At 58.8% G+C, this 56,386-nt stretch carries 52 protein-coding genes (1 of these 52 only partly in view); 22 read left to right on the forward strand and 30 right to left on the reverse strand.

The window, feature by feature from the left end; translation table 11 throughout:
• Positions 1-95: 95 nt before the first annotated feature.
• From ACQZ45_RS10495 to ACQZ45_RS10505, 3 genes are all read right to left on the reverse strand, one after another.
• The gene (locus ACQZ45_RS10495) at positions 96-809 is read right to left on the reverse strand and encodes a substrate-binding periplasmic protein (RefSeq protein ID WP_025594147.1); all 714 of its coding nucleotides are present in this window, start codon (positions 807-809) and stop codon (positions 96-98) included.
• Between the two features lie 16 nt (positions 810-825).
• Positions 826-3,210, reverse strand: a complete 2,385-nt coding sequence (locus ACQZ45_RS10500) for a bifunctional diguanylate cyclase/phosphodiesterase (RefSeq protein ID WP_003513486.1) — start codon at positions 3,208-3,210, stop codon at positions 826-828.
• A 306-nt stretch (positions 3,211-3,516) separates the two neighbouring features.
• Positions 3,517-4,128: a 50S ribosomal protein L25/general stress protein Ctc gene (locus tag ACQZ45_RS10505; protein WP_013636594.1), complete on the reverse strand. Its 612-nt coding sequence runs from the start codon at positions 4,126-4,128 to the stop codon at positions 3,517-3,519.
• 300 nt (positions 4,129-4,428) lie between these two features.
• Here ACQZ45_RS10505 and ACQZ45_RS10510 point away from each other — a divergent pair, with 300 nt between their 5' ends.
• From ACQZ45_RS10510 to adh, 3 genes are all read left to right on the forward strand, one after another.
• Positions 4,429-6,513, forward strand: a complete 2,085-nt coding sequence (locus ACQZ45_RS10510; RefSeq protein ID WP_111790755.1) for a putative bifunctional diguanylate cyclase/phosphodiesterase — start codon at positions 4,429-4,431, stop codon at positions 6,511-6,513.
• A 107-nt stretch (positions 6,514-6,620) separates the two neighbouring features.
• Positions 6,621-7,580: a helix-turn-helix domain-containing protein gene (locus tag ACQZ45_RS10515; RefSeq protein WP_013636592.1), complete on the forward strand. Its 960-nt coding sequence runs from the start codon at positions 6,621-6,623 to the stop codon at positions 7,578-7,580.
• 173 nt (positions 7,581-7,753) lie between these two features.
• Positions 7,754-9,271, forward strand: coding sequence for an aldehyde dehydrogenase (adh, locus tag ACQZ45_RS10520; protein WP_003513477.1), 1,518 nt, complete (start codon positions 7,754-7,756; stop codon positions 9,269-9,271).
• 143 nt (positions 9,272-9,414) lie between these two features.
• Here adh and ACQZ45_RS10525 read toward each other — a convergent pair whose 3' ends face one another.
• On the reverse strand, positions 9,415-11,682 hold the full coding sequence (locus ACQZ45_RS10525; RefSeq protein WP_112682142.1) for a methyl-accepting chemotaxis protein: 2,268 nt from the start codon (positions 11,680-11,682) through the stop codon (positions 9,415-9,417).
• Between the two features lie 191 nt (positions 11,683-11,873).
• Here ACQZ45_RS10525 and ACQZ45_RS10530 point away from each other — a divergent pair, with 191 nt between their 5' ends.
• The 4 genes from ACQZ45_RS10530 to ACQZ45_RS10545 are packed head-to-tail and all read left to right on the forward strand — an operon-like array spanning position 11,874 to position 15,342.
• Positions 11,874-12,713 (forward strand): glycosyltransferase family 2 protein, encoded by an 840-nt coding sequence (locus ACQZ45_RS10530; RefSeq protein ID WP_035251843.1) that lies wholly within the window; start codon positions 11,874-11,876, stop codon positions 12,711-12,713.
• 20 nt (positions 12,714-12,733) lie between these two features.
• Positions 12,734-13,021 carry a lipid-A-disaccharide synthase N-terminal domain-containing protein gene (locus ACQZ45_RS10535; protein WP_019565216.1) on the forward strand — a complete coding sequence of 96 codons (288 nt, stop codon included), beginning with the start codon at positions 12,734-12,736 and terminating at the stop codon, positions 13,019-13,021.
• Positions 12,996-14,504 (forward strand): ArnT family glycosyltransferase, encoded by a 1,509-nt coding sequence (locus ACQZ45_RS10540; RefSeq protein WP_003513470.1) that lies wholly within the window; start codon positions 12,996-12,998, stop codon positions 14,502-14,504. Before ACQZ45_RS10535 ends, ACQZ45_RS10540 begins: the two co-directional genes overlap by 26 nt.
• Positions 14,494-15,342: a phosphatase PAP2 family protein gene (locus ACQZ45_RS10545; protein ID WP_003513468.1), complete on the forward strand. Its 849-nt coding sequence runs from the start codon at positions 14,494-14,496 to the stop codon at positions 15,340-15,342. Before ACQZ45_RS10540 ends, ACQZ45_RS10545 begins: the two co-directional genes overlap by 11 nt.
• A 231-nt stretch (positions 15,343-15,573) precedes the next feature.
• On the opposite strand, the gene ACQZ45_RS10550 is transcribed toward ACQZ45_RS10545, so the two are convergent.
• The 6 genes from ACQZ45_RS10550 to lgt form a co-directional block, all read right to left on the reverse strand.
• On the reverse strand, positions 15,574-16,506 hold the full coding sequence (locus ACQZ45_RS10550) for a ribose-phosphate pyrophosphokinase (RefSeq protein ID WP_003513466.1): 933 nt from the start codon (positions 16,504-16,506) through the stop codon (positions 15,574-15,576).
• Positions 16,507-16,726: 220 nt separating this feature from the next.
• Positions 16,727-17,503 (reverse strand): hypothetical protein, encoded by a 777-nt coding sequence (locus tag ACQZ45_RS10555; protein WP_003513464.1) that lies wholly within the window; start codon positions 17,501-17,503, stop codon positions 16,727-16,729.
• Between the two features lie 90 nt (positions 17,504-17,593).
• Positions 17,594-18,745, reverse strand: coding sequence for a M24 family metallopeptidase (locus tag ACQZ45_RS10560; RefSeq protein ID WP_111800992.1), 1,152 nt, complete (start codon positions 18,743-18,745; stop codon positions 17,594-17,596).
• Entirely contained in the window at positions 18,746-19,540 is a 795-nt protein-coding gene (gene pgeF / locus ACQZ45_RS10565; RefSeq protein WP_003513461.1) for a peptidoglycan editing factor PgeF, read from the reverse strand.
• 160 nt (positions 19,541-19,700) lie between these two features.
• Positions 19,701-20,801 carry a class I SAM-dependent methyltransferase gene (locus ACQZ45_RS10570; RefSeq protein WP_097100646.1) on the reverse strand — a complete coding sequence of 367 codons (1,101 nt, stop codon included), beginning with the start codon at positions 20,799-20,801 and terminating at the stop codon, positions 19,701-19,703.
• Positions 20,802-20,816: 15 nt separating this feature from the next.
• Positions 20,817-21,629, reverse strand: a complete 813-nt coding sequence (gene lgt / locus ACQZ45_RS10575) for a prolipoprotein diacylglyceryl transferase (RefSeq protein WP_029658791.1) — start codon at positions 21,627-21,629, stop codon at positions 20,817-20,819.
• A gap of 308 nt (positions 21,630-21,937) precedes the next feature.
• Here lgt and ACQZ45_RS10580 point away from each other — a divergent pair, with 308 nt between their 5' ends.
• The 4 genes from ACQZ45_RS10580 to ACQZ45_RS10595 all read left to right on the forward strand — a co-directional run bounded on the left by ACQZ45_RS10580 (position 21,938) and on the right by ACQZ45_RS10595 (position 24,324).
• The gene (locus ACQZ45_RS10580) at positions 21,938-22,201 is read left to right on the forward strand and encodes an accessory factor UbiK family protein (protein WP_003513446.1); all 264 of its coding nucleotides are present in this window, start codon (positions 21,938-21,940) and stop codon (positions 22,199-22,201) included.
• A 432-nt stretch (positions 22,202-22,633) separates the two neighbouring features.
• A complete protein-coding gene (locus ACQZ45_RS10585; RefSeq protein ID WP_006311131.1) occupies positions 22,634-23,134 on the forward strand; it encodes a type III secretion system chaperone family protein in 501 nt (166 codons plus the stop codon).
• A gap of 2 nt (positions 23,135-23,136) precedes the next feature.
• Positions 23,137-23,955, forward strand: coding sequence for a pyrroline-5-carboxylate reductase (gene proC / locus ACQZ45_RS10590; protein WP_112959330.1), 819 nt, complete (start codon positions 23,137-23,139; stop codon positions 23,953-23,955).
• A 27-nt stretch (positions 23,956-23,982) separates the two neighbouring features.
• Entirely contained in the window at positions 23,983-24,324 is a 342-nt protein-coding gene (locus ACQZ45_RS10595) for a tRNA-binding protein (protein WP_013636580.1), read from the forward strand.
• A 121-nt stretch (positions 24,325-24,445) separates the two neighbouring features.
• Here ACQZ45_RS10595 and ACQZ45_RS10600 read toward each other — a convergent pair whose 3' ends face one another.
• From ACQZ45_RS10600 to ACQZ45_RS10615, 4 genes are all read right to left on the reverse strand, one after another.
• The gene (locus tag ACQZ45_RS10600; RefSeq protein WP_003513442.1) at positions 24,446-25,825 is read right to left on the reverse strand and encodes an ATP-binding protein; all 1,380 of its coding nucleotides are present in this window, start codon (positions 25,823-25,825) and stop codon (positions 24,446-24,448) included.
• Between the two features lie 30 nt (positions 25,826-25,855).
• On the reverse strand, positions 25,856-26,569 hold the full coding sequence (locus tag ACQZ45_RS10605; RefSeq protein ID WP_003513441.1) for a response regulator: 714 nt from the start codon (positions 26,567-26,569) through the stop codon (positions 25,856-25,858).
• 2 nt (positions 26,570-26,571) lie between these two features.
• Positions 26,572-27,099, reverse strand: coding sequence for a MarR family winged helix-turn-helix transcriptional regulator (locus ACQZ45_RS10610; RefSeq protein WP_003513440.1), 528 nt, complete (start codon positions 27,097-27,099; stop codon positions 26,572-26,574).
• A 202-nt stretch (positions 27,100-27,301) separates the two neighbouring features.
• Entirely contained in the window at positions 27,302-27,901 is a 600-nt protein-coding gene (locus ACQZ45_RS10615) for a DUF1236 domain-containing protein (RefSeq protein WP_003513439.1), read from the reverse strand.
• A 234-nt stretch (positions 27,902-28,135) separates the two neighbouring features.
• Here ACQZ45_RS10615 and ACQZ45_RS10620 point away from each other — a divergent pair, with 234 nt between their 5' ends.
• Entirely contained in the window at positions 28,136-28,780 is a 645-nt protein-coding gene (locus ACQZ45_RS10620; RefSeq protein ID WP_041694481.1) for an MBL fold metallo-hydrolase, read from the forward strand.
• A gap of 92 nt (positions 28,781-28,872) precedes the next feature.
• Here ACQZ45_RS10620 and ACQZ45_RS10625 read toward each other — a convergent pair whose 3' ends face one another.
• The 4 genes from ACQZ45_RS10625 to ACQZ45_RS10640 all read right to left on the reverse strand — a co-directional run bounded on the left by ACQZ45_RS10625 (position 28,873) and on the right by ACQZ45_RS10640 (position 31,962).
• Positions 28,873-29,088, reverse strand: coding sequence for a cold-shock protein (locus ACQZ45_RS10625; protein WP_003494703.1), 216 nt, complete (start codon positions 29,086-29,088; stop codon positions 28,873-28,875).
• A 443-nt stretch (positions 29,089-29,531) separates the two neighbouring features.
• Positions 29,532-30,434 (reverse strand): DMT family transporter, encoded by a 903-nt coding sequence (locus ACQZ45_RS10630; RefSeq protein WP_113291200.1) that lies wholly within the window; start codon positions 30,432-30,434, stop codon positions 29,532-29,534.
• A gap of 141 nt (positions 30,435-30,575) precedes the next feature.
• The gene (locus tag ACQZ45_RS10635) at positions 30,576-30,887 is read right to left on the reverse strand and encodes a hypothetical protein (RefSeq protein ID WP_081307400.1); all 312 of its coding nucleotides are present in this window, start codon (positions 30,885-30,887) and stop codon (positions 30,576-30,578) included.
• A gap of 145 nt (positions 30,888-31,032) precedes the next feature.
• Entirely contained in the window at positions 31,033-31,962 is a 930-nt protein-coding gene (locus ACQZ45_RS10640; RefSeq protein ID WP_112959332.1) for an EAL domain-containing protein, read from the reverse strand.
• A gap of 209 nt (positions 31,963-32,171) precedes the next feature.
• Here ACQZ45_RS10640 and ACQZ45_RS10645 point away from each other — a divergent pair, with 209 nt between their 5' ends.
• Positions 32,172-33,374 (forward strand): pyridoxal phosphate-dependent aminotransferase, encoded by a 1,203-nt coding sequence (locus ACQZ45_RS10645; RefSeq protein WP_003513431.1) that lies wholly within the window; start codon positions 32,172-32,174, stop codon positions 33,372-33,374.
• Between the two features lie 59 nt (positions 33,375-33,433).
• Here ACQZ45_RS10645 and ACQZ45_RS10650 read toward each other — a convergent pair whose 3' ends face one another.
• Positions 33,434-34,540, reverse strand: a complete 1,107-nt coding sequence (locus ACQZ45_RS10650; protein WP_448742244.1) for a calcium:proton antiporter — start codon at positions 34,538-34,540, stop codon at positions 33,434-33,436.
• 197 nt (positions 34,541-34,737) lie between these two features.
• Between ACQZ45_RS10650 and ACQZ45_RS10655 the strand changes: the two genes are divergently transcribed.
• Positions 34,738-35,004: a DUF2188 domain-containing protein gene (locus tag ACQZ45_RS10655; protein ID WP_003513427.1), complete on the forward strand. Its 267-nt coding sequence runs from the start codon at positions 34,738-34,740 to the stop codon at positions 35,002-35,004.
• A gap of 109 nt (positions 35,005-35,113) precedes the next feature.
• Here ACQZ45_RS10655 and ACQZ45_RS10660 read toward each other — a convergent pair whose 3' ends face one another.
• Positions 35,114-36,085, reverse strand: a complete 972-nt coding sequence (locus ACQZ45_RS10660) for a LysR family transcriptional regulator (RefSeq protein WP_019565231.1) — start codon at positions 36,083-36,085, stop codon at positions 35,114-35,116.
• A 63-nt stretch (positions 36,086-36,148) separates the two neighbouring features.
• On the opposite strand from ACQZ45_RS10660, the gene ACQZ45_RS10665 reads away from it, so the two are divergent.
• Positions 36,149-37,186: an NAD-dependent epimerase/dehydratase family protein gene (locus ACQZ45_RS10665; RefSeq protein ID WP_113291199.1), complete on the forward strand. Its 1,038-nt coding sequence runs from the start codon at positions 36,149-36,151 to the stop codon at positions 37,184-37,186.
• A complete protein-coding gene (locus ACQZ45_RS10670) occupies positions 37,186-37,575 on the forward strand; it encodes a DUF6220 domain-containing protein (RefSeq protein ID WP_113291198.1) in 390 nt (129 codons plus the stop codon). Before ACQZ45_RS10665 ends, ACQZ45_RS10670 begins: the two co-directional genes overlap by 1 nt.
• Positions 37,576-37,631: 56 nt before the next feature.
• Here ACQZ45_RS10670 and ACQZ45_RS10675 read toward each other — a convergent pair whose 3' ends face one another.
• From ACQZ45_RS10675 to trxB, 4 genes are all read right to left on the reverse strand, one after another.
• Positions 37,632-38,744, reverse strand: a complete 1,113-nt coding sequence (locus ACQZ45_RS10675) for an alkene reductase (RefSeq protein WP_003513410.1) — start codon at positions 38,742-38,744, stop codon at positions 37,632-37,634.
• 127 nt (positions 38,745-38,871) lie between these two features.
• Positions 38,872-39,162, reverse strand: a complete 291-nt coding sequence (locus ACQZ45_RS10680; protein WP_003513408.1) for an ArsR/SmtB family transcription factor — start codon at positions 39,160-39,162, stop codon at positions 38,872-38,874.
• A gap of 598 nt (positions 39,163-39,760) precedes the next feature.
• Positions 39,761-40,657 carry a LysR family transcriptional regulator VtlR gene (locus tag ACQZ45_RS10685; protein WP_003513405.1) on the reverse strand — a complete coding sequence of 299 codons (897 nt, stop codon included), beginning with the start codon at positions 40,655-40,657 and terminating at the stop codon, positions 39,761-39,763.
• 24 nt (positions 40,658-40,681) lie between these two features.
• On the reverse strand, positions 40,682-41,656 hold the full coding sequence (gene trxB, locus ACQZ45_RS10690) for a thioredoxin-disulfide reductase (protein WP_003513403.1): 975 nt from the start codon (positions 41,654-41,656) through the stop codon (positions 40,682-40,684).
• A 254-nt stretch (positions 41,657-41,910) separates the two neighbouring features.
• Here trxB and ACQZ45_RS10695 point away from each other — a divergent pair, with 254 nt between their 5' ends.
• Positions 41,911-42,378, forward strand: coding sequence for an Lrp/AsnC family transcriptional regulator (locus tag ACQZ45_RS10695; RefSeq protein WP_003513401.1), 468 nt, complete (start codon positions 41,911-41,913; stop codon positions 42,376-42,378).
• Between the two features lie 31 nt (positions 42,379-42,409).
• Here ACQZ45_RS10695 and ACQZ45_RS10700 read toward each other — a convergent pair whose 3' ends face one another.
• Both ACQZ45_RS10700 and greA read right to left on the reverse strand, forming a co-directional pair.
• The gene (locus ACQZ45_RS10700; RefSeq protein WP_013636566.1) at positions 42,410-43,465 is read right to left on the reverse strand and encodes a glycosyltransferase family 4 protein; all 1,056 of its coding nucleotides are present in this window, start codon (positions 43,463-43,465) and stop codon (positions 42,410-42,412) included.
• Positions 43,466-43,556: 91 nt separating this feature from the next.
• On the reverse strand, positions 43,557-44,033 hold the full coding sequence (gene greA / locus ACQZ45_RS10705) for a transcription elongation factor GreA (RefSeq protein ID WP_003513396.1): 477 nt from the start codon (positions 44,031-44,033) through the stop codon (positions 43,557-43,559).
• A 221-nt stretch (positions 44,034-44,254) separates the two neighbouring features.
• Here greA and ACQZ45_RS10710 point away from each other — a divergent pair, with 221 nt between their 5' ends.
• From ACQZ45_RS10710 to ACQZ45_RS10720, 3 genes are all read left to right on the forward strand, one after another.
• The gene (locus ACQZ45_RS10710; protein ID WP_013636565.1) at positions 44,255-45,487 is read left to right on the forward strand and encodes a putative DNA modification/repair radical SAM protein; all 1,233 of its coding nucleotides are present in this window, start codon (positions 44,255-44,257) and stop codon (positions 45,485-45,487) included.
• On the forward strand, positions 45,487-46,932 hold the full coding sequence (locus ACQZ45_RS10715) for a UdgX family uracil-DNA binding protein (RefSeq protein ID WP_013636564.1): 1,446 nt from the start codon (positions 45,487-45,489) through the stop codon (positions 46,930-46,932). The genes ACQZ45_RS10710 and ACQZ45_RS10715 overlap by 1 nt, the downstream gene beginning before the upstream one ends.
• Before the next feature lie 152 nt (positions 46,933-47,084).
• Positions 47,085-48,224: a GGDEF domain-containing protein gene (locus ACQZ45_RS10720; RefSeq protein WP_041694551.1), complete on the forward strand. Its 1,140-nt coding sequence runs from the start codon at positions 47,085-47,087 to the stop codon at positions 48,222-48,224.
• A gap of 83 nt (positions 48,225-48,307) precedes the next feature.
• Here the strand turns inward: ACQZ45_RS10720 and carB are convergent, their stop codons facing one another.
• Both carB and ACQZ45_RS10730 read right to left on the reverse strand, forming a co-directional pair.
• Complete coding sequence (gene carB / locus ACQZ45_RS10725) at positions 48,308-51,796, reverse strand: carbamoyl-phosphate synthase large subunit (protein ID WP_113291224.1); 3,489 nt, start codon at positions 51,794-51,796, stop codon at positions 48,308-48,310.
• Between the two features lie 156 nt (positions 51,797-51,952).
• Complete coding sequence (locus ACQZ45_RS10730; protein ID WP_065687156.1) at positions 51,953-52,819, reverse strand: LytTR family DNA-binding domain-containing protein; 867 nt, start codon at positions 52,817-52,819, stop codon at positions 51,953-51,955.
• Between the two features lie 48 nt (positions 52,820-52,867).
• Here ACQZ45_RS10730 and ACQZ45_RS10735 point away from each other — a divergent pair, with 48 nt between their 5' ends.
• Together ACQZ45_RS10735 and ypfJ are read left to right on the forward strand one after the other, a co-directional pair.
• A complete protein-coding gene (locus ACQZ45_RS10735) occupies positions 52,868-53,356 on the forward strand; it encodes a DUF2306 domain-containing protein (RefSeq protein WP_113291196.1) in 489 nt (162 codons plus the stop codon).
• 95 nt (positions 53,357-53,451) lie between these two features.
• Entirely contained in the window at positions 53,452-54,381 is a 930-nt protein-coding gene (gene ypfJ / locus ACQZ45_RS10740) for a KPN_02809 family neutral zinc metallopeptidase (RefSeq protein ID WP_003513383.1), read from the forward strand.
• A gap of 40 nt (positions 54,382-54,421) precedes the next feature.
• Here ypfJ and ACQZ45_RS10745 read toward each other — a convergent pair whose 3' ends face one another.
• Complete coding sequence (locus ACQZ45_RS10745; RefSeq protein ID WP_038491718.1) at positions 54,422-54,901, reverse strand: DUF2938 domain-containing protein; 480 nt, start codon at positions 54,899-54,901, stop codon at positions 54,422-54,424.
• A gap of 200 nt (positions 54,902-55,101) precedes the next feature.
• Positions 55,102-56,386, reverse strand: the 3' portion of a protein-coding gene (gene mcpU / locus ACQZ45_RS10750) for a methyl-accepting chemotaxis protein McpU (protein WP_113291195.1). 806 nt of this gene lie beyond the right edge of the window; the window shows 1,285 of its 2,091 coding nt (coding positions 807-2,091); the start codon falls outside the window, past its right edge; its stop codon occupies positions 55,102-55,104.

The following is a 56,386-nucleotide window of genomic DNA, read 5'->3' on the forward strand; positions in this document are numbered from 1 at the left end:
GTCCGCTTTTTTGCCTGACGATGCTGTTGTCACCACCCCGAAATGTTCCGGCTGTCAATCTTTTTATGGATTTTTTGGATGTGGCGAGCGGGCGCTCAAGGGCTGACGAGTTTGTAGCGGTCGAATATGCTCTGTTGCGTTCCATCGGCGATCAGTCTGTCCAGGCGCGCCTGCAATTTTGCAATGACCTCGTCTGGAACGCTTTTGTTGCAGGCAAGACCCAGCTGTTGCCGCGCCAGCGTTATCACTTCCCTGAACTTGCCTGGGGGTTGGCTTTTGAAAGTGCTTTCCGACATGGGCATCAGGTCGATGCGGCCTGCGTTCAGCTTGTGAAGCGTGATCTGGAAATCAGCACCGACATCCACGTGCTCGAAACCGAGGTTGCCAAGAAGGACCTCGGTGTAGTCGCCACGCTGGGTGCCGACCCGGTATTTTCTCGCGTCTTCCAGACTGGAGACGTTGATATCCGCATTCTGGCGCGCCACGAGGATGTTGCGGTCGCTATGGATCGGCGAGACCCATTTGAATAATTTTTCCCGTTCGGACGTTCTCGCCGTGGCAAAGACGCAATGCATGGCCTTCGTTGTGGCCAATGCGATCGCCCGCGCCCAGGGCATGACGGCAACCTCGTAATCGGTGCCGGTATCCTCAAGTACGATCCTGAGCTGGTCGATATAAACGCCCGCCACGCTGCCGTCGTCGTTTTGCAGATTATAAGGTGGGTAAACCTCGGTGGTCAGGAAAAGCTTGGCTGCGCTGGCCGGGCCGGCAAGAGCAAGAAAGATCAGACAAAAGCGGATCAATCCCATGGCTGCTCCCACCCGTTTACGCCTGTCGCGCCGCGGCGCGGTCTGCGCCGTTATCCGCATTCAATGCGGCGATCAGCCGTTCAATGGGCTGCGGTCGCGCAAAATAATAGCCCTGTCCGTAATCCGCACCTATCACTGTCAGAAGCTCCTTCTGCTCTTCCGTCTCGACGCCTTCGGCGATGACGGAGCAATTCATCTTGTGTGAGATTGCGGCGATACCCTCGACCAGCATGCGGCTGCGCTGCCTTATCTCCACCGTGTCGTCGCAGATCGAGCGCGTGAAGGACTGATCGATCTTGACGATGTCGACCGGAAAGCGGCTGAGATAGCTTAGCGACGAATAACCGGTGCCGAAATCGTCCAGCGCGATGCGGCAGCCCAGCTGGTGAATGGCATTGAGGATCGCCCGGATTTGCGGATCGTCCTTCATGATGACCGCCTCGGTTATCTCGATAATCAGCCGTTTGGGGAGAATGCCGTAGCGGTGAAGGACGCCGGCGATACGGGTCGGCAATCCCGGTTCGAACTGCAGCGGCGAAAAATTCACCGCCACATAGGATTGCTCCATGCCGGGCAGGTGCGACAGTCTGGCCAGATTGGCGATTGACTGGTCGAGGATGACATTGCCGATGCGATGGATGGTGCCGTTTTCTTCCGCAAGGCTGATGATCGTGGCGGGAGAAAGCAATCCCTTGTCCGGATGGTTGAGACGCAACAGTGCCTCGAAACCCGCCGTCTGGCCCGTTGCAAGATCTTGAATCGGCTGGAAATAAGCCTCGAACCAATTGTCCGAAAGCGCCTGCGCGATATCCCGTTCCAGTTCCGCATGTTCGCGCGCCCGGTCCATGATCGAGCTGTCGAAGATCTGCGAGCCATTCTTGCCCGTTCTCTTGCGGGTATACATGGCCATGTCGGCATTCTGCAAAAGTTCGGATGCGCTTGCGGCATGCAGCGGGTAGATCGCCATGCCGATGCTGGCGCTGAGACGGATGCTGTTGCCTTCGATCTCGAAGGGCGTGTCCAGCATGGTGCAAATCCGCTCGCAGAACAGCTGGGCGCGCTCCTCCACCTTGTCGCCGGCAAGCAGAATGGCGAATTCGTCGCCGCCCAGACGCGATGCGCTGTCCAGCGGTGTCAGCAGTGGTTCGATTTTCAGCGTGAATTCCCGCAGAACCGCATCGCCTGCCGCATGGCCGAGATTGTCGTTGATGGCCTTGAACCGGTCGAGGTCTATGAAAAGGCATGCCAGTTCGCTGCCGTTCCTGTCTGCGTCACGGATCTGCACGTCGAGAATGGCCTCGAAACCCTGGCGATTGAAGAGGCCGGTCAAATGGTCGGAAATGGCCTGCTGGCGGTTGCGCTTTTCCGACTGGCGCAACTCCGTCACATCAGTCATGACGCAGAGATATGTGCCCTGATGTGCGTTGCCGGAATCAAGGGCTTTTTCAAGGATGAGGGCGTCCATAACGCTGCCATCCATGCAATGAAAACGCACCGTTATACCCGCATGTGCGGCGTCGGGCGAATGTTGCGCCGCCTTGCGCTGCAGGAAAAGGGACCGGTCATCCGGGTGGATGAGGTCGGCGAAATTCAGGCCGAGTATTCTGGCCCGATCATAACCGGTCGCCTGCACCCAATAGTCGCTGACCGCGGCAATCCTGTCGTATCTGTCAAGCGAGAACAGCATGGCGGGTGTGCGATTGTAGATTTCCGTCTTCCGCTCATGGGCATGCTTGATTTCCAGCTCTTCCTTTTCAAGCTGGGTCTGCATTTCGTTGAAGCTTTTTGCCAGCCTGCCGATCTCGTCCTTCGAGCGCCAGTCGACATGGTGGCGGGAACCGACGCGGCGTGTCGCTTCTATCGCTGCCGCCAGCCGCATCAGCGGGCGGATGACCATGAAGCGGTTGCCGGCGATGGCCGCAAGAACGGTGGTGAGAATGGCGAGAATGAAAATTGTGATGAACGCCAGTTCGGTGCGGCTGAGAGAGGTCAGAAGACCGATATCGTCGTAATAGACTGTCAGTTGCCCGACGGTGACGACACCGTTTGTGGTTTTGTAGGTCACTTCGCGGGTCGTGGAGGCTGCATCCTGAATGATGTCGCTGCCGGCCGTCTGGATGATGTCCAGCTGGCCAGAGGTATCCTTGACCTCGACCATGCGGATCACGGGGTCGGAAACGAGGGTGCCGGTAATCTGATTTATGGTGTCGTCGTCGAGATCCCATAGCGGGCGGGCAAGCGCCTGCGCATTGGTTGACAGCAGAATCTCAAGGTGATTGCGCTGGCTACGGATAGCCTCGTGATAGGAGAGGGTCAGCAAAAGGGTGAAAAGCGGGGCGACCACTGTGAGAAGTGCACCGGAAACAATCGCGATAAAGCGACTTTCGACGGAATGAGCCATGTTCTATTGCAGTACCCTCTACCCCAGATAACTGCGCCCCGTTTCCGCCCCGTCCGGAGAGACATCCTTGAGGTTTTCGGCAACGGCCTTGTATCCTCACTGTATTTCTTCAACCCGTCCGGTGTTTTCACGATAACGCAATGGGCATCGTTTCATGGAATTGTTAATTCACGCTGAAACGGGACCGGCATCCTGCACGCGGCGAGAGGTTTTTGCTTTTAAAGTTCATAAAAACTAAAAGGCCCGTTCCGAAAAACGGAACGGGCCTTTTAGCTCAAATCTGTCTGGCCTTATGGCCGCAGATTATTATTCAGAAGCTTCGCCGGCTTCTTCTTCTTCTTCAGCAACGCCGCCAGCCGGAGCAACGATCGTTGCGATCGTGAAGTCACGGTCGGCGATTACAGGCGAGATGTTCTTCGGCAGCTTCACATTCGAAATGTGAACGCTGTCGCCGATCTTCAGACCGGAGAGATCAACCGTGATGAATTCCGGAATGTCGTTGGCCGGGCAGTGGAATTCCACCGTGTGGCGAACGATGTTCAGAACGCCGCCGATCTTGATTTCCGACTTTTCTTCGTTTTCGAAGTGAACCGGAACTTCAACGTTGACGAGCGTGTTGCCCGAAACGCGCAGGAAGTCGACGTGCATGGTGAAGTCGCGGACCGGATCAAGCTGGTAGTCCTTCGGCAGGACCTTGATCTTCTTGCCGTCGACGTCGATTACCGCCACAGTCGTCATGAAGCCGCCAGCGTGGATACGCTTGGTTACTTCGTTGGTCGACAGAGCGATGGAAATGGGGGCCTGCTTGTCACCATAGATGACAGCGGGAATCAAACCGTTGCGGCGAAGTTCACGAGAGGACCCCTTACCAACTCGTTCGCGCGCCTCGGCCTTGAGCTCATACGATTCTTTGCTCATGGCAATTCCTTTCGAGGTTATATGGAGAGTTCATGCCCGCGGGCGCTGAACTGGAGAGGCTAAAAGCCATCTCGCCCGCGTTGCCTCCAAGGGTGTCTACACGGGTGCGGGCGCTATAATACAAACGGAAGACAAAGACAAGAGCGGCCGTTTTCCACGGATGCTAAGCTGTGATTTTATTAGACTTGTCTAATTCACTCGTGCATTGCAACTTTTAATATATGCTTATCCATTCATATAAACCGGCTGCAAACTTGGCAAGTGATAAGGCTGCCTGGAATTCCAATTGCGTAGATGACAATGCTTAAAGTTCTCCAGTGCCTTACCGTCGATCATGACTTCCGATACACCACAGCAGCGGTCCTCGTCTGCATGCTGGGGAGCTTCGTCACGATGCGTCTTTTCTCGAGGGCGCGTCAGGCGAGGGGTTGGCAAAAGGTCAACTGGCTGTTTCTGGCTGGTGTCAATGGTGGGTCGGCGATATGGACCACCCATTTCGTGGCGATGCTGGGTTATGTCGCTGCCGGGGAGGTGGGTTACGATCCCTATCTGACCGGGCTTTCGCTTCTTATCGCCATTGCCACAACGACAAGCGGCTTTGCCATTTCCGCCTATGGCGGACGCACAGCGCTGGTGGAAGCGGGTGGTGCGACAGTCGGTCTCGGTATTGCTGCCATGCATTATACCGGCATGGCTGCCTATCAGATCCAGGGCATGATTTTCTGGAACCAGACCTACGTCATCGCTTCGCTGGTGCTCGGGGCTGTATTCGGCGCGCTCGCGGTCAATCGCATCGCGCGCCCAGTCAACCGGTTTTGCCAATATAGCTCGGTTGCGTTTCTCATCCTGGCCATCGCCTCCATGCATTACACCGGCATGGCCTCGATGTTGTTCGAGTTCGATCCGCGCATCGTCATTTCGGAAAGTCTGCTGCCGCCCGCCATCATGGGTGGGGGCGCCATCGCCGTGACGCTTCTCCTGCTGGCGCTCGGGCTTTCCACCTATGTCATCGACGCCCAGTCCACCCAGCAGGCGGTCGCCCGCTATCGTCATCTTTCGCTCCACGATCCGCTGACGGGCATTCCGAACCGCGCGGCATTTATCGAACATCTCAACCGCCGCACGCGCCATCTCTCCATGGGCGCACACACGGCGCTTTTGTCCATCGATCTCAACCGCTTCAAGGAAATCAACGACGTTCACGGCCATGCGGCGGGCGATGCCGTGCTGCGCGCCATTGCCGACCGCGCAAGTTCCGTTCTGAAAGCCGGGGAGTTTCTGGCGCGTATGGGCGGGGATGAATTCGTGGCGATGACCCATTCCTATTATACCCGTGCCGATGGTGCGGAATTCGCCCAGCGGCTGATCGAGCAGATCAGCAGGCCAGTCGAATGGAACGGGCAGACGTTTTCGGTCGGCGCGAGTGTAGGCATATCGGTGCGCAATACCGGCGCCATCGACGCCGACACGCTGATGGCGCAGGCCGATGTCGCCATGTATCGGGCAAAAGGCGGGAATTCCGACACGATCTGCTTTTACGACAAGTCCATGGATGAAGCTGCACGCGAACGCAACGCGCTTGCCGTGGCCATGCGCAGCGGTCTCGCCAACAGCGAGTTCGAGCTTTATTACCAGCAGCAGAATGATACCAAGAGCGGCAGCATCGTCGGTTTCGAGGCGCTGTTGCGCTGGAAACATCCGGAACGCGGTATGATCTCGCCCGTCGAATTCATTCCGATCGCGGAGCAGACCGGCTTTATCGTCGAATTGGGCGAATGGGTTCTGCGTGAAGCCTGCGCGCAGGCGGCTCTCTGGAAAAAATCGCTTTCCATCGCCGTCAATGTCGCCCCGCAGCAGCTTGCGGACAATGATTTCCCCGAAAAGGTCGAGAAGATTCTTAGGGAGACGGCGCTTGCGCCTGAGAGGCTTGAGCTTGAAATCACCGAAGGCAGCATCATCGCCGACCACCGCCACGCGCTGATCACGATCCGCAAACTCAAGGCGCTCGGCGTCAAGATCGCCATGGACGATTACGGCACGGGCTATTCCTCCCTCTCGACCCTGCAGAGCTTTCCCTTCGACAAGATCAAGATCGACCGGGCCTTTATCGATGGCCTGTCGACCAATGTGCAGTCGGAGGCGATCGTTCGCTCCACGCTCATTCTGGCGCATAGCCTCAATATTCCGGTGCTTGCGGAAGGTGTCGAGACGAAGGCCCATATCGAGTTCCTTCGCCGCGAAGGCTGCCTGCAGGTGCAGGGCTTCTTCTTCGGCAGGCCCGGTCCCTTGACCTCCATCGCCAATCTCGTCGACGACACGTTCCTCTCGACGGAGGACGAGCCGGAGGTCACCACCACCGGCCAACGCTATTTCAAGGCGGTATGATATCAGGCGCAGCCCGCGGTTGCGCTGACGGATGCAGGTCGCAAAGTTTTTAGTTGAAACGTGAACGCTTCCAGCGCACCATTGCCGAAAAGCTTTGGGAGGAGCGAATGCCGACAGACATCGCCCATGCGGACCGCGTGTATGAAACAGCGCGCCAACGTTCCGCAGCCGCAAGTTCTCCGATTATCGCCTCATGGCGCCGTTGCATGGTCACGCACCGTCTTGCGCCGGAGGAAAACCGCAAGCCGATCTTTCTTACCGACGTCGAATTCCGCCGCGCACGCGAAAGTGCGGCGGGCCTGATTGCCGAAAGCACGGATGAACTCGACCGCATTTTTCACAGTGTCGGCAAATCCGGCTGCTGCCTGCTTTTGACCGACGCCCAGGGCGTCGCGCTGGAGCGCCGGGGTGCTGCCGGCGACGATCGTGATTTCCGGGCGCTTGGTCTCTGGTCCGGCGCCGTCTGGAGCGAAGCGAGCGTCGGAACCAACGGTATTGGAACGGCACTTGCCGACGAGCGTTCGGTGGTGGTCTATCGCGATCAGCATTTCTTCACATCGAACACGGAACTCTGCTGCACCACGGCCCCGATCCGCGACCATACCGGCCGGGTGACGGGCGCTCTCGATATTTCCACGTGCCGCGACGACATCAACGAAATGACGTTTTCTTTCGTCACGCAGGCGGTGCGGGATGCGGCGCAGCGTATCGAGGGCAATCTCTTCCGCCGGGCCTTTCCCGGCGCGCGCATCGTTGTGGTGCCTACGGGTTTCAGTCCGGCACTTTCCTTGCTTGCCGTCGATCAGGACGATCTCGTGCTTGGGGCGACGCGCGCGGCGCGCCTTGCGCTGAAGCTCGATGACCATCGCATTGCGCAGGGGCTGCCCGCCGCCGATGTGTTGCAGGAACAGCGTCACGACGGCGGTTCCGATCTTGAGGAGGCGGAACGTTCGGCTTTGCGCCGGGTTCTGTCGCGCACCAATGGCAATGTCACGCAGGCCGCGTCCCTGCTCGGCATCAGCCGCGCCACGCTTCATCGCAAGATGAAGAAATTCGACGTGCATTGAGGCTACCTGAGACGATACCCGCTCAATTCAGCGGGATCGGAGCGGGTTTGTCGCAGATGTGAGACAATGTGCGCTGCGGAACCGCGCCGTACCACTACCCGCCACGATCATCTAGGCCCACCTTCCTGTCATGCGGTCCGTCGCGGATCGTTTTCATCAGGGAGGATGAAATCATGAATATTCAGGTTCAGCACAAAGCTGGCGAAGCGCCCTTCAAGCTGAAATACGGAAATTTCATCGGCGGCAAATGGGTGGAGCCGAAATCCGGCCGCTACATGGACAATCTGTCGCCGGTAACGGGTCACAAGATTTGTGAGGTTCCGCGCTCCGATGCGGCCGATATCGAACTCGCACTGGATGCCGCCCACCAGGCGCGGGAGAAGTGGGGCAAGACGAGCGTTACCGAACGTTCCAACATCCTGCTCAAGATCGCCCAGCGCATCGAGGACAATCTAGATCTCATCGCACGGGCCGAAACCTGGGATAACGGCAAGCCGCTACGCGAGACCACCAATGCGGATATTCCGCTGACGATCGACCATTTCCGCTATTTCGCGGGCTGCATCCGCGCGCAGGAAGGCACGATCGGCGAAATCGACAATGACACGGTCGCTTATCATTTCCATGAGCCTCTCGGCGTCGTCGGCCAGATTATTCCGTGGAACTTCCCGATCCTGATGGCCGCATGGAAACTTGCGCCGGCACTCGCCGCTGGCAACTGCGTGGTACTGAAGCCGGCGGAACAGACGCCTGCTTCTATTCTGGTGGTGATGGAGCTTATCGAAGACCTGCTGCCGCCTGGCGTGCTCAACATCGTCAACGGCACTGGTGTTGAAGCGGGCAAGCCGCTGGCGCAGAGCAAGCGCATCGCCAAGATCGCCTTCACCGGCTCCACCCCGGTCGGCAAGGAAATCATGCGTTATGCGGCCGACAATGTCACAAACATCACGCTGGAACTGGGCGGAAAGTCGCCGAACATCTTCTTTGCCGATGTGATGAATGAAGACGACGCCTTCCTTGACAAGGCGCTTGAAGGTTTCGCCTTCTTCGCGCTTAACCAGGGCGAAGTCTGCACATGCCCGTCGCGTGCGCTGGTGCATGAATCGATCTACGACCGCTTTATGGAAAAGGCGATCAAGCGCGTTCAGGCCATCAGCCAGGACGACCCGCTCAATCCGTCGACCATGCTGGGTGCGCAGGCCTCGCAGGAACAGTTCGACAAGATCATGCGCTATCTGGATATCGGCAAGAAGGAAGGCGCAAAGGTTCTGACTGGCGGTGACCGCAAGACGCTCACGGGCGATCTTAAGGACGGTTATTACATTCAGCCGACGGTCTTCGAAGGCAACAACAAGATGCGGGTTTTCCAGGAGGAAATCTTCGGTCCTGTCGTTTCGGTCACCACCTTCAAGACGGTGGAAGAAGCGCTCGAAATCGCCAATGACACGGTTTACGGTCTTGGCGCTGGCGTCTGGAGCCGCGATACCAATATCGCCTATCGCGCTGGTCGTGGCATCGAAGCGGGCCGCGTGTGGACCAATTGCTACCACGTCTATCCGGCCGGTGCCGCCTTTGGTGGTTACAAGCAGTCGGGCATCGGTCGCGAGACCCACAAGATGATGCTCGATCACTACCAGCAGACCAAGAACCTGCTCGTATCCTACAGCCCGAACAAGGTTGGCTTCTTCTGAGTTCCTCCCCGGAAGCCGGCGACGGATCGTCCTGATTTCCGGCCGCCGGCGAGTTCCCAGGGGCTTCGGTCCCTGGGAACCCGGATGAAGTTCAGCAAAATAAAAGGCCGGAGGTTTTGCCTCCGGCCTTTTTTTGCTGCGGACTATGCCGCGTAACGCTGGTCGCGGTTTCGGGTGGCACCTACGGAGAACTGGCCCACCTGTTCGGTCAGGCCATCAGCTTCGCTTGCGAGCGAGAAGGCCGCAGCCGTCGTTTCCTCCACCATCGCCGCGTTCTGCTGCGTCACATGGTCAAGTTCGTTGACGGAGGCGTTGATTTCGCCGAGGCGGCCGGATTGTTCGCGCGAAGCTGTGGCGATTTCACCGATCTGATCGTTGACCGACTGGATGCGTTTCTGGATCTGCTCGAGGCTTTCTCCGGTTTTCAGCACCAGTGCCACGCCGCTTTCCACATCGCCCGCAGAGGTGGCGATGAGCGTCGTGATATCCCGTGCGGCAGCCGCCGATTTCTGCGCGAGTTCCCGCACTTCCTGTGCCACGACCGCAAAGCCCTTTCCGGCCTCACCGGCGCGGGCGGCCTCAACTCCGGCGTTCAGCGCCAGAAGATTGGTCTGGAAGGCGATCTGGTCGATGACGTCGATGATCTGGCGGATCTTGGACGACGACGTCTCGATACGCTCCATGGCGACGATCGCTTCTTTGACGACAGCGGTGGATTTATGGGCATCCTGCATGGTTTCCGCCGTCGTTCCGACTGCGACGTCGCAGCGGGAGAGGGAAACGTTGACGGCCTGCGTCATGTCTCCAAGTGCGGCGGCTGCTTCCTCTAGGGCGGCCGCCTGGCGTTCCGTGCGCCGCGACAGATCTTCCGATGCGCTTTTCAGCTCGCCGGAGCCTGAGCGGATGGCATTGGCGCTTTCGCCGATGCTTGAGATCGTCGCATCCAGCCCCGCTATGGAGTTATTGAAATCGACGCGCAGATGGTCGAGCGACGGCACGAAAGGTTTTTCAATGCGAAGATCGAGCCTGCCCGCAGCAAGATTGGCAAGGCCGGTCGCAAGCGCATCGACTGCTTCTTCCAGCTCCTTCGCACTTCTTGCCTTTTCCATCTCACGCTGGGCACGTTCCTCGTCCAGTTCCTCGCTTTTGCGATGGGACTCGGTTTCCATGCGCTGCTTGTCGAGAATGCCCTGGCGGAAGGATTCCAGTGCGCGCGCCATGGTGCCGATTTCGTCGCCACGGGAAACGGCCTTGATCTCAATATTATGGTCACCACCGTTCAGACGTTCCATCAACCCGGCAAGGCCGGTCAGCGGCTTGGTCAAGCTGGCGGAAACGAAAATGCCGATGAGTGTCATGACGGCAAGCACCGCAAGTGTCGCAAGCGTTGCCCAGAAGGCGAGATCATTGGCCGCTGCCAGCACCTTGCTCTCCTGCTGGCCGATGGCCAGAAGATGCTTCTGTCCGAAAACGGAGACCGGACGATAGGCGTAGAAGATGCTGCCCGCAGGGGTCTTCGCCATGACCGTTCCGGCTTCGCTGGCACCTGTAAGTGCCGCGAGACTTTCGGAAACGGCGACTCCAGCCCCACCGGAGAGCACGCCCGCGCGAAGTTTGCCGTCAGCGCTCAGAAGAACGGCGTCGTCGATGGACTTGCCGGTTTCCTCAGGTGTTACCACCGCACCGATACGGTCTGCTGAAATGCGCATGATGACGGCGCCCTTGCGCTGCAACTGGCCCCAGTTCGAGACCGCGAGCGGCATGCCGATCAGGGCCGAGTCATTGGTGCCGCCATCGCTGAACCCAGTTGTGCTGATGACACCGTCCTTGCCGGCCTCGATGCGGTCGAACAATTCCTTGATCGCACCGTTTTGCGGTTCCGTCACATTGGTCAGGAAGTTCTTGCCCTTTGTCACGGAATAGATAATGAGGCCTGCCTTGTCGATGACGTAGATGTCGCTGACCCGGGTGTTGCGCCAGACGCTGGCAATGGCCGCGTTGATCGTGGCGTGGCGAATGGCATAGAGCAGCCGCAAGCCTTCACCGTTGAAGGAGGCGCGCTCCTCCTCGGATACGCCCTCGCGGCGGAATGCCTGAATGATCGCATCCTTTTCCGTCGGTACGACCGTGGTCATGGTTTCCAGCGCCTGAGCGATCGCAGCGTTCTGCGACAGCTCGGAAATGCTTTGTTCGACGCGCAGCGTATAGGCATCAAGCTGTTTGGACTGGTTTCCCGCAACCGTCTCGAGCCTGATCTTGCTGGCGTCGATCAGGCCGGACTTGCCCATTTCGTATGACAGCAGCCCAACGGCCAGGCACGAAACCAGCGTCGCGCCCGTGACGAGTGCTGCGAATTTGGCCTTTATTGACAATGATTTAGCTTTGACAGCAGTCGGATTTGCACCCGGCATCCTGTTTCCTCCCCCCCAAAAGAACGTTGCGGTACCGTCGCAACAATTGTTTACGGTCGCGTTAAGCTTGGCGGGGAATTGTATGATTATTTCCCGCATACCGTGAAAAAATCCAAGGCCCTGGCCGGCCATTCTCCGTAATAAAACTGCAATGGAACAGGCGCATACCGTGCGAAGTTCAACGGCTGTTCATATTCATGCAAGCTTTTCGCGCTCCTGCTCTTGCCACTATCGACGATGTTTGCGGAACACCCGCGGCTGGATATGACGGAGCCCCTTTGAGATCGATCCCGGATTTCGCGGTTATCGTACCCATGCACAATGAGGAAGCGAGCGTTGAAACGCTTGTCGCTGAGATCGTTGCTGCCTGCCAGCCGGTCGGTCCGTTCGAGATTATCGTGGTGGACGACGCATCTTCCGATCGCACGGCGGATGTGGCGCTTTCGCTTGCCGGGCGTTATCCGATGCTGCGGCTGGTGCGGCATGACCGGCAGGGCGGGCAATCGGCTGCGATCCACAGCGGTGTGCAGGCAGCGCGCGCGCCGGTTGTCTGTATGCTTGACGGAGACGGGCAGAACCCGCCGGACAATCTGCCGGCGCTTCTTGCGCCGCTTCTTGCCTCGAACGCGCCGAGCCGGCTTGCGCTTGTGGCCGGGCAGCGCGTCGGCCGGCGCGATACGCTTGCAAAACGTCTTTCCTCCCGCTTCGCCAATGGCTTGCGGGCGCGGATATTGAAGGACGGCACGCGGGATACCGGCTGCGGCCTCAAGGCTTTCCGTCGCGACGCCTATCTCGCCTTGCCCTATTTCGATCACCACCACCGCTATTTTCCGGCGCTTTTCAATCGCGACGGCTGGCAGGTTGCCCATGTCGACGTCACGCACCGGGCGCGCCTGCATGGCAATTCCCATTACACCAATATCGGCCGCGCGCTTGTCGGCATCCACGACCTGATCGGGGTTGCCTGGCTGTTGCGGCGGCGCAAGCGGGCAAGTTGGGCCGAAACCTTCAAAACGGAGACATCGCCGTGAACGCACCGGCCTTATGGTCCATGCTGCATGTGAACAGCTGGAAGGAATTTCTCTGGGTCTGCACCGGCTTTATGGGCCAGATGCTGTTCACCATGCGTTTTCTGGTTCAATGGATTTCGTCGGAACGGGCGAACCGCTCGGTCATTCCGGTAGCCTTCTGGTATTTCTCCATCGTCGGCGGCCTTGTGCTGCTATTATACGCGATCTGGCGTCGCGATCCCGTTTTCATTCTGGGACAGGCCTCCGGCCTGTTCATTTATGCCCGAAATCTCTGGTTGATCCATGCAGAACGCCGCCAGCATGCATGAGGCCGCAGCTCTGCCTTACGCGCAGGCGAATGAACAGCGCCAATGGATGACGTTTGCGCTTGCGGCAATCGTGCTCGTCACCGTGCTGCGCGTCCTCGGGCTTGCTTTCAACCGCACCGATCTTTTCGTTGATGAGGCACAATATTGGCTGTGGGGCCGGGAGATGGCGTTCGGCGCCTATTCCAAGCCACCGCTGATCGGCTGGATCATTCGCGCCGCCACCACTCTGAGCGGCGGCGAGAGCACCTTCGACGTCCGGCTCGCCGCGCCGGTCATCCATGGCATAGCGGCCGCGGCGATCCTTGCGCTCGGGCGCATGATCTATGATGCGAAGCTCGCCTCGCTGGCTGCCGTCATCTATCTGACGCTGCCCGCCGTGACGCTCGGCAGTCTGCTGATCTCGACCGATACGCCGATGATGCTGTTCATCGTGCTGTCGATGATCTGCGTGCGCAAGCTTGCGGAAGCACGCGCTGCCGGTGTGTCCGCGATGCTCTGGAGCATTGCGCTCGGTCTAAGCTTCGGCCTCGGGCTGATGTCTAAATATGCGATGATCTATTTTCTGCCCTGCTTCATCGCTGCCGGCTGGCTGTGCGTGGGCTGGCGCATCCGTTGGCGTGACGCCGGTATTGCTGTAGTTGTCTGCGCCGCAGTCGTCGCTCCCAATCTGTGGTGGAATGCCGCACATGATTTCATGACCGCGCGCCACACGGCGGACAATGCCAACTGGCATGGCGTGAAGCTGAAAATCGGTCCGGCGCTCGAGTTCTTCTTCTCGCAGGCGGGTGTTGTCGGGCCGTTCGTCTTCATCGGCATGATCGTCGCGACGTTCAGGGCCAAAACCGCTGAAACCCGGGCGCTTGTCGCCCTTTCGGTGCCGATCGTGCTTCTGATAACGGCACAGGGGCTGATGTCGCGGGCGCTCGCCAACTGGGCGGTGGGGGCTTATGCCGCGGGCGTGCTTCTGGCGGTGCCTGTCCTGGCATCCCGGCGCTGGCTTACCGTCTCCACCCTTGTGCTCGGCGGCATCGTTGCCATCGCACTGCCGTTGATGACGATTGCCGGAACGGAATTGCGCTTGCCGAATGGCGACCTGGCGATGAAGCGTTATCTCGGCGGCTCGGAGCTTGTGTCGACCGGCCTTTCAAGGGCACGAGAGGCGGGGGCGGATGCAATCGTCGCTGCAGATCGCTCCATTCTGGCCGAGCTTTTTTATCAGCTGCGGGACGAAAAGCTGCTCATGCCGCGCGCTCTGCCTGAAACCGGCGTTCCTTCCAGCCACTACGCGCTTCTTTACCCGCTGAAAGCCGGAGAGGCGACAAATCCCGTCTATCTTGCGAGGGCGGACAGCCTGCCGGGCTGTCTCAATGGCCAGGCGCCGCTGTCGACCTGGGTTGCCGGGCCGGGCTCGTTCGAGGGCAAGGAAATCGGTCTCTGGCGTCTGCCGCCACAATGCATCCCGAGGGTTGCCGATGGACAATGATCTTTCGCATATGCGGATCACGATCTGGGTTACGTTCGCCACATTGGCTCTCGTCATCCTGTTCGCGACCTTCCCGTCCATCGACCTCGAGTTTTCTTCCCTGTTTTTCTCGCCCGAAGCGCGCCTGTGGGCTGGAAGCCTGCCGGTTCCGGAATGGTTTCGCGATACGTTGCGGGAGTTAACGGAACTGGCCGCACTTCTGGCCTTCATCGTTCTGGTCGGCAACATCAGGCTGGGGGCGCTGCAGCGCACGGGCTGGCGCGTCTGGGCCTTTCTCTGCGGGCCTGTGGTGCTCTGCGCCGGGCTTCTGGTAAACGGGGTGCTGAAGGCCAATATCGGCCGCGCCCGCCCGTTCAGCGTCAGCGATTTCGGTGGACATCAGCTTTTTACGCCGCCTTTCCAGTTCAGCACGCAATGTTATTCAAACTGTTCGTTTTCCTCCGGGGAAACGGCGCTCATAGCGAGCTTTTTCCTGCCGCTCTGCGCGCTTGTCTGGAACCGCCTGCAATGGGGCGGGCGTCTTTTCATGGGCAGCACTGCCGCCGGCGCCATCATCCTCATGTCCGGTCTGCGTATTGCAGCTGGCGGGCATTTTCTCAGCGATGTGGTGATGTCCGTGCTGTTTTCCGCACTGACGACGCTGTTCCTTTACCGGGCGCTGGCAATTGCCCGTCATCGTCATCTATTTACCGGCGATGCCGTTACGGCCGATGCCATCAGCCTTTGGCGCAATGGCAGCCATGCTGTTCGCACCCGCGCTCGGCGCTGGTGGCCGAAAATCAAGGCCGCCGCCACACGGCTGCAACGACCGCCGGATGCGGGCACGGCATCTTCCTGAGTGGTGCAGATGGAGTGCTGCGATCTCTGCGGATGCTGAGATAGCTGGCAAAATTGATAAGCTTTCTTCTCATCATGCCAATCTTTAACCAGCATCCAGCCACGGCGCAGACGCGCCGTAAGAAAGGATCTCACGCGATCAAAGACTTGATCGCACTGGACCCCGGACTAAATCCGGGGTGACGGTATGCGGATGCAGTGATTTTGCAGATGTGCGAGAGAAACGATTGCTTCAGTCGAACAGGCCGGAAACCGACTGTTCCTGCGCGGTGCGGTTGATCGCTTCGCCCAGAAGGCCTGCAGTGCTGATCACACGGATATTGTGCGCGGACTGGACGCTGGTGGTCGGCTGGATGCTGTCGGTGATGACGAGTTCGCGCAGCTTCGATGAGGCCACGCGGGCAACGGCGCCGCCGGAAAGCACGCCGTGCGTGATATAGGCAGTGACGCTGGTTGCGCCCTTTTTCAACAGCGCTTCGGCAGCATTGCAGAGCGTGCCGCCGGAATCGATGATATCGTCGATCAGGATGCAGTCCTTGCCGGATACGTCGCCGATGACGTTCATGACTTCGGATTCACCCGGACGGTCACGGCGTTTGTCGACGATGGCCAGCAGACAGTCCAGACGCTTCGACAGGGCGCGGGCGCGCACCACACCGCCAACGTCGGGCGAAACGACCATGACGTTGTTGGTGTCGTAGTGGTCCTTGATATCGCGGGCCAGAATGGGCGCTGCGAAGAGGTTGTCGGTCGGAATATCGAAAAAGCCCTGGATCTGGCCGGCGTGAAGATCGAGCGTCAGAACGCGGTCGGCGCCGGCTTCGGTGATCAGGTTGGCGACGAGCTTGGCGGAAATCGGTGTGCGGGGGCCGGCTTTGCGATCCTGGCGGGCGTAACCGAAATAGGGAAGTACTGCCGTGATGCGTTTTGCCGAGGAGCGGCGCATGGCATCGATCATGATGAGCAGTTCCATCAGATGATCGTTTGCCGGAAACGAAGTGGACTGGACGAGAAAAACGTCCTCCCCGCGTACGTTTTCACTGATTTCTACGAAAATTTCCTGGTCAGCAAACCGCTTTACGGTGGCATTTCCCAAGGGAACGTTGAGATACTTGCAGATCGCTTCGGCAAGGTGCCGGTTCGAATTGCCTGCGAAAACCTTCATTGCGCCCGCCTGTTTCCATGCAATCGCCTTGCGCCACGGGAAAGTGTCTGCCGTAACCAAGCGTCGTTCAAGGGGAGGAACATCCGGCTGAAAAGCCTTTGCCGGATACGCCTTGTTGCCATGCGCGCCTTAATAGCGTTGTTGCTTCCGATTGCAAGAGGACTCCGTGCTTTCGCAATGATTTTCATGAAATCTCTGTGACTTCTCCCGCCGTTTCATCTCATCCCCTTTGAGACTGCTTCCATGACGAATACTCGTTGAGCGTTTTTGCGGCGATATCCTGCATGACCCTGTCGGTCGCGGCGGCCCAGGGATCGCTGCCCTTGGCTGTCACCGTTTCCTGCCCCTGCAGGCGATGGAGCCTGACACCATTGGCATCCAGAACGTCCCAGACGTAGATGATGTTGACCTTGCTGCCATCGGCGAAGGCGGAGAAATATCCCTTGAGGATGTTCTCTGCCGAATTGTCGTTCGAGGCGCGGATTGTCAGCCCCTTTGCCCGCGCCTCGGCGCCCAGTTGCCGCGAAAGCGGCGTGACGGCCTGAACGGGCGCGCCGATGATCGGCAGGAAGCGGATGGTGTTGCCGGAAGCGGCGGGGGCAAGTGCAGCCGTCTGCTGTGGAGGCGGCGGCTGGGTGCTGGCGGGTGAGTGGCCTGCAGATTGTCCGGTAGACTGGGTCTGACCAAGAGGTTCGCCGTACTCATTGCCGTTGGAAAGCGCCTGTGCCTGCGCCTGCAGGGAGTTCTGCGGTGCGTAAGCGGGCACGGAAGAGGCGGTTGCCGGTGCGCCTGCGGGCGCGCGGTCGGCGGCGGCAGCCATCTGGTCGAGATCGCCCTGCGTCACCGGTGTCGATTGCGAGCTGTTGTGCCCGACATTCACCTGCGGCGTCAGCGCCTCCGTGGTGTTGCAGGCCGACAGGGTCAACGCCAGCGCCGGAATGACGAGGACCGAAACGACAAACGTCTGGAAAGGGCGGGTAAACCCCGTCCGGCTCATGCGACGTTTCCTCTCATGTTCCGCTCCTTCTTGCCCAAGGTGGCGGCAATGTAGGGCCGGTTTTCCCGCTCTGTCAAACCCGGTGCAGATTTAAGCTGTGAGAAGATCGAGGCTATGGCGCGAGAGCGGTTCCGGCGCGCCTTGCGTGGTAAGGTAGGTCTGGCCGAGGGTCATGGCGGTGCCGGAATCAGAATCCATCACGATCATGTGCACGAACAGGGTCATGTCGCTGGCGATTTCCTGCGCGTTGCCGGCATGGAACATCTGATGCTCCATCCATGACGGTGAGAAACGCGCGCCCAGCGAATAACCGCAGGAGTTCAGGCGATGGCGGGTCAGTCCACGCTCGTCCATGACGCGGGCGTGCACGTCGAAGACATCGCCGAAGGTCTTGCCGGGCCGCAGCACTTCTTCGATGTCGGTGAGGTTTTGCAGGCAGGCGCTGTAAAGCTCCTTCTGGCGGAAGTCCTGTTCGCCGATCACCACCGTGCGCATCATGGCGGCGTGGTAGTGGGCGCTGACACCTGCCCATTCCAGCGTCAGCTGATCCTTGTCATCGAGAATGCGGCGCCCGGCCTTGTAACGGCACAGCAGCGCGTCCGCGCCGGAGCCGATGATGAATTCATTGGCGGGATAGTCACCGCCGCCGGCCAGAACCGCTCCCTGCATTGCCGAGAGGATCGCGGCTTCGTCCGCACCGGGCTTGATGAGCTCCAGTGCAGCGTCCAGAGCCTCGTCCGCAAGTCTGCCTGCCTTCCTCGCATAGGCGATCTCGGCTGGGCTCTTGATGAGCCGCAAGCTGCTGACCAGATAGGAGGCGTCGATCATCTGGCAGAAGCTGGCAAGCTGGTTGTCCAGCAGGCGGGCAACGCGCCCGGTCATGCCGTGGGTGTCGTATTCCACGCCGATCTTGGCGCCAAGGAGATCGAGATCGCTGAGGAGGTTCTTAAGATCGAGCGTCGGGTCGGCATTGGGCCGGTCGACCCAGACGAGAATATTCTCGATCGTCGAAGTATTTCGGGCCTGCCGCATATCTGCCGAACGGGTCAGAAGCATCATGGAGCCGTCCGACTTGACCACCAGCGTCTGGAAGAAGCAGTAGCCGAAGGTGTCATAGCCGGTAAGCCAGTACATGCTTTCCTGGGCGAAAAGCAGAATGGCGTCCAGCTTCTCTTCCGCCATCTTCGCAATCAGCCGTTCGCGGCGGGCATCGAATTCCGAGAGCTCGAAGTGCAGGGCCATTTAGTCCTCCAGAATTGCGATTGCGGAAATCTGCCGCCCGTAGTCGGGCTCGGCACGGTGGGTCGTGCGGCGGTAGGAATAGAAGCGTTCTTCATCAGGATAGGTGCATAGGCCGAGGTTTTCCGCTCTCACGCCCGCATTGACCAGCCGGTCCACCGTAAATTGCTTGAGGTCGAATAGCGCATGGCCGCCTTTGTCCGAAGCGGTGAAATAGGCCGCATAGGCAGGATCGAAATCGGTGAAGCGCGCCATATATTCAGGCCCGACCTCATAATTGGCCTGGCTGATGGAGGGGCCGAGAGAGGCGGAGATGCGCTCGCGGCTGGCGCCCAGCTTCCTCATGGTCTCGATCGTGTTTTCGAGCACGCCGAACAATGCACCCTTCCAGCCGGCATGGGCGGCACCCACAACGCCCGCTTCAGCATCAGCAAAGAGGATCGGGCCGCAATCGGCGCTCAGAACGCCGAGCACGAAACCCGGTGTCGCCGTTACCATCGCATCGGCCTGCGGGCGGCTGCCGTCATAGCTTTCATCGACCACAAGGACATCAGGAGAATGGACCTGATGCACGGTGGCGAGACGTTCCGGAGACAAGCCGAACCATTGCGTGACGCGCCGGCGGTTTTCCTGCACCAGTTCCGGCTCGTCATTCGAACCGAGGCCGACATTGAGGCCCTGATAAAGCCCCTCGGAGACACCGCCTTGCCGGGTGAAGAAACCGTGACGGACACGGTTTTCACTCAAGGCGGCAAGCAGGGGGCTCTGGATGGGGAGCGGCAGCGTTTCGTTCTGCATGGTGCGGGAGTTCCTTGGAGAATGTCGCTGTTGGCCAGTGGGATGCGTTAAGCGAGATGTTTCCTGTTGCCACGGCGTTGCGCGGCGTTTGTCTGGTGCAGTGTGTCTGCGTTCGCTTGCTTCGTTCTGGGCCGATGTTGGCCCAGAGGTGATTGCACTGTCAATCCACCGCGCGAAACGGCATGAGATGGAGCGCGGGACTTGAAACGGCGATGACCTTGAAAAGTTCCCCCATCCTGCCAGCCCCTTCGCCAGCGAGACGGTTGACCGCTTCGGCGATTTCAAGCGTCTGGTCGGGTGTAGCTTTTGCGGCAAGGGCGGTTGCCCGTTCCTTCAGGCCAAGACCATAAAGAAAGTCGCCCTGCCTGATGCCGCCGTTGACATGAACGCCGTTTGCCTCAGCCGTCCTGATAAGGCTTTCGAAATCGACATGGCTGGTCAGATCGGCTTGCCCGGGATGAGAAAGCGGCGGGTCGAAGGCATGGTTGCGCATGGCCTGCAATGTGTCGCCATACCCGGCGACCAGATGGCCGTAGTCGATCGCGAGTGCGGTGCCGCCATATGCGGACAGGCGCTGGCAGATTGCGGTCATTACGGCTTCGCGGGCGGGTGCGATCTCGAATATGCTGCCAATCGGCTGCCGTTCCGGGCCGGGCGGCAGCAGCGCCGGGTCGATGCCGGCAAGCCCAGTCGAGAAGACCAGTTCACCATCGGTACCAAGACTGACCACCCGTTCGCGGAAACCCTGCGGCGTTTTCACGAATTGGCGGATTGGGATGGCGTCGAAAAGCTCGTTGGCGACGAGGAGCAGGAAACCTTCCGGCACCGCATCGAAACTGTCATGCCATGTCAGCCGTTCGGCATGCGCAGCGAGCGTCTCTTTCTGGATGGCGCAAAGGCGAGGGCTGGTCTCCACCAGATGCACCCGCATCGTCTCGTAAAGCGGTGGGGCGATGCGGCGGATGACGCGCAGCATGTCAGACATCATGGTGCCGCGGCCGGGGCCGATTTCCACCAGACGAATATCTGCGGGTGCGCCATGGCGCTGCCAGGCGTGAACCACGAAAACGCCGAGCATTTCGCCGAAAAGCTGACTGACTTCCGGAGCGGTGATGAAATCACCCGATCGGCCGAAAGGCTCGCGGCTCCGGTAATAACCGTGTTCAGGATCGGCCAGGCAAAGCGAGAAGAAATCGGTGACGCTGAGCGGGCCGTTCAGGCGGATGAGGGATTTGATGCGTTGCGCAAGCGGTGTCGTCATGGCAGGCCATTCCGCTTAAGCGCGTATTTTCGCGCGTCGCGCACGCAAGACGGCCCAGAGGCCAAGAAGGAACATCGGCGTGGAGAGTACCATGCCCATGGTCAGCCAGTTGCCCGCGAGATAACCGATCTGGGCGTCCGGCTCGCGGAAGAATTCCACGAAGATGCGCGACAGCGCATAACCGCAAACGAAGATGCCGGTTACGATGCCAGGTGTCTTGAGCGCCCTGAAAACGTAGATGGTGACCGCCAGAATGACGAGGAGAACGAGGCCTTCAAGTCCCGCTTCGTAAAGCTGGCTGGGGTGGCGCGCAAACGGCCCGCCGGTCGGGAACACGACGGCCCAGGGAACGTCGGCGATACGTCCCCACAATTCGCCATTGATGAAATTGGCGATGCGTCCGAACAGCAGGCCGACAGGTGCGACGGCTGCGATGATATCGAACATGCTCCAGACAGGGATGCCGTTCTTGCGGGCGAAGAGGATCATGGCGATGGTCGTGCCGATCAGGCCGCCATGGAACGACATGCCGCCGTTCCATATCTCAAGTGCTCTTATAGGGTTTGCGGCGACGGCGCCAAGATCGTAAAACAGGATGTAGCCGATGCGCCCGCCAAGCACGATGCCGCCGGCTGCCCACAGGATGAAGTCGTCAAGATGCTGCGCCGAGATTGGCGATGTATCGTTTGGCCACAGGCGAGGCGTAAGCGCAAGGCGGCGGGCATAAAACCAGCCGAGCATGATGCCGGCGACATAGGCAATGCCGTACCAATGGATCGCCAGAGGCCCGAGAGACAGGGCAACCGGATCGATATTCGGAAATGGCATGATGGCAAGTTGGGTGGGAGCGGCTAACAATCCGTATATTCCGTCATCGTTGCTGGGCGGACAACAGAATGACCCATTGCCTCAAGGAGCCGGGCGATGATGCTCTCCGGTCTCTTTACGCGAGGAAAATGGCGATTGCCGCAGCGCCGGTCAAGATTATTCTTCAAGGGACGCTTTGCGATGCCGAAGGCCATCGCAAGCCATGTGGATTTTTCGATTTTGCTTGCAAGGCGGCTGTCGAGTGCCTACCTGAAAGGCATCAACAGCAGGGAACGGAACGCTCCCTGAACCGACGAAGGAACAGGGCCATGAGCACGACAGGCACCAATCGTTTTCTGGATGAATTCGCCAAGCTGATGACCGATGCGGCGGGCGCTGCGCAGGGAATGCGCAAGGAGGCCGAGGCTGCCTTGCACGCACAGGCGGATCGCTGGCTGAACAGCCTCGACGTGGTCAAGCGCGAGGAATTCGACGCGGTGCGCGAGATGGCGATCAAGGCGCGCGATGAAAACGATGCGTTGCGCGCCCGCATCGAGGCTCTGGAAGCAAAGCTTTCTGCTGCCAAGGATTGATTCTTTTCGCGCTTTTTCATCAAGAGGTCCCGGATCGCCTGCGATTCCGGGACTTTTTGTTTGCGGGCCATGCAACCCGAAATTATTCCCTGTCGATCCGGACCTGCCTCCATCGTTAATTTTTTGAGGCCTGTGGACACTTCCAAAAAACGCAATTGCCAGAGTCGCTTATGTATCTCGCCTGAGGTGATGGGGGAGAAGATATCCACTGTTCAAAAAGTAAAAATGCTGCCCGAGGGGTGGCAGCAGGACTCGGCCATTATACACTGATTTTAAATGATGATTCGAAACGAACCTGGTAAGCTCCACACAGGGTGAATGTGTAACTCTGTTGGTGTCGGGCAATCGTCTCAAGTGTTGAATCCGGTTTGTGTGTGCGTTTTGTGCCCGGCGTTCAAAACAGAACATCCATACCGGATGAGAAGGTGCCGCATGAGCCTGATAGAATTTGAAATTGAGCGCCAGTCCAATCCCGTGGACATGATCGAGATTGTCGCCGCCTCGAACGACTGGTCGTTCGAACGTTCCGGCGAAGATGAGATCGCCATGACGGTGGCGGGCCACTGGGCCGATTATCACGTTTCCTTTTCCTGGATGGAAGATTTCGAGGCACTGCATCTGGCCTGCGCCTTCGACATCAAGGTGCCCGATCAGCGCGTCAACGAAGTCATTCGCCTGTTGTCTCAGGTCAACGGCCAGGTACTGATGGGTCATTTCGATCTGTGGCGGCAGGAAGATGTTGTGATCTTCCGCCAGTCGCTGCTTCTGGCTGGCGGTGCGGAGCCTAACAACCAGCAGGTGGAAGTGCTGCTTTCCAGCGCGCTTGAGGCATGCGAACAATATTATCAGGCATTCCAGTTCGTCGTATGGTCGGGGCTGGATGCGAAAAGTGCAATTGAAGCGGTCATGTTCGAGACCGTCGGAGAAGCTTGAAAATGGTCTACAGGGCTTCCGGTCCTCTCGTCCTCGTTGGGGCGGGCAATATGGGCGGCGCTTTGCTTTCGGGCTGGCTGAAAAAGGGCGTGCCGGGTTCGCAGGTTATCGTCATCGATCCGCGCCCCTCCGACGCCATGCGCACGACAATTGCGGAAGCGGGCGCCACGCATAACGAAAGCGTGCCTGATGGCGTGAAGGCGGGCATTCTGTTTGTCGCGGTAAAACCGCAGATGATGGAAGCAGTGCTACCCTCCCTCAAGCCCTTGCTCGGACCCGAGACCGTGGTGGTTTCGATTGCGGCCGGCACCACCATCGGCACTTTCGTTTCGCATTTCGGCTCGGTCGCCGCCGTGCGGGCCATGCCGAACACGCCGGCCATGGTTGGCCGTGGCGTGACGGGCGCCTATGCCAACGAATTGGTGACGCCGGCGCTAAAGGCAGTGGTGGATGGATTGCTGAAGGTCAGCGGTCCGGTCGAATGGGTGGAAACCGAAAGCGATATTGACGCGGTTACTGCGGTTTCGGGAAGCGGTCCGGCCTATGTCTTCTATCTGGTTGAATGCATGGCGGAAGCCGGTCGCAAGGCAGGTCTGCCGGCGGATATAGCTATGCGGCTGGCGCGTGAAACCGTGGCCGGTGCGGGCGAACTCCTGCATCAGTCTTCTGACGAGGCGGCGCGCCTGCGCCAGAACGTTACCTCGCCGGGCGGTACAACGGCCGCCGCGCTTTCGGTGCTGATGGCCGAAGACGGCATGCAGCCCCTGTTTGACAAGGCGATCGCTGCGGCGAAAAATCGCGCCGAAGAACTGGCTGGTTGAAGACGAGCAAGCTGGCGGGAGCAGGGCATGAGCAGTGAAATTTCCTATGCCGATTTCGAGAAGGTCGATATCCGTGTCGGCACGATCGTTGAGGCAGAGCCTTTTCCGGAAGCACGCAAGCCGGCGATCAAGGTGAAGATCGATTTCGGCCCTGAGATCGGCATCAAGAAATCCTCGGCGCAAATCACGGTGCATTATACCCCGGAAAGTCTGATCGGCCGGCAGGTGCTGGGTGTGGTGAATTTTCCGCCGCGCCAGATTGGCCCCTTCCGCTCCGAAGTTCTGACATTGGGGTTTGCCGATGGCAACGGCGACATCGTGCTCGCCGGGGTGGAGCGGCCGGTGCCGAACGGCGAGAAAATGTGCTGAGAACGCACAACAACACGCAACCCAAAGATTGCGCAGGCTGAACACTCTTTCTCCGTCATTCCGGTTCAAGGCTGGAATGACGGAAGCGGGCGAGCCGCATCACATTTTTCTCTCCGCTGCTCTACGCCGGAATTTTGACGATTACCCGCAATCCGCCCATCGGGCTGTCGTCCAGCGATACGTCACCGCCATGGCTGCGGGCGATGTCGCGGACGATGGAGAGGCCGAGCCCGGTGCCAGAGGCGTTGAGGTTGCGTGCCTCGTCCAGCCGGAAGAATGGCTTGAAGACATCCTCCCTTGACGCTTCCGGAATACCCGGCCCGTCATCATCAAACGTCATGATGATGGAGCGTGGCGCCTTGCGGATGTCGATATGGAGCTTGCTGGCATAGCGCCGGGCATTCTCCGCGAGATTGGCGACGAGGCGGGAGAGGGCATTCGGGCGCGCGATGATCTGGTCGATATTATAAAGCTCATAGCTGAATTTTTTGCCGTGCAGCTCGAAATCATAGTCGATTTTTTCCAGAAGTGCCGGAAGCTCCAGCGTGCCGACATCCTCCTCGACATCGGTGCGGGCAAAGGTGAGGTAGGCCTCCAGCATCGACTGCATATCCTCGACATCCTTGTCCAACCCTTCCAGATCAGGATTGTCGCCGGCAAGCGCGAGTTGCAGCTTGAAACGGGTGAGGATGGTGCGCAGGTCGTGGCTGACACCGTTCAGCATGGCAGTGCGCTGTTCCATCTGCCGCTCGATGCGTTCGCGCATCAATATGAAGGCAAGTCCCGCCCGCCGCACCTCGTCTGCGCCGCGTGGGGAATAGGCGCTGATCTTCTGGCCCCTGCCGAAATTTTCGGCCGCCTTGGCAAGCGCTTCGATAGGCTTGATCTGCCCGCGCAGGAACAGGATGGAAATGGCGATCAGGACCAGCGATGCACCGACCATCCAGACAAGGAAAATATGCGTGTTGGAGGCATAAGCGGCGCTGCGACTGGTAAAGACGCGGAGCGTCTTGTCTTCGAGCTGGACACGTATTTCAACCAGGGAACCGTTGCCATAAGTATCGATCCAGAATGGCCGGCCGATTTGCTGGGTCAGCTGATTGGCGAGGATCGTATCCAGAATGGAAAACAACGGTTCTGGTCTCGGGGCCGGCAAATCGGCCTTCGGCTCGATGTAGATGCTGAGACCCAGCTTCTCGCGAGCGATGCGGATGACGCGCTGATAGTCGTCTTCTTCCTCGTCAGTTTGCAGAAGCTCGATGATCGCTGCGATATCGCGCGTTACAGCGGAGGAAAGGCGCTCGGTAACCAGCTGCCAGTGACGCTCCATGAAAACGGCCGCGACAACGCCCTGAAGCAGGATCATCGGCAGGATGATGATCAGCAGCGAGCGCGTATAAAGCCCGGTGGGCAGCCAGTGGCGAAGCCATCTGGTAAATGCGCGCCAGGTCTTCGCTACGCCGCTATTCCTGACAGTGATTAGAAAATCGAGGCTCGCCATGGCTGTGCGCCCGCCTTTCGTTTGTCCTTGTCAATCCACGCTCAGGCGGTAGCCGATGCCACGCACCGTTTGCAGATAGACCGGGTTGGCAGGGTCGTCCTCGATCTTGCGGCGAAGGCGGTTGATCTGCACATCGATTGTTCTTTCGCCCACTTCGGATTCCGCCTCGACCAGCTCGTGCCGTGGAATGGTATCGCCGGCGCGAAGAGCAAAGAGCAGCATGATCTCCTGTTCGCGATCCGTCAGGCGGATCGTTTCAGCGCCGCGCCGCAATTCCTTCCTGGGGATAGAGAAGCTGTAGGGGCCGAACATGATCTGTTCGATCTTGGGCGTATCCGGCGAAGTGTTGCGCCGCAGGATGTTGTTGATACGAAGGACAAGTTCGCGCGGATCGAAAGGCTTTGCGAGATAATCATCCGCGCCGGCTTCCAGCCCAGCAATTCGCGAATCCGCCTCCGAGCGGGCGGTCAGGAGAATGACCGGCACGGATTTGTTCTCATTCAGCGACCGGGTGAGCGAAAGCCCGTTTTCCCCCGGCATCATCACGTCGAGAATGAGAAGGTCGAAACGGATGCCTACCATCTTGCGCCGGGCTTCTGCCGCATCGGCTGCGACGGAGATGCGGTATCCCTTGTCGCCGAGGAAACGTTGCAGAAGATTGCGAATGCGGGCGTCGTCATCGACGATCAGAAGGTGGGCCGCATCGTCATCGGCGGGGGGGAGTTTTGTCGTTGCCGTGGCCATCGTCAGTCGCCTTCCCCCGGTGTCGGGCTGCGCATCTGCGCCAGAAACTTGCGAACGCAGGCGCGGGCGTCGGGTCCAAGCCCTTCCAGCGCACGGTCGATCCGGCGCGACTGCGGCTCGCTCAGCGCCAGCGCCAGTTCGCGCCCTGTCAGCGTCGGATAGAGCCTGCGCTGGCGGCGGTCTTCCGGGCCAGCCATCTGGCGGATATAACCGTCGTCGATCAATTGCTTGAGCACGCGGGCAAGGCTCTGCTTGGTGATCTGCAGGGTGTCGAGCAGATCCGCCACCGTCATGCCGGGCTGCCTGCTGACGAAATAGACCACCCGGTGATGCGCGCGCCCATATTCCAGTTTCGAAAGAATGACATCTGGATCGGAGACGAAATCGCGATACGCGAAGAACAGCGCCTCTATCGTATCGAAGTCGATCTTGCCGTCGTCAACCTTCGGGAGTGCCGGTGTCTGCCTGGCGGCTGCGGTTTTGAGCGATTGCGGTGGCACTGCGGTTCCTTCATATTCTGCGGCTGACATGCGTCGATGCGCCAATATTCTGTAAACATAGCCGAAAATGCGTCCGCTCGGGAGGATGCCGCGATCATTTTCTGTTGCGGTGGATAATATGCTGCGGGTGCCGGTGCAACTGGAATCCTGACTGGCCTTTACCGGAAATAGAAAAGAGCGCGGAAAGCCCGCGCTCTTCATTGGTTTCATGCTGCCGGTATCGAGTTCGCGTCTACTGGTAGACGTAGACAATCCGGCGCGTCGATGGCTCTACCAGAACCGGCACGTCGTTCACCTGAACGTAGCGATACTGGTAATCAGGGATTTCCACGAGCCGGGTATCGGAGGGCAGGGTGCTGCCGACCGCTACCTCGCCATCAAAGGTGACAGTGTCCGCAGGGTGCTCGTCAATATATGAGATGACTGTTTCGGGCGGATTGACTTCACCGACGCGGCCAAGGTTCGGATCGCCGGGGTTGGGTTCTGCCTGTACGCTCGAGGTCTTCTCGTAAGTCACGACCGGCACGCTGATATCGGAGCGGCGCTGTTCGAGAATAACGGGAGAGCCCTCATACATGACATTCAGATAATCCGCATGTGCCCAGCCGCGCAGGCCGTTGACTTCGATGCGGCACCAGCTGCTGCCGTCCATGCAGCCATCAAGAACCGCATTGCTGCCACGGGTGGCAAGGCCAAGCTCGGGATAATCCTCGCCTGGGCCCGAACGAACGGAAACGTCCGATGCTGTTGTGGCGACCATGGCGGCGTTTGCGTAACCGGCCATCAGGGCGAAAGCGCCGCCAGCCATGAGCATTTTAAGCGTCTTGTCCATGTGTCTCACTCCTTTTAAGACTGGACCTACAACGTCGCAGCCTTCAGGGCGTTCCACATTTTTCACAGATACCTCCCGTCTCGGGCGGGAACATTTCCGATATCTAATTGAATTAGCTCATATTTTTTGGGAGTGGCAAGGTCACCGGAAACCGTTGTTTTTTCCTCCGCCATTGTGCCGGAACCGGCCGCAGGCTATAGGAGGCGGGATTTGTCAGACAGGGAGACACGGGATATGGGAAAGTTGCAGGCGGGCATTATTCCGGTCACGCCGTTCGAGCAGAACTGCACCATTCTCTTCGATGAGGATACGAAGGAAGGCGTTGTCGTCGATCCCGGCGGGGATGTGGATGTCATTCTTCAGGTGGTTTCCGAAAACGGCATCACGCTCAAGGAAATCTGGCTGACGCACGGCCATCTCGACCACGCCGGCGGCGCCAAGGAACTGCGCGAGAAGCTTTCCCTGCCGGTGATCGGCCCGCATGAGGACGATCGACCGCTGCTCGAGAGGATCGAGACGCAGGCCGAGAAATACGGCATAAGCGGCCTTCAGAACGTTTTGCCGGACAGGTGGCTGAATGAGGGCGACACGGTATCTTTCGGGGATCATGTCTTTGAAGTCTACCATTGCCCGGGCCACGCTCCAGGTCACGTCATCTATTATAATCGCGACCAGCAATTCGCCCATGTCGGCGATGTGCTGTTTGCGGGGTCGGTGGGGCGTACCGACCTGCCGGGCGGGAACCACGAGCAATTGATGGCGTCCATTCGCGACAAGCTGCTGCCGCTGGGTGATGATGTCGGATTTATCTGCGGCCATGGCCCCGGCGGGCGGCTTGGCGAGGAGCGGCGCACCAACCCCTATCTCAAGGGGATCTGAGTTTCCGGGCGCGTATTGGCGCCTCCGGATTGGGCATAAAAAAACCCGGCATTCCTGCCGGGCTTCAACTAGAAATGAAAGCCGTTTTAGGGTTAGCCAGCAATCTGCAGATTGACTGCCTTCGGGCCCTTGCCGCGACGATCCGGTTCCGTGTCGAAGCTCACTTTCTGATTTTCTGAAAGTCCGGACAGGCCGGAAGCCTGTACGGCAGAGATATGAACAAAGATATCAGCGCCACCATTGTCTGGCTTGATGAAGCCGAAGCCTTTGTCTGTGTTGAAGAATTTTACGGTGCCAGTTTCGGCCATGCATCAGGTCCTTTTCGCTCTGCCCGCGTTCAGCTACAGGCAGCATTACAGTTTTGCCCCGCGAGGGCGTTGGCAGGCAGCTCTTGACTATTGAGAAAAAGGACCTTCACAGCGGGAAGTAATGGCGTTCTCATCCAACGTTTTTCGTCCCACCGCCCGAGGTTTATAGCGTCCCCAGTGCGCAAATTTATAGGCCTTCCCATGCTCGCAAATTGCCCGAACCGCAGTAGATTGCTGCGTTTATGGAAAATTGGCAAGCAAAAGTTTTCACGGGCTTTTTGTCGGATAAAAACCTGCGGTAGAATTCCTGCGCGTAGTCGCACATTTTTTCCGCATATTTGATAATTGATGAAATAATTGCCGGTTGCCTTCGGTTTCCGGGCAAAATTTTGAATGCGGCGGTACGATTTTTCCTCGAAACAGAAAAATCAGTTCTTTCTGCGTCAGGCCGTTCCAACGGCGGTTTTTTGCCGTTTACGCGTCAGTTCCGGCACCAGTTCGACGATCAATATAGCGGCGAAAATGATCACGCAGCCGATATAACCGGCGCTGGAAATGGTTTCATTCAGGAAAATCGACGCCAGCAAGGCACCGAAAAGCGCCTCTGAAGACAGAAATATCGCAGCCTGCGGCGCGGTCGTATACCGCTGGGCGACGACCTGCAAAACGAAGGCGAGGCCGGAGGATACGAGGCCGACGTATAGAATTTCCGCCAGCGACCCCTCTATGGACGCCATGCTGATGGGTTCTACCGCAAGGCCGATCATGCAACTCAAGAGAGAGCAAATCGCAAACTGAGTGCATGAGAGCGCAAGCGGCCGTCCGCTTTCGGAAACGAAACGACCTGCGAGCGTAATCTGGATTGCCCAGAAGAAGGCGCAGATGATGCTGAGAATATCGCCCTGCGTCAGCGCCTCGAATGCGCCGCCCGAGAGCAGGAATATTCCGCCCAGCATCATCAGGGCGCCGGGCCAGACGATCCAGTGGGGATGGCGCCGGTAAAGAACGACGGCGATCACGGGCACGAAGATGACGTAAAGTCCCGTCAGGAAGCTGGAATTGGTGACGGTTGTAGTCAAAAGCCCGACCTGCTGCGTCGTCGCGCCGCCGAACAGGGCGAGGCCCACAAGGATGAAGCCGCCGATTTCCCTGCGACTTGGCGGCGATTTTTTCGAGCGGTTTTCCATCAGGGCGAATGGCAGCACGGCGATGGCGGCAATGGCGAAGCGCAGACCGACGAACCAAAATGGCCCGATCGAGGCCATGGCGGATGATTGTGCGACGAAACCGCCTCCCCAGATCGCCGCGGCGAGCAGAAGCAGCATGTTGGCCTGAATACGCGTCATTGATGGCACCAGCACAGCAGGGGCCCGAAGATCATTCCGTCGCGGCCTTGGCATTTCGGGGATTTTTGAAACGTCGTTCTGACGACTTCCCCTGTGCTTTAGCAGCAACACGCCGATGCCGCAAGTCGAGGAAAGGGCGGCTTACTTGTGGCGGCGGGCCTCGTCCTTCAGGCTTCGCCGGGTAAGCGCGAGGCCGCCTATGCCGAGGCTGATGAAGGCTGCGGCCGAGAAGATAACCAGCAACAGGTGCCCGCCCGCCCGCGCGGTTGCCGTCACCTGCGGAATAGAGGATGTCTGCAGGGTGTCGATTGCCTGAGGGGCTGCATTGGCCGAGGTTGCGATCCCGGCGGCCATGGTGACGACGACAAGAAAGGCGGCAATGGCCATCCAGAGGGAAAACAGCGTTCTCTGCGCCCTTAACCGTTCAACTGATGTCCTGTCGTTGGTAAACATGGCGATCGCCTCTTGTCCCTGTTCTCAAAGGATAAAAGAGGCTTCGAAATGGACGGCTTGGAGACCGAATTCAGGCGTTCCGCAGTATTTATTGTGGCAATATCGTGGCAAAGCTGATTTCGGGACAATTTCGCTGTCAACGGCCTCAAAGGCCGCGTTTTCCGAAGGTTCTGGTCTGGCGCAGGGTATGCGGCTCGGCGAGGCGTTCTTCACGCGGGAATGCCGGTGTCGCAGCGCTTCTGTCCGACCTTGGCGAGGGTGAAAAATATCCGCTGCCGAGTTCGGGAAAGCGAGCGTCGAAACTCGTCGGTGCTAGTTCGGGTTTTGCCAACACGTATCCCTGCATCAGCAGGACGCCGAGGTCCTCGCAGATATCCACCTGCCTGCCGGTTTCCAGTCCTTCGAACACCGGCTCTATCCCATCGTCGCGAAACTGGCTGACGATGACGCGCAGAAGGGCGGCGCCTGCCGAATTCTGCATGAAATCACGCACCCAGCCTGCCTCGAATTTCACATAGTCCGGCTTGATGAGTTTCACCCGGTCAATGTCGGAATCGCCCGCGCCATAATCGTCCAGCGCCACGCGAAAACCGATGTCGTGCATATGATAGGCGAAGTCGGCGACCATCTGCGTATCGGAGACTTTTTTCTCGGAGATTTCGCAGACGATGCGGTCTGCCGTCATGCCGGCCTCGTGGGCGGTAAGGCGCATGCGCTCCACTTCCTGACGCATCTTGGCCGGTGTCTGGAACAGGCCCGGATGGAAGTTGACGAAGACGCGGGCGCGCGAACGATTGAGCCTGCCGGTATTGAGAATGTGGATCGTGCGCAGAATACTGTCGATATTCTCTATATCTTCAGGCGCCACCAGCGAGAAGAATTCACCCGGTGTCACAGGTTCGCCGTTGCGATGTGGACGCACCAGACCCTCGAAGGAATCGATGTCGAGAGCGCCGTTCATCGTTCGGCGAAAGATGGGCTGCAGGGCGGATTTCAAGTTGAAGGTGCCATAGGCCGTGGACCATGTGCCATCGACCTCGCGGACAAGACTGGAAAAGATGCTTTTGGGCGCCATTTTTCAACCAGCTACAGAGACACGACCTCTAGCCGGAGAATATAGCGCATCAAGCGTTACTTCCGGGTTAAGGAAGGTTTAAATTCTTCCCCGTGTCACATATGCTGCTTTTGACCTTGAAAGAGCGCCTGTCTTTCGACATAGAAAATGCCGCAGAAGACAGGATTTTCCGCCTCTGCCGATGTCAACCACAACAGGACCGATTAAAAATGGCCTTCCTTGCCGACATTCTCTCCCGCGTAAAGCCATCCGCCACCATCGCTGTTACCCAGAAAGCCCGTGAGCTTAAAGCGAAGGGCCGCGATGTGATCAGCCTTGGCGCCGGCGAGCCGGATTTCGATACGCCCGAAAACATCAAGGAAGCCGCCATTGACGCCATCAAGCGCGGCGAAACGAAATACACGCCCGTTTCAGGTATTCCTGAACTGCGCAAGGCGATTGCCGACAAGTTCAAGCGCGAAAACGGTCTGGACTACAAGCCGGAGCAGACCATCGTCGGCACCGGTGGCAAGCAGATCCTTTTCAACGCCTTCATGGCGACACTCAACCCGGGTGACGAAGTCGTCATTCCTGCACCTTACTGGGTCAGCTATCCGGAAATGGTGGCGATCTGCGGCGGTACGCCTGTCTTCGTCGACACGACGCTCGAAGACAATTTCAAGCTGAAGCCGGAAGCGCTGGAAAAGGCGATCACGCCGAAGACCAAGTGGTTCGTTTTCAACTCGCCGTCCAACCCTTCGGGCGCTGCCTATTCGCATGACGAGCTGAAGGCATTGACGGACGTGCTGGTCAAGCATCCGCATGTCTGGGTGCTGACTGACGACATGTACGAACACCTGACCTATGGCGACTTCAAATTCGTCACGCCGGTTGAGGTGGAGCCTTCGCTCTATGACCGCACGCTTACGATGAACGGCGTCTCCAAGGCCTATGCCATGACCGGCTGGCGTATCGGCTATGCAGCCGGCCCGCTGCCGCTCATCAAGGCCATGGATATGATCCAGGGCCAGCAGACCTCGGGCGCCAGCTCGATTGCTCAGTGGGCGGCTGTCGAAGCGCTGAACGGCACGCAGGATTTCATTCCGGCCAACAAGAAGATTTTTGAAGGCCGCCGCGATCTCGTCGTCTCCATGCTCAACCAGGCGAAAGGCATCAATTGCCCGGCTCCGGAAGGCGCATTCTACGTCTATCCGTCCTGCGCCGGCATGATCGGCAAGACCGCGCCGTCCGGCAAGGTCATCGAGTCGGATGTGGATTTCGTCTCCGAGCTTCTGGAAGCCGAAGGTGTTGCCGTCGTGCAGGGATCGGCGTTCGGCCTCGGCCCGAACTTCCGCATTTCCTACGCCACGTCGGAAGCACTGCTGGAAGAGGCCTGCAAGCGCATCCAGCGCTTCTGCGCCGATTGCCGCTGATCGGTCTAGGATATTGAATAACAAAGCCCGGCAGCGATGCCGGGCTTTTTTTGTTGCGGCTAAAGCCCGAGAAACAGCAGCATGATGAAGGTTGCGAAGAGGATGAAATGCGTCATTCCCTCGATCGCGTTGGTTTCACCGTCATTGAGGTTGATGGCGGCGGCGATGAGGGTGATGAAGACCATGACCGTCTGAACCGGGGTCATCGCCATGATGAACGGCTGACCGGTGTAGAGTGCGATGCCCTCCATCACGGGGACGGTGAGGATGACCGTCGAAAGCGATGCGCCCATGGCGATATTGACCACGGCCTGCATGCGGTTGCGCAATGCGGACCTGAGCGCGGTCAGGATTTCCGGTGATGCTGAGATCGTCGCGACCACGACGGCCATCAGTGCCGGTGGCGCGCTTGTGCCCTCGAGGCTCTGGCTTAGGAAGGCCGCCATGAATTCCGCCAGCACGCCGATCAGCACGACGCCCGCGACGATGAGACCGATGGAGAGGGGCACGCTGCCCTCTTCCTCGTCCTCCGTGTGATCGCCGGATGGATGACCGCTGTGATGAGCCTTGCGGGGATAGGCGTAGCTGAAGAAATAGCTGTGCGGACCAACCTGCATTTTCAGGAACAGCGCATAAAGCGCGATCATTGCGACGATGGTGAAGGCGGAATAGACGTGCCAGCTTTCCTTGGGGATGAATTCCGGCACGATCATCGAGATGCCCATGGCAGTCAGGATCATGACGCCGTAGGTCTTGCCTGAGTCGTCATTGTAGGGCTGCTCGCCGTGGCGAAGGCCTCCCAGCAGGGCGGCCAGTCCCAGAATGCCGTTGATGTCGATCATCACGGCGGAATAGATCGTGTCACGCACGAGCGTCGGCGAATTGGATTCGCTCATGATGATGGCAAGGATCAACACTTCCACCGCCACGGCAGACAGCGTCAGGATCATCGTGCCATAGGGGTCGCCGACCTTGGCGGCGAGGATTTCGGCGTGGTGGGCAACCCGCATCGACACCAGAACGATCATCCCGATCAGGGCGATCGCGGCAATCAGCGACGCCGTTTTGCCGGCCTCGAATATCGCATGTTCGGCCATATAGGCGACGGCTGCCACCGGTATTGCCAGCAGCAACATGCGCTCCTGCTTTAAAATAGAACCCGCCATCGATTTCCCTTCCCCTGAGAGTGTGAGGCTGTGACGTATCGTCGTTAAGATCAAGCAGGATTTGCGCTTGAGTGCTTTTGGTAGGATAGTGGTACAGTCAAGGACATGCTGCTCATGCCGTGTTGTCCCCCGTTGGGTGCAATGCTTGAAGCGCGGTTGTGGTTGCGATGTCGCCTACTGAAACAGGAGGAACATGCATGACAAAAGTGGTATATGAAGTCGTGGAACATGACGGTGGCTTCGCCTACCGCATGAACGGCGCTTATTCCGAAACATTTCCTACCTATGCCGATGCGGTCGAGGCCGCGCGCATCGTTGCTGCCGAACAGCAGGTGGGCGGCGATGATGAGGAAATCAGCTATCAGGACGAACGCGGCCAGTGGCATGAGGAATACAGCCAGGGCGGCGACCGGCCGGAGGCGGAAGTGGTCGACAAGATTTCACCGCCGGCCAGACCGTTTTGATGGAGTGCGTCAACATTTCCGGTGAGAACAGCATCACCCTTCATGCTTCGCCGGTCTGTCTTGCGGATTTGCGGGCGCAAGGCCGTGCGGCATCGATGCTGTAATGGCGCTAGCGTCGTTGCGGCGGGGCGCCCGGATCGGTTTCCTTCAGGTGGGCCTTCAGGCCGTCGACAAGGGCGCTGAACACGGCACGGCATCGCGGCGAGGTCTTGAGATTTTCATGCATCGCGACCCATGCGTGCAGCGGGATGTCGGTTTTCGGAAGGACCTGGACAAGCCGCGGATCCTTGCGCGCCAGGCCGATCTGACAGACGCCGATGCCTGCGCTGGCGCGGATCATGGCAAGCTGGGCGAGGTTGCTGTCGGCGCGAATTTCGAAGGAAATTTCTTCGATATCGGGTATTTCCGGATCGAGCGAGCGCATGCGCTGGATCGCCGCCCTGATGAAAGGCGTCTTGCGGTCGAAACCGATCATACGGTGGTTGTTTAGTTCTTCCATGTTTTTCGGGATGCCGGCTCTTGCCAGATAGTCGCGTGTCGCATGAAATCCCAGACGGAAATTGCCGATATAGCGCATGACGATGGCATCCTGCTGCGGTTCGGTCATGCGGATGGCGATATCAGCCTCGCGCCGCAAAAGGTCTTCCAGCGTGTCGGAGAGTGAAAGTTCTATTTCAAGCCGGGGGTGAATCTCCTGCATGGCAGCGATGATCGGCGGCAGCATTTCAACGCCGATGATATCCGATGCGCTGATACGCACGGTTCCTTCGATCTTGCCGACCTCGCCGGAGGCCGCCCGCATAAGGGCGGCGGCCGTCGCCGCCAGATTTTCCGCATAGGGCCGGAGCGCCAGCGCCGCCTCTGTCGGCATCAGCCCGTGCGGCGAGCGGATGAACAGCGGAAAGCCGATGGCCTCTTCCAGCGCTCCGATATGGCGCCCAGCTGTCGGTTGGGTAATGCCGAGTTCGCGGGCGGCGGCGGAAAGCGAGCCGTCGCGCAGCACGCTGAGGAAGGTGCGGTAAAAATCCCAGCTGACATCGCGGCTTCTGATTATAAGATTTTGTATAGCGGCTCCACTCATTTGGACAATTTCGTATATCGCCTGATGGCCCGATACTCCAGCCCAGAAGAAGGAGTAATGGCAATGATATATGAAATCCACGCAAATACAGCAGAGAATAACCGGCCTCTGGCGCTGATTGTTGGGGCGAATGGTGGCGTCGGCAGCCATGTCTCAAAGATGTTGTTGCAGCGCGGCTGGCGGGTGCGGGCGATGACTCGCCGATCGGCACCAGTTGATGCCGTCGATGGCGTCGAGCGCGTGATTGGCGATGCCATGAACCGGGAGGATGTGGTGAAGGCGGCAAAAGGCGCCGGGCTCATCGTCCATGCGGTCAATCCTCCGGGGTATCGCAACTGGGACAGCCAAGTGCTGCCGATGCTCGACAATACCATTGCCGCTGCCGAGGCCTGCGGGGCAAGGATCGTGTTTCCAGGCAGCATCTATAATTTTGGCCCGGATGCCTTTCCGCTTCTGACGGAGGACAGTCCGCAAAAGCCTTTCACCCGCAAGGGCGGCTTGCGCGTTGAAATGGAGCGGCGTTTGAAAATGGCGTCGATGCGCGGCGTGCCGGTCCTGATCGTCCGCACCGGTGATTTCTTTGGTCCTGAGGCGAAGAACAACTGGTTTTCGCAGATGCTGGTGCGACCGGGCAAGCCGGTTCGCAGTGTTCAGAATCCAGCAGTACCGAATGCCGGGCATCAATGGGCCTATCTGCCGGATGTTGCGGAGATAATCGGACGGCTGCTCGATCGCTCGGACGAGCTTCAGACGTTTGCCGTCTACCACATGGAGGGTGTCTGGGATTTCGACGGGCTGCAACTGGTTGGGGCAATCGAACGGGCCGTCGGCCATCCGGTCAAGATGCGGCGGCTTTCGTGGTTAGCCGTCGGGCTGGCTGCACCGTTCGTTCCCCTGTTCCGCGAAGTCATGGAAATGAAATATCTCTGGCAGATGCCGATCCGGATGAGCAACCGCAAGCTTGTCGAATTCCTCGGCGCGGAACCGCGAACGCCGATCAATGCGGCAGTATCGGAAACACTGGCGAGCCTTGGGTGTCTCGCCGAGGTGCAGCAACCGGCGGGCCTTCATCATGCGACCGATGCCGGGGGTAGGGTGTGATGGTTACAGTGGCTAATGGATTTTCCCGGCGGCGCCGTATGTTCGTCGTGATTTCGGCAGGCGTGCCGGTGTTGATTTTCGCGCAGGTGCTGCTGGCCGGGCTGTCGATCTATTATGACGGATCGCTGCTTGTGGTTCACAAAGGGCTTGGCATGCTGATCGCCGTTCCCATTGTATCTCTAGTCGTGCTCGCCCTTCGTCATGATGACCTCCGGCCAAACCTTGGGCGCGCGCTCGTGCTGCTCGCTCTCTACTGCCTTCAGGTGGCGTTGATGAGCATCGGTCGGGAAACGGGCAGTGGCTTTCTGCAGGCGCTGCATGTGGCCAACGCCTTCGTAATGGGCGCATTTTCAGACTTTGCTGCGCGGCAGGCGCGAGGCCTGTCCTGAAACGGCAAAACGCCGCACCGCTGTGGAGCGGTGCGGCGTTTCAAGTTTAGCACTGATCAGCCAAGAGCCGGGTAGTCGGTATAGCCTTCAGCCCCGCCACCATAGAAGGTCGGCTGGTTCGGCTCGTTCAGCGGCGCGTTGTCCTTGAGGCGGCGCACCAGATCCGGGTTGGCGATGAAGGCCTTGCCGAAGGCCACGGCATCAACCTTGCCGCTTTCCACCGCCTCGATGGCGCTCTCACGGTCGTAGCCATTGTTGGCGATCCACAGGCCCTTGCCGCCCGCATTGCGATAGGCGGCCTTGAAGGCTGCGTAATCGAAGGGCTTGTCGCCCTGCTTGAAGTCGCGCGGACCACCGGTCGCACCTTCAACAACATGGATGAAGGCGAGATTGCGTTTGCCGAGTTCTTCCGCAACGTAATTATAGAGTGGCTGCGGGTCGGCCTCGAAAATGTCGTTGGCGGGTGTGACGGGGGACAGCCGAATGCCGGTGCGGCCTGCGCCAATCTCTTCTGCAACCGCATCCACGACTTCCAGGAGGAAGCGGGCGCGGTTTTCGATCGAGCCGCCATATTCGTCGGTGCGCTGGTTGGTGCTGGATTTCAGGAACTGCTCGATCAGATAACCGTTGGCGGCATGGATTTCGACACCGTCGAAACCGGCCTCAAGTGCGGCGCGCGCGCCGGTCCGGTAATCTTCAAGGATAAGACCGATATCGTCGATGGTCAGTGCGCGTGGCTCGGAGGTTTCCGCAAACGCGCCGGTGCCGTCATCATTGATGATATAGGTCTTGGACTTGGCGATAATCGCGGAAGGGGCGACCGGCTGTCCGCCATGCGGCTGGAGCGAGGTGTGGGATATGCGTCCCACGTGCCAAATCTGCGCGACGATCTTGCCGCCGGCGACATGCACGCCATCCGTGATCTTTTTCCAACCCTCAACCGCTTCCTTCTTGTAGAGGCCCGGAACATCCGCGTAACCCTGGCCTTGCTGGGAAATCGGCGTGCCTTCGGTCACGATCAGCCCGGCTGTTGCGCGCTGTTCGTAATAGGTGGCGTTGAGATTATTGGGAATTGCCCCCGGCGAGCGGTTGCGGGTGAGGGGAGCCATGACGATACGGTTGGCGAGTGCGATATCGCCGGCCTGTGCCGGTTCGAAAAGACTTGTCATGCGACTTCACTTTCTGGTCGGTTGGCGAAATTGCGCGGCTGGCGCGCTTTCCTAATGTATGGGCATCGGAGAGAAAACCGCCTTGCAGTTTCCGGTCCGACGCCCCGGTCTTATAAGCTTGGGAGGCTCAAAGATTGGCTTGCAGATAATTGCGGAAGGCGTCGATGGTTTCCTCGTTGCGTTCGAAAAACACCCATTGCCCAACTTTCTTTGACCTAATCAGGCCAGCTGCCTGCAAAACCGCCAGATGTGAGGAGACCGTCGATTGCGACAGGCCGCTGATCTGGAACTGATTGGCGCATACGCCCATGCTGAGCGGATGGTCCTGACAGAAGTGACTTTCAGGGCTCTTCAGCCACTCGAGGAACTTCAGCCTTGCGGGGTGTGAAAGGGCTTTGAGGATTTCCTCCGGGTTCATCTGCGTTTCTCTAATATCTGACATGTCCGATATTTATATCGATAGTTTCCGATATACAATTCACGTCTCTGTGAGGTAGTCACCCGGGGCGAGAACAGCGCGCAAAAAAATGGCCGCCGGATTTCTCCGCGGCCAATGAGTTTGAAGGTTAAAACCTCCAGAGGGGAACAGCTGTCGCGTGCATAGGCAGGCGTGACAGCTGATTGAAATATGGGAGTGGCAAGAATGCAAAACAAGGTTGCATCATGCGATATTTCGCCAAATTGGAGAAAATTCTTGCGGGTAAAAAAAGAGGGCCGCCGGATAAATCCAGGGCCCTTTAAGTGTGAAGGTCAAAAACCTCCAGAGGGGAACAGCTGATGCGGTGGAACTGGGAGGAAAAGCCACCGTGTGCATCAACTGAGAGCGATATGGTGCTTTTTTGTGCACGAAACAACTCTTTTTTGTGCAGGTCAGGCATGCGTGCGATGCAGGTCTGGATATTTCCGGTATAATTTATGTGCAAAGCTGAAGCGCGGCGCGTCTGGCGCGCCGCCATCTTGGGAAGGCCAACTCCATGAATTAGTATGATATTTTGTGGCGCTGGCCTATTTAAACGTCAGAAGTTCCAGTTCCGTGCCTTGGCAACGACGAAGTCGCGGAAGGCTTTCAGTTTTGCAGCGTTTTTCATCTCGTCCGGGTAACAGAAGTAGGTGTCGAACGAGGGAATATCGGCGGCAAGCGACAACTGAATCAATCCCGGATCGCGCCCGACGATGTAATCCGGCAAACAGGCGATACCTATTCCCAGCAGGCAGGCGCGCTTGATCGAGGTCTGGCTGTTGATCTGAAGATGTGGAATGCGGGTATTGTCCGACGAGCGTCCCGCATTTTCCAGCCAGTTGACATCAAGCAGATAGTTGGGTGCCGGTTCGCCGAAGGAGATGATGCGGTGGTTGTCCAGATCCTCGATCGACTGCGGCTCGCCGTGGCGGTTGATGTAGGACGGCGCCGCATAGACGTGCATGTGCACCGTGAACAGCTTGCGCTGGATAAGGTCGGACTGTTGCGGCTGGCGCAGGCGGATGGCGCAATCGGCGTGGCGCATGTTCACATCCAGCTCCTCATTGTCGAGGATGAGCTGGATCGACATTTCCGGATATAGCTGCAGGAATTCCTGCACCTTGTCCGTGAGCCAGCCCTGGCCGAGACCAACCGTCGTCGTCACGCGCAGCTTGCCGCTCGGCTTCTCCGTCGTTTCGGTCAGTTGCATCTTTACGGTTTCGAGCTTTAGCAACACGTCATGGGCGGTGCGATACAGCAGTTCGCCCTGCTCGGTGAGGATAAGACCTCTGGCGTGGCGGTGAAACAGCTTCACGCCAACATCCTGTTCCAGCGCGCTGACCTGGCGGCTGATGGCCGACTGGGACAAATGCAGCTTGTCGGCAGCGTGGGTAAAAGACCCCGCTTCGGCTGCGGCATGAAAAATGCGCAGTTTATCCCAGTCCAATGGCATTGCCATGCCTATCCTGCCTTTCGGTTATTCGGCTGCTACCGCAAGCGGCTGCTGCGCGGTGAGGTACCGTTCTGCTTCAAGGGCGGCCATACAGCCCATACCGGCGGCGGTGATGGCCTGACGGTATATGTCGTCGGTAACGTCGCCGGCGGCGAAAATACCTTCCACGTCGGTAGCGGTGGAATCGGGCGCGGTCCACATGTAGCCATTGTCCTTGAGCTTCACCTTGCCCTTGAACAGTTCGACGGCCGGCGCGTGGCCGATGGCGACGAAGACGCCGTCGATGGGCGTATCGCTGATCACACCGGTCTTGGTGTCACGCAGTCGCACACCCGAAACAGAGGGTGGCATTGGCGGCTTGGCCGGTGCGCCGGTGATTTCGGCGATTTCCGTGTTCCACAGTATCTTGACGTTTTCCTTGGCGAAGAGCCGTTCCTGAAGGATTTTCTCCGAGCGGAAACTGTCGCGGCGGTGCACGACGGTTACGGACTTGGCGATATGGGCGAGATAGAGCGCTTCCTCCACGGCAGAGTTGCCGCCGCCGACCACGATCACATCCTTGTTGCGATAGAAGAAACCGTCGCAGGTGGCGCAGGCGGAAACGCCAAAGCCCTGAAAGTGCTGCTCACTCTCGATACCGAGCCACTTGGCCTTTGCGCCTGTTGCGATGATCAGCGTGTCGGCGGTCCAGACCTGACCGGAATCGGTCTTGACCACGAAGGGGCGCGTGTTGGTTTCGACTTCGGTCACGAGGTCGCTGACGATTTCCGCACCCACATGCGTCGCCTGCTTCAGCATCTGGTCCATCAGCCAGGGGCCCTGGATCGGATCGGCAAAGCCCGGATAGTTTTCGACATCGGTGGTGATCATCAGCTGGCCACCCTGTTCCATGCCGGCAATCAGCACGGGTTTCAGCATTGCGCGGGCCGCGTAGATCGCCGCGGTATAACCGGCGGGACCAGAGCCAATGATCAATACCTTGGTATGGCGGGCAGACATGGAAACAATCCTTTTTAAAGTAGCGGGGCCTTTCGGCAGCAGAACATTCCAGCCGCAGCGTGGTGGACAGGCCGCAACCCCTTCGTTGCCCGGTATTTAAGGTTGTCTAGTGCCTTTATTCAAGGGCAGCCTTGCGTTACCAACAAGGCAGTTGTGGATGCGCGCGCAATTTTGTGACCGGCCGGCGGCATATTGTTGCGAATCCTGCGCCTGGTAGTACAAGGAAGTTCTCCGGCTTAACGAGGAACCTCTCCGTGACCAGCGTCGAACTCGATGCCATCGATCTGAAAATCCTGCGCGAATTGCAGCGCGACGGGCGCATGACCAACGTGGAGCTGGCCGAACGGGTCGGTATTTCCGCGCCGCCGTGCCTCAGGCGCGTCCGCAAGCTGGAAGAAGCCGACGTGATCGAGGGTTATCACGCCATGTTGAACGCGCCGAAGCTCGGTTTCGATCTCGTTGCCTTCTGCATGGTCGGCCTCAAGCGCCAGTCGGACAGCAATCTGAAAGCCTTTGCAGCGGCGACGGCCGGATGGTCGCTGGTGCGCCAGGCCTGGATGGTATCTGGCGAAAGCGATTTCCTTCTGCATTGCATCGCCAGAAACCTGACCGAGTTTCAGGATTTCGTCATCGAGGTTCTGACAGCGGACGAAAACGTCGACACCGTGCGCACCATGCTCACCATCCGTCAGGTCAAGCGCGTCGGTCTGGTGGAAATCTGATCGGCGGACCTTTGAGTGATTGCGCCGGCGCTTACCCGCGCCGCAACGCGTCATAGATCGTGCCGAGGCTTGTCGCCTCTTTTTCCAGCGGAAATGCAGTGCGCACATGCGAAAGTCCGGCACGGGCATGGTCCCTGGCGAGAGCAGGATCGGCAAGGTAGGTTTTAATGGCATCCCGCAGGGACGCGTAGTCGCCGGCCTCAACGACCATGCCGGTCTCGCCCTTGACGATCATTTCCTCATAGGCGCCGGCATTGCTGGCAACGACAGCCGTCTCGGACGCCATGGCTTCCAGTGGTGTCAGGCCAAAGCCCTCGTTGCGTGACGGTGCGACATAGAGGGTTAGCCGCCGATACCAGGGCTTGATGTCGTCCACCTCGCCCTGAAACGCGATGCGGTCCGCAAGGCCGGCTGCTGCGACATCGGCCACGAGCTTGTCGGCGAAGGCCTTGTGCTCTGCGGTCACGCGGCCGGAGATGACGGCCGTCCATTCGGGATAGTCGGGCAGAAGTTCGATCATGGCGCGCACGAAAAGGTCTGTTCCCTTCTGGTGGCGCACCCGTCCGAAACATCCGATGAGAAATTGCCCAGGCAGGCCGGTCGAAGCGATCGTATCCTCCGGGCCGGTTGCGGGATGAAACAGCTCGGTATCGACGCCATGCATGACGACGCTGTGTGGTACTTCCAGAAACGAGCCTGAGCGGCCGCTTGTCGCGACGACCGCATCCATTTTTGAAATCAGAAAGCGGGTATAGGCGGAATGTCGCCTTTGCGCCGCCGAGGTGAACATCAGCTTCACCTTCATGCGCAGCACGTCACGAATGAGAATGCCCGGCAACATTTCGAGATTGCGGCGGGCGTGCCAGATGCGCGGACCGCTGAGCGGGCCGTTTTGCCAGAGCCGCCACAGATCACGGAAGCGCACATGTGGCAGATGCTGCGGCAGGCCGGGGCCGATGACGGCCACTTTCTGACCCAGCCGGTTTTGTACCGGAATAAGCTGAACGATGGTGGAGGTAACGCCGGAGAGCCTGCGCTTGAAGTTCGGCGCAAGCACCTGCACATCTTTCAGACTGGCGTGGGGCAAGATGGGCTTCCGTCTTTGCGGCTAAGGCAGGATGTTCAGTTCAGGATATCAATGCAATGCGCCCGAGGGGCGCATTGCAGGAAAGGGCAGATCAGCCCCACTGTACGGCGAGAATCTCGTAACCCTTGGCGCCGCCCGGTGCGTTGACTTCGATGCTGTCACCGACTTCCTTGCCGATGAGGGCGCGGGCGATGGGCGAGGAAATGGAAATGCGTCCAGCCTTCACATCCGCTTCCTGGTCGCCAACGATCTGATAGATTCTCTCCTCGTCGCTATCCTCGTCGATCAGCTTGACGGTGGCGCCGAACTTGATCTTGGAACCGGACATCTTGGAAAGGTCGATGACTTCCGCGCGTGCGGTCAAGTCTTCGAGTTCAGTGATGCGGCCTTCGTTATGGCTCTGGGCTTCCTTGGCAGCGTGGTATTCGGCATTTTCCGAAAGGTCGCCATGGGCGCGCGCCTCCGCAATTGCCTCGATGATACGGGGACGCTCCTCCTGCTGGCGAAAGCGCAGCTCCTCCTGCAGCTTGATGAATCCACCGTGCGTCATCGGTACTTTTTCTACCATTTTTTTATCCTTCGCAGTCCTGTCGCTTTACTTGCAGACACAAAAAGAAACAGGTTCCGGAGGGGAACTCCGGAACCATGCCAAAATCATAACTAAGCCGACTATATCAGAAGACGACAACGAAATGCCAGCAAATTTGAGACGGGCATTTTCTTGCATTCGTTCAGGGCTTTAACAGATGAGATTGACATTTTTCAATAGAACATATAGTGAACATAACCATGAAGAAGTCAATCAGGCAACGGCTAGCCATTCTTTCCGATGCGGCCAAATACGATGCGTCCTGTGCCTCCAGCGGCACGACGAAACGCAGCTCTGCTGCATCCGGCGGACTTGGCTCCACGGAGGGGTCGGGCATATGCCATGCCTATGCGCCGGACGGGCGCTGCATTTCGCTCCTGAAGATTTTGCTCACCAATTTCTGTATCTATGATTGCGCCTATTGCATCAATCGTTCTTCGAGCAATGTCGAGCGGGCGCGGTTTACTGCCGAGGAGGTGGTGTGGCTGACGCTGGAGTTCTATCGGCGCAACTATATCGAGGGGCTGTTTCTCTCTTCCGGCATTATCCGCTCTTCCGATCATACGATGGAAGAGATGGTGCGGGTGGCGCGGGAACTGCGCGTCACGCATGGCTTTCGCGGCTACATCCATCTGAAATCCATTCCCGAAGCATCGCCAAAGCTTATTGAGGAAGCGGGGCTTTACGCCGACCGGCTGTCGATCAACATCGAATTGCCGACTGATAGCGGCGTCAGCCGTTTTGCACCGGAAAAGCAGCCCGCCAATATTCGCCGCTCGATGGCTGATATCCGCCTGAAGATCGAGGAGGCGGGGGAGCCGACTGTCAGGACGCGAAAGACCAAACGTTTTGCGCCTGCCGGACAGAGCACGCAGATGATCGTTGGGGCGGATGGGGCTGATGACAGCACCATTCTGTCCACGAGCGCCCGGCTTTATGGCAGCTATGGTTTGCGGCGCGTCTATTATTCGGCTTTCAGCCCCATTCCGGATTCGTCGAAGAACCTGCCGCTCATCAAGCCGCCTTTGATGCGGGAACACAGGCTTTATCAGGCCGACTGGCTTTATCGTTTTTATGGGTTCGACATTGGTGAAATAACCGCGATCGGCGGTAACGGAATGCTCGATCTCGATATAGATCCAAAGCTTGCCTGGGCGCTGAAAAATCGCGACCGTTTTCCAGTGGACGTGAACGTGGCGGATCGCGAAATATTGCTGCGCGTGCCCGGCTTCGGTACCAAGACGGTCGCCTCGATCCTGTCTTCACGCCGGTTTCGACGGTTGCGGCTGGAGGATATTGCCCGCTTCGGCGTTTCCCTGAAAAAGGTGAAGGCCTTCATCGTTGCCGAGGGCTGGACGCCGGGCAAGCTGACTGAACGGCCCGATTTGCGAGCGATGTTTGCTCCGCAGCCCGAACAATTATCGCTGCTGTGATGTACGGCCCGGTTCTGGAAGGACGGGGCGATTTCGGCGAGTGGCGTGATGCGGCGCGCGCGGCTCTCGCCGCCAATGTGCCGCCGGAGGCGATTGACTGGCGGTTGCGGGATGAGAAAGCCGGGCTTCTCGATTTTGCCGGGGAGCCGTTGCCGGCGGCCCGTGCGGATGACGTGCAGGTGTCCGTTCCAGCCTCCTTCGTGACGTTGGCGCAAGCGATTATCTGTCATAGCGATCCGGGTCGTTTCGCACTGCTTTACCGGTTGCTGTGGCGGCTGAAGCGGGATCGCGCCCTGTTGCAGTTCAAGTCCGATGCGGATGTTTCCGAAGCCCGGCAGCTTGAAAAATCGGTCCGCCGCGATTGTCACAAGATGACGGCCTTTGTTCGCTTCAAGGAATTATCCTTGCCGCAGGGGCAGGGCGGGCGGCGGCGCTTCGTCGCATGGTTCGAGCCGGATCACTTCATCGTCGAGCGCACGGCCCCGTTTTTCCAGCGGCGGTTCACGGATATGGACTGGCTGATCGCGACACCGAACGGCTCCGCGCGGTGGGACGGAAACGTGCTGGAGACATCGCGGCAGGCCGCGTCCAAGCCTGAGCTGAAGGATGAAACGGACGAGCTGTGGCGAACCTATTATGCCAACATATTCAATCCGGCGCGTCTGAAGATAAAAGCGATGACGGCAGAGATGCCAAAGAAATACTGGAAAAATTTGCCGGAAGCCGAGCTTATTCCAGGTCTCGTTCTCGGTGCCGAGGCGCGGGTGCTGGAGATGGCGGCAAAGGCTGCGAGCCAGCCGCAACCATTCCATCACCGCCTGCAGGCCGCGGCCTCGGCGCGTGAAGAGCCGCCACCGGCGCCGGACGGTACGCTCGCTTCATTGGCGCAGGAGGCTGGCCAATGCACGCGCTGCGCCCTGCATTGCAAGGCAACGCAGACAGTGTTCGGCATGGGACCTGAAGATGCGAAAGTGATGATCGTCGGGGAACAGCCGGGAGATCACGAGGATCTTGCCGGAAAACCTTTCGTCGGTCCCGCTGGTCAGCTGTTCGACCGGACATTGGTTGAAGCCGGTATTGACCGCAAAAAGCTTTATGTCACCAACGCCGTCAAACACTTCAAATACGAGGCCCGCGGCAAGCGGCGCATCCACCAGCGACCGGATGCGGGCGAGGTGCAGCAATGCCGCTGGTGGCTTAACAAGGAAATCGAGCTGGTACGGCCGAAGCTTATCGTTGCCATGGGTGCAACGGCGCTTTATGCGCTGACAGGCGGAAAGGAAAAGGTCTCCGAGGTTCGGGGTCGCCCGATACCGATGCAAGAGGAGCGGACGCTTTTTGTCACGGTGCACCCTTCCTATCTTCTTCGCCTTCCCGACTCGCAGCAGAAGGAGGCGGAAATGCAGAATTTCAGGAATGAAATTGATTTTATAAGATTATTCTAATAGACTGTTTTGTGTGTTGCTATGCTATATTGGATGATCATCGCTGTCTTCATCGACATGATTAAATTTTTGTTTATTGGTTATTTTTATTGAAATTTTATACTTGATACTATAATTCAGATATTTATATTTATTCATTGCGTGGATGTATGATGCTCGGCGAGCTAGATCTTGCAACAGTGATACTGATGCAAAAGTGTTCTTACATTGTTGGAATGCTGAGTTTTATATATCTGAAGCTCACAAATCGTGGTTTGCACGGCCCGACAGCTCTTGCAGCAGGCTTCGCAGCCATGGCTGCCGGCTCCACGCTCGCTGGGTACGGCGAATGGGGAATAATGTCTCCGGCCTTGTGGCAATTCGGCAGCATCGTCTTCGGTATCGTGGGTTATGCGCTGATCTGGCTTGGCCTGAAAATCGTGAGCGATGGACGTGCTGCCAGCAGGGGGACAGTATCAGCTGTCTGTTTGATTGCCTTGCTGGCAATTGTCCTTGCACAGCAGGTGGCTGACAATAACGCTTATCGTGCGGCCCTGTTCAACGGCTGTGCGGCTGTGGCCTATCTTGCTGGAGCTGGCGGGCTTTTTGCGCGGTGGCGCAAGGAGCCACTCCTGTCCCGCTTCGCGTTGGGCGCGATTGCGGGTATTTCCGGCCTGATTTCGTTGTCGGTGGCAAAGAGCGTGCTTTTGCCCCAATACGCCGCCATCGATCTGGTCAATGCGTTTTTCTTGATCATCATGTTGAACTTCGCCATTGCGCTGTTCGTGATGATGCTGGTAGCCGAGCGGTCAGAGCGGAAATTGCTGGTTCTCGCCAACACCGATCCTTTGACGGGCGTCAAGAACCGTCGTTTTTTCTTCCAGGCCATGCCGGGGGTGCCGGGTCCCAACGATGCGGCGATGCTGCTCGATATCGACCACTTCAAATCAATCAACGACCGCTTCGGCCACGCCGTCGGCGACAGCGTTCTTCAGGAAGTGGCGAAGCGTATCGGCGGCAGCATTCGCGGTGGTGACGTTCTGGCGCGTTACGGTGGCGAGGAGTTCATCATCTTCCTGCCGGGTGCCGGTGTTCAAAAGGCTTGCATGATCGGAGAACGCATTCGCGATGCGATTGCGATAACCGAAGTCGATTGCGGCGGTTTGCGTGTCGGCGTGACGATCAGCATCGGCGTCGCAACCAGCGGAGATATGCGCTGCGATCTTCAGACCCTGGCGGAAATGGCGGACCGCGCCCTTTACCGAGCCAAGACGGATGGGCGCAATTGCGTGCGCGAAGCCCTGGCGGCGTGAGACTTTTGAGCTTTTTGTGAGACAATGCAAAACGCCGCAGGCACGACCCGCGGCGTTTCCATGATCTTCGTTGGCGGCTGATTTTACAGGAAGTAGCTCTGCAAGGGCTTCACTTCCAGATTGCCGGCCTTAAGCGCCTTGATGGCAAGGGCTGCTGCTTCGGCACCGGCCATCGTCGTGTAGTAGGGCACCTTCTGCATCAGCGTTGCGCGGCGCAGCGACTTCGAGTCGGAAATCGCCTTGTTGCTGTCGGTGGTGTTGATGACCAGCTGGACCTGACGGTTGCGGATGGCGTCTTCGATATGCGGACGACCTTCCTGCACCTTGTTGATCTTCTCGGCGTTGATGCCCTGTTCAGCAAGGAAACGCTGGGTGCCGCCGGTTGCCAGTACCCTGAAGCCGCTCTCGACCAGAATACGGATTGCGGGCAACACGCGGTCCTTGTCGTCGTCGCGCACCGAGACGAAGACGGTGCCGGAGCGCGGCAGGTCGACGCCGGCACCGAGCTGGCTCTTGGCGAAGGCGAGTGCGAAATCGGTGTCGAGGCCGATGACTTCGCCGGTAGAGCGCATTTCCGGTCCGAGCAGAATGTCAACGCCGGGGAAGCGGGCGAACGGGAAAACGGCTTCCTTGACGGCGATGTGCTTCAGGTTGCGCGGATCGGGTTTCTTGCCGTAAGCGGCAATCGCCGCATCAAGCTTTTCGCCGGCCATGACGCGGGCAGCGATCTTGGCGATCGGCGCACCGATGGTTTTTGCAACGAAGGGTACCGTGCGCGAGGCGCGCGGGTTGACTTCGAGAACGTAGATCGTGCCGTCCTTGATCGCGTACTGAACGTTCATCAGGCCACCGACGTTGAGCGCCTTTGCAAGCGCCGTCGTCTGGCGTTCCAGCTCGTCGAGGGTTTCCTTGCTCAGCGAACGGGAAGGCAGCGAGCAGGCCGAGTCGCCCGAGTGGATACCGGCTTCTTCGATGTGCTCCATGATGCCCGACACGAAGACGTTTTCGCCGTCGCACAGTGCATCGACGTCGACTTCGACGGCGTTGGTCAGGTAGCTGTCGAACAGAAGCGGGTTCTTGCCGAGCAGGGTGTTGATCTGGCCGGTCTTGTCGTTCGGGTAACGCTGCTTGATGTCCTCGGGCACGAGGCCCGGAACCGTGTCGAGCAGATAGGTCTGGAGCTGGCCTTCCGAATGGATGATCTGCATGGCGCGGCCACCCAGAACATAGGAAGGACGCACGACCAGCGGGAAGCCGATTTCCGAAGCGACGAGGCGCGCCTGTTCAACCGAATAGGCGATGCCGTTGTTCGGCTGGGCGAGGTCGAGCTTCATCAGCAGCTTCTGGAAGCGGTCGCGGTCTTCGGCAAGGTCGATCATGTCAGGCGCGGTGCCGAGGATCGGGATACCGTTCTTTTCCAGCGCTTCGGCCAGCTTCAGCGGCGTCTGGCCACCGAACTGCACGATGACGCCGACCAACTCGCCCTTTTCCTGTTCGGCGCGCATGATCTCGATCACGTCTTCGGCCGTCAGCGGTTCGAAATAGAGGCGGTCGGAAGTGTCGTAGTCGGTCGAAACCGTTTCCGGGTTGCAGTTGATCATGATCGCTTCGAAGCCTGCATCCTTAAGCGCGAAGGCAGCATGGCAGCAGCAATAGTCGAACTCGATGCCCTGGCCGATACGGTTCGGACCGCCGCCGAGGATGACGACCTTCTTGCGGTCGGAAACCTGCGCTTCAGAGCGGGCGGCGCCGACGAAGGGGATTTCATAGGTCGAATACATGTAGGCGGTGGGTGAGGCGAATTCTGCCGCGCAGGTATCGATGCGCTTGAAGACCGGGCGAACATTGAGGCTGTTGCGCAGCTCGGCCACTTCCTTTGGGCGCTTGCCCGTCAGAATTGCCAGGCGGGCGTCGGAAAAGCCCATGGCTTTGAGCATGCGCAGGTTCTCTGCGTCCTGCGGCAGGCCTTGCTCACGGACACGGGCTTCCATGTCCACAATTGCCTTGAACTGGGCGATGAACCAGGGGTCGATCTTCGAGTTTTCGTGGACTTCTTCTTCCGTCATTCCCATGCGCAGCGCCTGGGCGACCATGCGCAGGCGATCCGGCGTCGGTGTGCCAATGGCGGCGCGGATGGCGTTCTTGGAGCCTTCGCCCTCTTCAAAGCCGGGGATTTCGATTTCATCGAGACCGGTGAGGCCGGTTTCCATGCCGCGCAGCGCCTTCTGAAGCGATTCTGCGAAGGTGCGGCCGATGGCCATGACTTCACCGACGGACTTCATGGCCGTGGTGAGGATCGGCGAGGCGCCCGGGAACTTCTCAAAGGCGAAACGCGGGATCTTGGTGACGACGTAGTCGATCGACGGTTCGAACGAGGCAGGCGTCGCGCCGCCGGTGATATCGTTTTCCAGCTCGTCGAGCGTATAGCCGATGGCGAGCTTGGCGGCGATCTTGGCGATCGGGAAGCCGGTCGCCTTGGAGGCGAGAGCAGACGAGCGCGAAACGCGCGGGTTCATTTCGATGACGACGAGGCGGCCGTCTTTCGGGTTGACGGCGAACTGCACGTTCGAGCCGCCGGTTTCCACGCCGATCTCACGCAGCACCGCAATCGAGGCGTTGCGCATGATCTGGTATTCCTTGTCGGTCAGCGTCAGCGCTGGCGCAACGGTGATGGAGTCGCCGGTGTGGACGCCCATCGGATCGATGTTTTCGATGGAGCAGATGATGATGCAATTGTCCGCGGTGTCGCGGACCACTTCCATCTCATATTCCTTCCAGCCGAGAACCGATTCTTCGACCAGCACCTCGGTGGTCGGCGAAGCGTCGAGGCCGCCCGAGACGATGTCGAAGAATTCGGAGCGGTTATAGGCAATGCCGCCGCCGGTGCCGCCGAGCGTGAAGGAGGGGCGGATGATGGCTGGCAGGCCGACATGGTCGATCGCCTGGGCGGCGATTGCGATCGCATGCGCCATGTAACGCTGCTTGCGGTCGGTCTCGCCAAGGTTCCACTGGTTTTCCAGATTGTCCAGCGCCTTGTCCAGTTCCGCACCGGAAAGCTTCGCTTTGAGTTCGGCGCGGGCAGCTTCGTGCTTCTTGCGGTCGGCGTCCTTGATTTCAGTGGCGTTGGCCAGCATGGACTTCGGCGTCTCAAGGCCGATGCGAGCCATGGCCTCGCGGAAGAGGGCGCGGTCTTCGGCCATGTCGATGGCTTCGGGCTTGGCGCCGATCATTTCCACATTGTAGCGGTCGAGAACGCCCATGCGCTTCAGGGACAGCGCGGTGTTGAGCGCGGTCTGGCCGCCCATGGTGGGAAGCAGCGCGTCCGGGCGTTCCTTGGCGATGATCTTGGCAACGACTTCCGGGGTGATCGGCTCGACATAGGTTGCGTCGGCAAGGCCCGGATCGGTCATGATGGTGGCCGGGTTGGAGTTGACCAGAATGACCCGGTAACCCTCTTCCTTCAGCGCCTTGCAGGCCTGGGTGCCGGAATAGTCGAATTCACATGCTTGGCCGATGACGATCGGTCCTGCGCCAATGATGAGGATGGACTTGATATCTTGGCGCTTCGGCATGGCTCTCTCGTTCCGCGTTTTGGTTGCGCAAAACACCAGCCAGGGTGAAAGATCACCGGCCGGGGCGCGCAATTCAAAGTTTTCAGGCTAGAAGCGGCTTATAGGCAAATGTTTTTGAGAACGGAACCCCATAAATTCCGGAATCGACAGAAACTCTTAACCCGCCGGTGTATGCGCGGCGAAACGGGCCTGCACGGCCGCGCTATGGGAGCGGCTGACGGGTATTTCCGAGCCGTCTCTTGTAATGACGTGCAGACGGCCAGCCTGTTTACGCAACGAGACGACGTCGGAAATGGCAATCCAGTGGGAACGGTGCACCTGCAAGCCTTCCGTGAGGCCTATTTCTTTCAGCGCATCGGCAAAACGCAGTAGAACGAGCTGATGGCCGCGCGTGGTGACGATTTCGGTATAGTGGTCCTGCACCGACAGCCGCAGCAATTCTCCGCGCTTTTGCGGCGGCAGCCGCTCCAGCAGCGGCGCGATGCTTTTCACCTCACCTTTGGCATCTCCATTCGGGTCCGCAACGGCATCCGTTGCCGTTGCGCGTGACTGGCAGGCCGTGAGGTAGCTCAGCAGGCAAAAGATGGCGCAGAGCGGCAGGGCCGACAGGCTGCTTTTCAGAAAGGCAGCGAAACCCATTTCCCTGCCGGAAAAGATTTGGTTCATGATGGAAAGCAGCAGCCCGATGGGCAGGGCTGCCGTCAGCGAGCCGATCATCATGCGTGTCAGCATATTTTCAATGCTGCTGGCAAGGATGGTGTTGGCGAGGATGGAAAAGGATATTGCGAACGTCCATGCGCCAGCCTGAACGATTGTCCAGTAAAGCAGCCGGTCGGCGAAACTCATGGTCTCACTTGTCCCGAAAGGGCCGGTCAGAATGAAGATCGCCAATATGGCAAGGAAGGTCAGCCACAGTCTGCGCGATTGCAGGATGGCGTGCATTTCACGAAGCGTGGACTGCAAAGAGAGGTGATCCACGAAGTTTTCCTGCGGTTGACGCCAATGCGTTTTTCTTTCGCGCATGTTTTGCCGAAGTTAGCGATAATTTCAACCGGGTCAAAACGCTTCACCATGTCACTCCAGCCTTTGCTAGACGCACCGCTTGCCGTGCAATTCCATGTCGCCACCGTTGTTCCGGCCGCGATTCTCGGTGCCTTCATTTTTCTTCGCCCAAAAGGAACCGCCATCCACCGGCTACTCGGCAGGATTTGGGTGACGCTGATGGTCATGACGTCCGTTTCGACCTTCTTCATTCATGAATTGAGGGTGTTTTACGGTTTCAGCCCGATTTATCTTTTATCGGTTCTCACCATATATGGCTGTCTGCAATCGGTCCTTTTCGCGCGCAGGGGCGAAATCAGGCGCCATATGAGGATCATGCAGAGTGTTTATCTCGGCGGTATCGTCATCGCAGGCGGTTTCACCTTCGTTCCGGGGCGGATCATTCACGAGGTTGCTTTCGGTGACGGTCAGCCGGGTCTTGTGGTGCTTTTCGCGGGCGTGTTCGTGTTTGCCCTGCTGTCTCTGACCGTCTTCACGCAAAGGCGGCGAGCCTCCTGAACGAATGCACCCACCTCCGCTTTCTTCCGGAACAAGATGTATTATAGTGCCGTTATAAGGTTGCCTGTTGAGGCGACGTTTGCGGAGAGAAAAGCATGGAATGGAGAGGGCGCCGCCAGTCGGACAATATCGAGGATCGGCGCGGCATGTCGGCGGGATCGGGGCCATCCGGCAACGATCCTTTTTCGCGTGGCGGAATGCGCGTGCCGATTGGGCGCCGCGGCGGCGGTATCGGCATTGGCGGTCTTCTGCTGATCTTGCTGATAAGCTGGGTGCTTGGCATCAATCCGCTGACGCTGCTTTCGGGCGGAGACATTTCACTGGATGGGGGCGGTACCACGCAGCAATCCGGCCAGCAGGCGGGCACTCGGCCGCAGGGCCAATCGTCCGACGAGACGACGGCTTTCGTGCGCACCGTGCTGGCTGAGACGGAAGATACGTGGAGCGGCATTTTCCAGTCCGCCGGCGAGACCTATCAGAAACCGACCCTTGTGCTGTTTTCCGGGCAGGTTGCGTCTGCCTGCGGTTCTGCCTCTGCGGCCAGCGGCCCGTTCTATTGCCCTGGTGACCGCAAGGTTTATCTCGACACCAGTTTCTTCAGTGAACTGGACAAGCGTTTCGGCGCGTCTGGCGATTTCGCGCAGGCTTACGTTATTGCGCATGAGGTGGGCCACCACGTCCAGAACCTGACCGGTGTCCTGCCGGAGTTCAACCGCCGCCGCCAGTCCATGAGCCAGGTGGATGCCAACAAGATGTCGGTGCGTGTGGAGCTTCAGGCCGATTGTTATGCCGGTATCTGGGGCAAGTTCACCGAACAGAAGGGAATTCTGGAAACCGGTGACCTTGAGGAAGCGCTCAACGCTGCCCACCAGATCGGCGACGACACCCTGCAGAAGCAGACTCAAGGATATGTGGTGCCTGACAGTTTCAACCACGGTACGTCGGCGCAGCGCATGGAATGGTTCAAGCGCGGCTTCCAGAACGGACGCGTCGAGGACTGCGACACCTTTTCGGCGAATATCTGAGAATCAAATGAACGAGGGGGCTTTTCAGCCCCCTTTTTATTCAGCGCATCAACAGCGCCACGGCATACATGCCAAGCGCGAAGATCGTATGGGCAACGAGGTTGAGAAAGCGAACCTTGTTCGGGTTCGGCGTCTTCGATGCCGCCCAGCCGATGCCGAGGCCAGGTTGCAGTAGGAACCAGCCCGCGCCGACTGTGACGATGCCCACGATCCAAGGCTGAATGAAGGACGGCTCTGAAAACCACGAGGCCGGCACTATCAGGGCGAGAATGATGCCGTAGAGAATGCCGACGGCATAATGCGAGACCCAGCCGAGCGCCAGTTCATGCTCGTAAGGTGCGGCCGTTGCGATAGTATCGTGGAATATCCTGCCCTTCGGCACATGCCAGAACCAGCGGCCGACCGGTGCCCAGTTCGGGGCGGACTGGCCGAAAAACCGGTGCAGCACAATCGCCCATATATCCATAAACACGGTGCCACCCACCCCCATGGCAATACCGCGCCAAATCAAATCCAGCATAGATCCCTCCGCAAATCATGATCGATCAAGCTCTAGCTGATCGTGTGAGTGGCGGGAACAGGGTTTTTCGCGTGCTGAGGGCGGACAAGAAAAATGGCCGGATCGCTCCGGCCATAATGAAGACTGAAACGTCTCCTCCGTCATGCCGGACTGGATCCGGGGTAACGGTGCGATTGTCTCACCAGTGAGCTATTTTCGGTCTACGCAGCACGCCCATATTCAGCCTGCCGCCGCGTTGCCGTGGCGAGCTGGAACTGCGCAAGCAATTCGTTGAGCGCCGCCGCTTCCGAGGCGAGGCCGTGGCTTGCCGCAGTCTGTTCTTCGACCATGGCGGCATTCTGCTGGGTGCCCTGATCGATGGTGTTGATGGCGGTGTTGATTTCCTGAAGTCCGGTGGACTGTTCGCGCGACGACGTTACGATGGCGTCGATGTGGCGGTTGATCTCCTGGACTTCGCGCACGATGGTTTCCAGCGCCTTGCCGGCATTGCCGACGAGATCGACACCGGATTGCACCTGCGATGTTGAGGCGTTGATCAGCGTCTTGATCTCCTTCGCGGCATTTGCCGAGCGCTGGGCAAGCTCGCGCACTTCCTGTGCGACGACGGCGAAACCCTTGCCTGCCTCACCGGCGCGGGCGGCTTCCACGCCGGCATTCAGCGCAAGCAGGTTAGTCTGGAAGGCGATTTCGTCGATCACGCCAATGATGTTGCTGATCTCCGACGACGATTTTTCGATGCCTTCCATGGCGCGAACAGCGTCCTCGACGATGATGCCGGACTGCTCGGCATTGTTGCGCGTGCGGTCGACCAGACGGCCTACCTCTTCGGCACGGCGGGCGGAATCCTTGACCGTCGTGGTTATTTCCTCAAGCGCGGCCGCAGTCTCCTCGACAGAGGCGGCCTGCTGCTCGGTGCGCTTGGCCAGATCGTCGGCAGACTGGCGGATTTCTCCAGCACCGGCATCGATTGCGCGTGCATTCTGGCCGACTGTGCTCAAGGCAACGTTCAGCTTGGCGACGGAGTTGTTGAAGTCGTCGCGCAAGCGGTCGATGCGGGTCACGAAAGGCGTCTCGATCCGGTAGTTGAGGTCGCCGTTCGAAAGGTGCGTCAGTCCCTTTGCCAGCGAATCGACTGCGAACTGGATGTCGGCCGCGTCTTTCGCCGCCAGTCGTTCGCGGTCGTTGCGCTCCTGTTCGGAAAGCGTGCGGTTCTGTTCGGCGTCGCCCTCAAGACGCAGACGTTCCGTGGCGTTCGATTTGAATACGGCAACCGCCGCAGCCATCGAGCCGATCTGGTCACTGCGCTCCTGGCCGGGAATGGCGACATCGAGATTGCCGGCGGCAAGCCTTTCCATGGCAGCAGTCATCTGCGTGACGGGGCGAACAATGAAACGGCTGAGAACGGTTGCCAGCAGGGCGATCATGATCGCGGCGGCAAGGATTGTCGCGATGGTTGCCGCGAGGCGAAATTGGCCGATCGCGCTG

This window comes from Agrobacterium sp. 16-2014-1-2a, assembly GCF_053522705.1.

Excerpts from the sequence above, each read along its gene's own strand:
- ACQZ45_RS10645 (WP_003513431.1), top strand. The coding sequence starts at position 32,172 with ATGGCCTTCCTTGCCGACATTCTCTCCCGCGTAAAGCCATCCGCCACC.
- carB (WP_113291224.1), bottom strand. The coding sequence starts at position 51,796 with ATGCCGAAGCGCCAAGATATCAAGTCCATCCTCATCATTGGCGCAGGA.
- ACQZ45_RS10505 (WP_013636594.1), bottom strand. The coding sequence starts at position 4,128 with ATGAGCAAAGAATCGTATGAGCTCAAGGCCGAGGCGCGCGAACGAGTT.
- ACQZ45_RS10650 (WP_448742244.1), bottom strand. The coding sequence starts at position 34,540 with ATGGCGGGTTCTATTTTAAAGCAGGAGCGCATGTTGCTGCTGGCAATA.
- ACQZ45_RS10730 (WP_065687156.1), bottom strand. The coding sequence starts at position 52,819 with ATGCGCGAAAGAAAAACGCATTGGCGTCAACCGCAGGAAAACTTCGTG.
- ACQZ45_RS10660 (WP_019565231.1), bottom strand. The coding sequence starts at position 36,085 with ATGAGTGGAGCCGCTATACAAAATCTTATAATCAGAAGCCGCGATGTC.
- greA (WP_003513396.1), bottom strand. The coding sequence starts at position 44,033 with ATGGTAGAAAAAGTACCGATGACGCACGGTGGATTCATCAAGCTGCAG.
- ACQZ45_RS10665 (WP_113291199.1), top strand. The coding sequence starts at position 36,149 with ATGATATATGAAATCCACGCAAATACAGCAGAGAATAACCGGCCTCTG.
- ACQZ45_RS10620 (WP_041694481.1), top strand. The coding sequence starts at position 28,136 with ATGGGAAAGTTGCAGGCGGGCATTATTCCGGTCACGCCGTTCGAGCAG.
- ACQZ45_RS10570 (WP_097100646.1), bottom strand. The coding sequence starts at position 20,801 with ATGACGACACCGCTTGCGCAACGCATCAAATCCCTCATCCGCCTGAAC.
- ACQZ45_RS10605 (WP_003513441.1), bottom strand. The coding sequence starts at position 26,569 with ATGGCCACGGCAACGACAAAACTCCCCCCCGCCGATGACGATGCGGCC.
- trxB (WP_003513403.1), bottom strand. The coding sequence starts at position 41,656 with ATGTCTGCCCGCCATACCAAGGTATTGATCATTGGCTCTGGTCCCGCC.
- ACQZ45_RS10655 (WP_003513427.1), top strand. The coding sequence starts at position 34,738 with ATGACAAAAGTGGTATATGAAGTCGTGGAACATGACGGTGGCTTCGCC.
- ACQZ45_RS10735 (WP_113291196.1), top strand. The coding sequence starts at position 52,868 with ATGTCACTCCAGCCTTTGCTAGACGCACCGCTTGCCGTGCAATTCCAT.
- ACQZ45_RS10550 (WP_003513466.1), bottom strand. The coding sequence starts at position 16,506 with ATGAAGGTTTTCGCAGGCAATTCGAACCGGCACCTTGCCGAAGCGATC.
- ACQZ45_RS10555 (WP_003513464.1), bottom strand. The coding sequence starts at position 17,503 with ATGAGCCGGACGGGGTTTACCCGCCCTTTCCAGACGTTTGTCGTTTCG.
- ACQZ45_RS10615 (WP_003513439.1), bottom strand. The coding sequence starts at position 27,901 with ATGGACAAGACGCTTAAAATGCTCATGGCTGGCGGCGCTTTCGCCCTG.
- ACQZ45_RS10710 (WP_013636565.1), top strand. The coding sequence starts at position 44,255 with ATGAAGAAGTCAATCAGGCAACGGCTAGCCATTCTTTCCGATGCGGCC.
- ACQZ45_RS10610 (WP_003513440.1), bottom strand. The coding sequence starts at position 27,099 with ATGTCAGCCGCAGAATATGAAGGAACCGCAGTGCCACCGCAATCGCTC.
- ACQZ45_RS10500 (WP_003513486.1), bottom strand. The coding sequence starts at position 3,210 with ATGGCTCATTCCGTCGAAAGTCGCTTTATCGCGATTGTTTCCGGTGCA.
- ACQZ45_RS10685 (WP_003513405.1), bottom strand. The coding sequence starts at position 40,657 with ATGCCATTGGACTGGGATAAACTGCGCATTTTTCATGCCGCAGCCGAA.
- ACQZ45_RS10640 (WP_112959332.1), bottom strand. The coding sequence starts at position 31,962 with ATGGCGCCCAAAAGCATCTTTTCCAGTCTTGTCCGCGAGGTCGATGGC.
- ACQZ45_RS10510 (WP_111790755.1), top strand. The coding sequence starts at position 4,429 with ATGCTTAAAGTTCTCCAGTGCCTTACCGTCGATCATGACTTCCGATAC.
- ACQZ45_RS10515 (WP_013636592.1), top strand. The coding sequence starts at position 6,621 with ATGCCGACAGACATCGCCCATGCGGACCGCGTGTATGAAACAGCGCGC.
- lgt (WP_029658791.1), bottom strand. The coding sequence starts at position 21,629 with ATGCCATTTCCGAATATCGATCCGGTTGCCCTGTCTCTCGGGCCTCTG.
- ACQZ45_RS10635 (WP_081307400.1), bottom strand. The coding sequence starts at position 30,887 with ATGTTTACCAACGACAGGACATCAGTTGAACGGTTAAGGGCGCAGAGA.
- ACQZ45_RS10495 (WP_025594147.1), bottom strand. The coding sequence starts at position 809 with ATGGGATTGATCCGCTTTTGTCTGATCTTTCTTGCTCTTGCCGGCCCG.
- ACQZ45_RS10525 (WP_112682142.1), bottom strand. The coding sequence starts at position 11,682 with ATGCCGGGTGCAAATCCGACTGCTGTCAAAGCTAAATCATTGTCAATA.
- ACQZ45_RS10630 (WP_113291200.1), bottom strand. The coding sequence starts at position 30,434 with ATGACGCGTATTCAGGCCAACATGCTGCTTCTGCTCGCCGCGGCGATC.
- ACQZ45_RS10670 (WP_113291198.1), top strand. The coding sequence starts at position 37,186 with ATGGTTACAGTGGCTAATGGATTTTCCCGGCGGCGCCGTATGTTCGTC.
- ACQZ45_RS10580 (WP_003513446.1), top strand. The coding sequence starts at position 21,938 with ATGAGCACGACAGGCACCAATCGTTTTCTGGATGAATTCGCCAAGCTG.
- ACQZ45_RS10745 (WP_038491718.1), bottom strand. The coding sequence starts at position 54,901 with ATGCTGGATTTGATTTGGCGCGGTATTGCCATGGGGGTGGGTGGCACC.
- ACQZ45_RS10720 (WP_041694551.1), top strand. The coding sequence starts at position 47,085 with ATGCTCGGCGAGCTAGATCTTGCAACAGTGATACTGATGCAAAAGTGT.
- ACQZ45_RS10625 (WP_003494703.1), bottom strand. The coding sequence starts at position 29,088 with ATGGCCGAAACTGGCACCGTAAAATTCTTCAACACAGACAAAGGCTTC.
- ACQZ45_RS10680 (WP_003513408.1), bottom strand. The coding sequence starts at position 39,162 with ATGAACCCGGAGGAAATCCTCAAAGCCCTTTCACACCCCGCAAGGCTG.
- ACQZ45_RS10585 (WP_006311131.1), top strand. The coding sequence starts at position 22,634 with ATGAGCCTGATAGAATTTGAAATTGAGCGCCAGTCCAATCCCGTGGAC.
- adh (WP_003513477.1), top strand. The coding sequence starts at position 7,754 with ATGAATATTCAGGTTCAGCACAAAGCTGGCGAAGCGCCCTTCAAGCTG.
- ACQZ45_RS10675 (WP_003513410.1), bottom strand. The coding sequence starts at position 38,744 with ATGACAAGTCTTTTCGAACCGGCACAGGCCGGCGATATCGCACTCGCC.
- ACQZ45_RS10535 (WP_019565216.1), top strand. The coding sequence starts at position 12,734 with ATGCTGCATGTGAACAGCTGGAAGGAATTTCTCTGGGTCTGCACCGGC.
- ACQZ45_RS10595 (WP_013636580.1), top strand. The coding sequence starts at position 23,983 with ATGAGCAGTGAAATTTCCTATGCCGATTTCGAGAAGGTCGATATCCGT.
- ACQZ45_RS10545 (WP_003513468.1), top strand. The coding sequence starts at position 14,494 with ATGGACAATGATCTTTCGCATATGCGGATCACGATCTGGGTTACGTTC.
- pgeF (WP_003513461.1), bottom strand. The coding sequence starts at position 19,540 with ATGCAGAACGAAACGCTGCCGCTCCCCATCCAGAGCCCCCTGCTTGCC.
- ACQZ45_RS10560 (WP_111800992.1), bottom strand. The coding sequence starts at position 18,745 with ATGGCCCTGCACTTCGAGCTCTCGGAATTCGATGCCCGCCGCGAACGG.
- proC (WP_112959330.1), top strand. The coding sequence starts at position 23,137 with ATGGTCTACAGGGCTTCCGGTCCTCTCGTCCTCGTTGGGGCGGGCAAT.
- ACQZ45_RS10715 (WP_013636564.1), top strand. The coding sequence starts at position 45,487 with ATGTACGGCCCGGTTCTGGAAGGACGGGGCGATTTCGGCGAGTGGCGT.
- ACQZ45_RS10540 (WP_003513470.1), top strand. The coding sequence starts at position 12,996 with ATGCAGAACGCCGCCAGCATGCATGAGGCCGCAGCTCTGCCTTACGCG.
- ACQZ45_RS10600 (WP_003513442.1), bottom strand. The coding sequence starts at position 25,825 with ATGGCGAGCCTCGATTTTCTAATCACTGTCAGGAATAGCGGCGTAGCG.
- ypfJ (WP_003513383.1), top strand. The coding sequence starts at position 53,452 with ATGGAATGGAGAGGGCGCCGCCAGTCGGACAATATCGAGGATCGGCGC.